Source organism: Streptomyces sp. NPDC048664 (assembly GCF_040650555.1).
Taxonomy (GTDB): Bacteria; Actinomycetota; Actinomycetes; order Streptomycetales; family Streptomycetaceae; genus Streptomyces.
In genome coordinates this window covers 335,426-386,384 of the sequence record NZ_JBEZHK010000002.1, presented here as the reverse complement: position 1 = coordinate 386,384, position 50,959 = coordinate 335,426, and the positions used below count along the sequence as shown (strand labels likewise).

Genomic DNA, 50,959 nt, shown 5'->3' with positions numbered 1-50,959 from the left:
CCCCGGCAGGCCATGGTCTCCGTCATCGCGTCCACGGTCGCGCTCTCGGACCGCAGATCACGGTCGAAGGACACCCACCCGGTGATCCCGCACATACGCAACCTCCCGCGTCCGGCCTCGGTCGGCCCGATCACCTGCGGCTTCCGTCGCGGTCCGGGCCGTTCCGGGCGAACCAGTTGTATTAAGCAGCTATGTCGAGCGTGTGTCACACGCGGAAGGCGGTCAACTCGGCCGCGCCCCGGCCCGGGCGCCCCACCCCTTGGTTTCGGACCGGTTTTGCGTTCCGTGTACGTCCCCCGCACATCCCGTGCGCACGGCGACCGGCACCGTTACGGGCGGTCGCCGCCCTGTCTCGGCCAGGCGCAAAGAATTCCCCAAGGTCACCCGTCGCCGCACCGGATTCCCCCGAATGCCGCACGGCGGAATCCGCCCTAAGGTGCTCATATGGAGCACGCCCTCAGTCCCTCGACCCTCGCGGAACTGCGCCGGCCACGGCCCTATCCCGCGGTGTCGGTGCTCACGCCGACGCACCGCCGCGAGCCCGAGAACACCCAGGACCGCGTCCGGCTGCGCAATGCGCTGGCCGACGCCAAGAAGCGGCTGGAGGCCGATCCGGCGATCACCCGTGAGCGCCGGATCGACGTCACGCACCAGCTCGACCGGGCACTCGCCGAGATCGACCTGGCGCATGCCGAGGACGGACTGGTCATCTTCGCCGCACCCGGCGAGCACCAGGTGTGGTCGCTGGCCCGATCGGTGCCCGAGCGTGTGGTGCTCTCGGACACCTTCCTCACCCGCAACCTGGTCTCCGCCCAGGTCGCCGAACAGCCCTTCTGGGTGCTGACCCTCTCCGCGGAGCGGGCGGCGCTGTGGAACGGTGGCGCCGACCGGGTCGTGGAGGAGAGGGCCGCGGGCTTTCCGATCGTGCGCCGCCACGAGAACTTCGACGCCGAACGCCAGGAGCGGATCGGCGATGTGCCGAGCACGTTCCGCGACGAGGCGACCCGCCGGTTCCTGCGGGACGTCGACATCGCGATGGGCGACGTGCTGCGCCACCATCCGCGCGCGCTCTACGTCACCGGCGAACAGGCGGCGCTCTCCGTGCTGCACGAGCGGGGCGGCGTCACCGCACACGCCGTCCACATCCCGCACGGCGGGCTCGCCGAGGCGGGCCCGGACGCGGTGTGGCGGGCGGTCGACCCGGTCCTGGCCGCGGAGAACCTCAAGGCCGTCGCGAGAGTCGGCCGTGAGCTGGAGTCGGCCCGCGGCCACAGGGCGTTCGCCGCCGGGGTGGACGAGGTCTGGCAGAGCGCCTCCGACGGCCGGATCCGTCTCCTCGCGGTCGAGGAGAACTACCGTGTGACGATCAGCGACGACACCGGCGACCACCTCGTACTCGCCGAGAGCGGTGAACTCGACGCCCGCGAGGACATCGTGGACGAGATCGTGGAGCGCTGCCTCGACACCGGCGCCGACGTGCGCTTCGTGCCGGACGGCGCGCTCGGTGACGCCCAGGGCATCGCCGGGGTGCTCCGCTACTGAGGCACTGACTACCCTGGCCCCCGCGACCGCAGGACGCGGTGCGGAGGGAGGGCGGCCGATGGGCGCGCTGCTGGGCGTGGCGGTACTGGGTGCGGGACACATGGGCGCCGACCATGTGCGGCGGCTGGACCGCCAGGTGAGCGGAGCGAGAGTCGTGGCCGTGGCGGACCCGGACACGGACCGGGCGAAGGAGGCCGCGGCGGGGATCGAGGGCGTCCTCGTGCATCCCGACCCCGTGGCCGCGCTGGACACCCCCGGTGTCGAGGCGGTGCTGGTCGCCTCTCCCGGCGAGGCGCACGAGGAGGCCCTGCTCGCCGCCTTCGCGCGGGGGCTGCCGGTGCTGTGCGAGAAGCCGCTCGCGCCCGATGCGGCCGGGGCCCTGCGTGTGGTGGAGGCGGAGGCGGGGCTCGGGCGGCGCCTGGCCCAGGTCGGGTTCATGCGGCGCTACGACGCCGAGTACGCGCGCCTGAAGTCCCTGCTGGACCAGGGGCGTCTGGGTCGGCCGCTGATGCTGCACTGCACGCACCGCAATGTGTCCTCCCCCCGCGACTTCACCACGGACATGCTGATCACCAGCTCCGTGTCGCACGAGATCGACGCGGCCCGCTGGCTGCTCGGCCAGGAGCTCACGGCGGTGTCGGTGCTGTGCCCGCGCTCGTCGCCGGGCGCCCCCGAGGGTCTCGACGATCCCCAGTTCGTCGTGTTCGAGACCTCGGGCGGGGCCCTGGTGGACGTGGAGGTCTTCGTCAACTCGGGCTTCGGCTACCAGGTGCGCTGCGAGGCGGTCTGCGCGCACGGCACCGCGCGGATCGGCGACGGGCGCACGATGGTCGTCACCGGCGAGGGCGGCGCGGTCGAGGAGGTCCCGCGGGACTACCTCGTCCGGTTCGCCGACGCCTACGACCGCGAGGTGCGGGCATGGGTGGACGCCACGCGCCGCGGGCAGGTCACCGGCGCGTCGGCGTGGGACGGATACGCGGCGGCGGCGGTCGCCGAGGCGGGGGTGCGGGCGCGGCGCGGCGGGGTCCGCCAGACCGTGGAACTCGCGGCACGCCCGGAGTTGTACACCACCCCGGGCCACTGACATATGCCGGCAGCACCGACCCGTCGGGTGTCGCCGAACGCCGTACAGGCCCTCCCCCGCTGTGGGAGAGTGGTCACGGCCGAGCGGACCGCCCGGCCGCCCCGCCGCAGGGCGGCCCGAGCCGGGCACCCTGCCCGCCGCGATGTCGCGACGAGGCAGGGCGCACGCCGACGGCGTCGGTGGGGTGGGGTTCACGTCCTGATGGTGCACGTGCGTGGGACGGCCGGCGCGGCCGTGTCATACCGGTGCGCTGCCGGTGCCCGTGTCGCTCCTGGGCTTCGACAGGCTCTTGGGAAGCGCGAACTTGATCTCCTCCCGCAGGTCCTGGATCTTGGGGTAGCTGGAGTACTGGCCGGTGAGCCGGTACATCTCGCGCAGCCGGTCCCAGGTGCGGTGGGAGGAGTTCGCTCCCATCGAGGACAGAGCCAGGCGCGCGTAGCGGTCGGCCTGTTCGGGGTCGTCGGCGATGAAGCAGGCCGAGGCCAGGGAGATGTGGTCGAAGATCTTCGACCGGTCGTGTCCGGACCTGCGCAGTTCCAGCGCCTCCTTGGCGTGGCGTTGCGCGATCAGGGCGGCGTCCGGCTCGTGTTCGGCGAGGGTGCGGTAGGCCAGGGCCTGCATTCCGTGCAGATCGGCCTCGTCGAACATCTGCATCCAGCTGGGCGGGGGCACGTCGCCCCGGTCGGAGACGAACAGGTCCTCCGCCTCGCCGAGCGTGCGCCGCATGGCCTGGCCCTTGCCCATGGAGGCCTGCGCCCAGGCCTCGATGGTGCAGAGCATGGCCTTCGTGCGCGGCAACACCTCCTCCCCGGAACCGGACTTGGCGAGCTTCATCAGGTCCAGGGCGTCGTCGGGCCGGCCGAGGTGCACCATCTGGCGCGCGGCGCGGGAGAGCGCCTCCCCGGCACGCGGCCGGTCGCCGCCCTCACGGGCCGCGTGGGCGGCGATGACGAAGTACTTCTGCGCCGTGGGCTCCAGACCGACGTCGTGCGACATCCATCCGGCGAGGACGGCGAGGTTGGCGGCGACGCCCCACAGCCGCCGCTGGAGATGGTCGGGGTGGTGGTAGGCGAGCATGCCGCCCACCTCGTTGAGCTGTCCCACGACAGCCTTGCGTTGCAGCCCTCCGCCACGAGCGGCGTCCCAGGCCCGGAACACCTCGACGGAACGCTCCAGTTCCTCGATCTCCTGCGATCCGATGGGGGCGGCCTCGTAGCGGTCGAACCCGGCGGAGTCGGCGTACAGGGGGTCGTGGGTACGGGGGACGTCGGCCGCGAGAGCCGGATCGGTGTGCAGCCAGTCGTGCATCGCGCTGCGAAGTGCGGATCCTGCGGCGAGCGCGGCGCCCGCGCCCACCAAGCCGCGTCGGTTGAGCATGAGGTCCATTCCCGTGAATTCGGTGAGGACCGCAGCCGTCCGCTCGGGCGCCCATGGAACTCCGTCGGGGTGCTTCGCATGCCCGTCGTCACGTCTGCTCCCCGCGCGCCCGTGCCGGACCAGACCGAGGTCCTGGGTGGTCACGACACGGCCGAGACGCTCGGTGAACAGAGCCGCCAGCACCCGTGGCACGGGATCGCGCGGGATCTCTCCCATGTCGATCCACCGCCGTACCCGCGAGGTGTCGGTCGCCAGCTGGGGATGCCCCATGGCCGCCGCCTGCCGGTTGACCATTCTCGCGAGTTCGCCCTTGGACCAGCCGGTCAGGCCGAACAGGTCCGCGAGACGGGTGTTGGGTTGTCCGCTCACATCAAGCCCCCAGGTTCTCGGCTGACTTGACAGTAGCCCGCTGTCAGGTGCTCCGGGACTATTCGCCAGGGTTCGCCAGGGTGCGCCAGATGGTGTGCCAGGGGCCGACGGGTGTCAGGTAGGAATGCGCCACCCCGACCCGGTCGCCGCAGGGACATTCCCCAGGGTGCGCCGACGGCGGCCGGGAGGGGCAGCGCGTCATCGAAGGCACACGAAGGGATCCGTGACCACCGTGTACGCAGCATCGTCCTCCGTGTCCGCCCCGCCCCGGCCGCTGCGAGCCCGCCCGGGTGCCGGCGGCCCCTACCTCGACCCCTCGCGGGGCGCCGCCCCCGCGCTCGCCGCCGGCCGGGCGCGGCGCGCTCCGGGCGCCGCCTCCGGGCCCCTCAGCGGCCGTATCGACCTCTCCGGCCCCCAGGGCGCGCAACTGCGCACGGCGATCGCCTCGGTGCACCGCATCTGCCCGGAGTTCGCCCCGGTGCAGGTACTGCGCCGCACCGGGCACTCGGTGCTCCTGGTCGGCACGACCGGACGCACCACGGCGGTCGCCAAGTGTTTACTGGATCAGTCGCCCATGTGGGCCGAGCGCTTCCGGCGCGAAATAGCTGCATACCGGTTGTTCGTCCGTCAGCGGCCGCCGGTGCGGGCACCCCGGCTGATCGCGGCGGATCCGGACAACTGCACCCTGGTCATCGAGCGCATGCCGGGCCGGGTGGCGGCGCTGCAGCGGCATCCGGTCGAGGCGCCGCCCCGCGCGGACATCAGGACGGCGCTGGCTGCCGTCTGCCGGCTGAACGCCTGGCGGCCCCCGGCGGGCACGTTCGACGCGCCGCTCGACTACGCGGAGCGGATCTCGCGGTTCCATGAACTGGGGCTGCTCACGGACCGCGACATGGGCGACCTGCAGAAGCTGCTGCACGGCATCGCCCACACGGCGGGGCGTCAGGGCATGGGCCAGTTCTGCCACGGCGACGCCCTGCTGTCGAACGTCCTGCTCTCGCCCGCGGGCCCGGTGCTCGTGGACTGGGAGCACGCGGGCTGGTACCTGCCGGGCTACGACCTGGCGACGCTGTGGGCCGTCCTCGGTGACGCCCCGATGGCCCGGCGCGACATCAGCAAGATCGCGCAGTCGGCGGGACCGGCGTCGCGCGACGGCTTCCTGGTGAACCTGATGCTCGTCCTCACCCGGGAGATCCGTACCTACGAGACGGCGGTGCAGCGCTCGATGCACGACGCGGCCCCGGCGGCACCGGGAGTGGCCCACTCGGGTGCTGCGCCGTCCGGCGAGGAACAGCGGCTGCTGCTGCGGCGGCTGCACGACGACTGCCACATGGCCCGCCGGGCCGTACGAGCGGCGGTCGGCACTCGCTGACGGGGATGGTGGTCCGCGGTGTGCACGCGAGAGCGGCACACCGCGGACCTTCGTGCGTTCCGGGCGGGGGTCGGGCGCCACGCCGACCTCGGCTGTTCGGTGATGTCACGGGAAACGGCGTCCCGGCGTGCATGATTGACGCGGCGTCGGGGCCCGGGTGCCGGCGGGTCCGTCCGTCCCAGGAGGCTGCCTTGCTCGGTTCCGCCACCCCACGCTCCTCCGCCCGCCGGGCCGCGGTCGCCGTCGTCTCCGCGGCGCTGCTGCCGCCCCTGCTGGGCGCCACCGCCCCCGCCGCCCCGCCGGGCGGTACGGCACGGCTGCAGGGTGCCTTCGCCGCCGCGGCGGCCGCGTACCACGTGCCGCGCAGCGTGCTGCTCGGTGTGTCCTACCTCCAGTCCCGCTGGGACACCCACGGTGGCGCGCCGAGCGTGGCCGGCGGCTACGGGCCCATGCATCTGACGGACGTACGGACCGCGATGGCCCGCGCCGGGGCCGCCCGGGGCCGCCCCCTGTCACCGCCCGTCGGGACGGCACCCGACGACTCCCGGCTTCCCGCCCGGCTCACCACCCTGACCAGGGCCGCCGCGCTGACCGGCATCCCGGCGCGACGGCTGCGCACCGACCCGGCGGCGAACATCGCCGGCGGCGCCGCGCTGCTCGCCGCCGCGCAGAGGCGCCTCGGCCGGCCGCTCAGCGCCGAGCCCGCCGCGTGGTACGGCGCGGTGGCCGCGTTCTCGGGCGCGGACGACCACGCGAGCGCGGTCTCCTACGCCGACGACGTGTTCGAGGTGATGCGCGAGGGTGAGCGGCGCGTCGACGACGCCGGCCAGACCGTGGCGCTCGGCGCCCAGCCGCGCCTGAGGCCCGACACCGCACGGCCGAGCAGGGCCGGGCTGCACGGCCCCGTGACGTCCGGCCCGAACGGCACCCAGTGCCCTCGCGTCCTGTCCTGCGCGTGGGTCCCGGCGCCGTACGAGCGGACCGGACCGGACGACTACGGCAACCACGACCTCGGCGAGCGCCCGCTCTCGGGAAGCATCCGGTACATCGTCGTCCACGACACGGAGGGCCGGTGGGACGACGTCCTCAGACTGGTCCAGGACCCCACGTACGTGTCCTGGAACTACACGGTGCGCTCCACGGACGGGCAGGTGGCCCAGCATGTGCGGACCGAGGACGTGGCCTGGCACGCGGGCAACTGGTACGTCAACGCCACCTCGGTCGGCATCGAGCACGAGGGCTTCCTCGCCGCGCCGGACGCCTGGTACACGGAGGCGATGTACCGTTCGTCGGCCCGGCTCGTGCGCTACCTCGCCGCGCGCTACCACGTGCCGCTGGACCGGCAGCACGTCCTCGGCCACGACGACGTGCCGGGCCCGACGGCCTCCTCGGTCCCCGGCATGCACACGGACCCGGGGCCGTACTGGGACTGGCGGCACTACTTCGAGCTGCTCGGCAGGCCGTTCCACCGCACGGCGAGCCGACGGGGCGGTGTGGTGACGATCCTGCCCGACTACACCGCGAACCGGCCCGCGTACACGGGGTGCGCGGCGGCGGGTGAGCCGTGCGCGGTGCACGGTTCGGGTGAGGTGCGGCTGTACAGCCGTCCCGACGCCGCCTCCCCGCTGATCGGGGACATCGGGCTGCACCCCGGCGGCGAGGACTCGACCACCGACGTGAACGACCTGGGCTCACGGGTGTCCACCGGCCAGCGGTACGCGGTGGCCGGCCGTCGCGGCGGCTGGACGGCCATCTGGTACCTGGGGCAGAAGGCGTGGTTCCGCGGCCCGCGCGGTCGGCGCGTCGCGGTGGACGGATCCGGCCTCGTGGTGACGCCGCGGCCCGGCCGCACGAACGTGCCGGTGTACGGGAGGGCGTACCCGGAGGAGAAGGCGTACCCGGCGGGCGTGCCCGTCCAACCGATCTCGCCCCTGCCGTACCGGATGCCGGCGGGCCAGCGGTACGTCGTCGGCGACGAGGTGCCGGGCGAGTACTTCTACGCGACCACCTACGCACGGGACACGCACCGGGTCGTGACCGGCGAGGACCGGTACTACGAGATCCAGTTCGGCCATCGGGTGGCGTTCGTGCGGGCCGCGGACGTCCGGGTGGTGCCGTCGACGGCGCCGGTCCCGTAGCGGGGTGCGGCGTCGGGTCCGCCCCGCCGGTCCCGGTCAGCCCTGCTGGAAGAGCTCCGCGGGCAGCGGCTTGAGCAGGGCGTACAGATCGTCGGTGATGGGGCGGTCCCAGGCGGCGATGGTGACCAGGACGTTGTCGCTGCGGTCGAACTGGACGCAGGAGATCCGGCTCTCGGAGAGCTTGAGGCGGCGCACGATGAGCAGGTTGTCGCCCTGCATCACCGGGATGTCCTCGCTGCCGACGACGGTGATCTCCTCGTCGTTGCCGAGCGCGACCAGCAGCTGCGCCACCTCGAAGGGGATCTCGCCCTCCGGGACGTCGCGGGCGGGCGAGCCCTCCGGCAGATTGCCGATGATCATCGCGGGGCCGCGCCCGCCGAAGAGGTCGTAGCGCAGGAAGACGCCCTGGCAGGTGCCGTCCGGGGCGGGCAGCAGACCGGCGCCGAGGTTGCCCGGCCAGTCCTCCGGATCCATGGCCAGTACGTCGAAGTCGGGCCCGGCAGGGGTGGCGCTGCGGCGGCGGAGGAAGGACATGCCGCAATGGTACGTGTCCGGCGGGGCGGCGGGGCTCCGGCCCGTCCGCGGCCGGACCCGCCCGCCGGGAGCGGGTGGCCGCCGCGGGCGGGGCCGGCCGCTCCCGGTGGGCGGGTGATGTCTCAGGTGAGGTCGAACTCTCCTTCTCGTGCCCCCGACATGAAGGCACCCCACTCCGCGGGGGTGAAGATGAGGGAAGGGCTCTCGGGGCTGCCACCGTTGCGCATGGCGATGAAGCCCTCGACGAAGGCGATCTCGACGTCGCCGAGGCCTCGGCTGCTGGAGTGCCAGTCGGCGTTGCTCAGGTCGAGGTCCGGCTTGTCCCAGCCCTTGAGCGGCGGCTGCTGGATGGTGCTCTCGGCCACGTCCGTGCTCCTCCCGGTTCGTCGTCCGCGGCCAGCGTAGCGAGGGTCCCCCACGGCCGACAGGCCGTCGGGCGTGATGCCTTCAGGAGTCCGGCGGTCGGTCGCCGACCAGCCACATGGAGAAGAACTGCGAGCCGCCGCCGTAGGCGTGTCCGAGCACCCTGCGCGCCCCGTCCACCTGGTGTTCTCCGGCCTGTCCGCGTACCTGGAGTGCCGCCTCGGCGAAGCGGATCATGCCGGAGGCCCCGATGGGATTGGTGGAGAGGACCCCGCCCGACATGTTGACGGGGAGGTCTCCGTCCAGGGCGGTCGCGCCGGACTCGGTGAGCTTCCAGCCCTCGCCCTCCTCGGCGAAGCCGAGGTTCTCCAGCCACATCGGCTCGTACCAGGAGAAGGGCACGTACAGCTCCGCGGCGTCGATGTCCCGGCGCGGGTCGGTGATGCCGGCCTGCCGGTAGACGTCGGCGGCGCAGTCCCTGCCGGCCCGCGGCGACACGAAGTCCTTGCCGGCGAACAGGGTCGGTTCGCTGCGCATGGCGCCGCCGAGCATCCAGGCGGGCGGCCGGGGTGAACGCGCGGCGCCGGCGCGGCCGGTGAGCACCATGGCGCAGGCCCCGTCGGAGGACGGGCAGGTCTCCGAGTAGCGGATCGGGTCCCACAGCATGGGAGAGGACTGCACCTTCTCCAGGGTGATGTCGTGCTCGTGCAGATGCGCGTAGGGGTTCTTCAGGGCGTTGCGGCGGTCCTTGTGGGCGACCAGGGATCCGACCGTGTCGGGGGCGCCGCTGCGCCGCATGTAGGCGCGGACGTGGGGGGCGAAGAAGCCGCCCGCCCCGGCCAGCAGCGGCTGCTGGAAGGGGATGGGCAGGGACAGGCCCCACATCGCGTTCGACTCGGACTGCTTCTCGAAGGCGAGGGTGAGCACGGTGCCGTGGACGCGGGCGGCGACGAGGTTCGCGGCGACGAGTGCGGTGGACCCGCCCACGGAGCCCGCCGTGTGGACCCGGAGCATGGGCTTGCCCACCGCGCCCAGCGCGTCGGCGAGGTAGAGCTCGGGCATCATGACGCCCTCGAAGAAGTCGGGCGCCTTGCCGATGACCACCGCGTCGATGTCGGCCCAGGTCGCCTCGGCGTCGTGCAGCGCGCGCAGGGCGGCCTCCCGGACGAGGCCGGCGATCGACACGTCCTGGCGCGCCGCGACGTGCTTGGTCTGGCCGATGCCGACGACGGCCACGGGTTCCTTGCTCATCGCGCATCTCCTTCGAGTACGGCGACCAGGTTCTGCTGCAGGCACGGTCCGGAGGTGGCGTGGGCGAGCGCGCGGTCGGACCGGCCGCGGTGGATGCGGGCGGCGGCCTCGCCGATCCGGATCAGCCCGGTGGCCATGACCGGGTTCGCTGCCAGGGCTCCCCCGGACGGGTTGACGGTGACGTCGTCGCCGAGCCGCAGCGCCCTGCGCAGGATCACCTCCTGGGAGGTGAACGGGGCGTGCAGTTCGGCGGTGTCCACGGGGCGTTCGAAGGCGCCGGCCTTCTCGGCGGCCAGGCGCGCCGAGGGGCAGTCGGTCAGGTCGCGCACCCCGAGCGCGTGGGCCTCGATGCGGTGGTCGATGCCCCGGATCCAGGCGGGTCGGGCGCACAGCCGGCGGGCGCGCTCCCCCGCGGCGAGGACCACGGCGGCGGCGCCGTCGCCGATGGGCGGGCAGTCCCCGGTGCGCAACGGCTCCACGAGGTGGTCCCCGTGGGGGACGGGACCGCGCAGTTGGGCGTGCGGGTTGGTCTCGGCGGCGCTGCGGGCGCCGGCGGCGACCCGGGCGAGGGCGGGCTCGTCCGTCAGGCCCGCGTCGATGAGTGCCCGCGCCTGGAGCGCGGCGAGCGCCACGGAGTCCGGCCACAGGGGCGCCAGGTAGTAGGGGTCGAGCTGCCGGGTCAGCACGTCCCGGACGGAGCCGGGCGAGGACTTGCCGTAGGAGTAGACGAGGGCGGTGTCGGCCTCGCCGGTGAGCAGCTTCGTCCATGCCTCGTACAGCGCCCAGGCGCCGTCCATCTCGACGTGCGACTCGCAGATCGGCGGCCATGCGCCGACCCCGTCGAGCGCGAGGGTGAAGGAGAAGGCGCGGCCCGCGAGGTAGTCGCTGGAGCCGGAGCAGGTGAATCCGATGTCGGAGGTCCGCAACCCGGTCTGCTCCAGGACCTCGTGCAGGACCGGCATGAGGGTCTCGACCTCGGAGGTGTCGTCGGTGGAGCGCCGGTGGTCGGACTGGGCGAAGGCGACGACGGCGATCTCCCGCATCACAGCAGCTCCTTGTAGGTGTCGTAGTCGGCGTCGGGTTCGCCGGTGGGCCGGTAGTGGTCGGGGTGGCGGCCGTGCTCGGTCCAGACCGGTTCGACGCGCAGACCCATGCGCACCTGGTCGTAGGGGATGCCTCCGATCCGGGCGTGCAGGGCGAGGTCGGCGCCGTCCAGGGCGATGTGCGCGTAGACGTAGGGCACGTCGATGTCGAGGTTCCTGGCCTTGATGTTGACGATGCAGTAGGTGGTGACCGTGCCCCCGGGGCCGACCTCGACCTGTTCCTCGGTGGCCACGCCGCAGGTGGGGCAGGCTCCTCGCGGCGGGACGTACACCTTGCGGCAGGAGGGGCAGCGTTCGCCGACGATCCGCCGCTGGGACAGGGCGGCGATGTAGGCGGACTGGGCGCGGCCGGGCGCGTAGGTGTAGTCGAGCCGGGCCTGGGCGACGATCTGGGTCACCGGGTCGTCGAACGCGCCGTCGTGGGCGCCCGGTTCGGCGCCCTCGCCGTCGTAGGGCTCGAAGCAGGCGATGTCGGTGATGGCGCCCGCGCGCTCGGCGGCCCAGCGGATCCGCACGCGCATGCCGGTGTGCACGGCGTCGGGTCCGGGGGCGTCCAGGGCGTGCAGCAGGGCGGTGTCGGCTCCGTCGAGGCGGACCAGCACCCAGGCGAAGGGGGTGTCCAGTGGCTGGCCGCGGCGGGGGGTGTGGTTCCAGGCCCAGGTGGTGACCGTGCCGGTGGGTGCGACCTCGGTGAGGTCGCGTATCTCCTCGGCGGTGACCGGGTCGTACTCGACGGGCGGGACCAGGGTGCGGCCGTCCCCGGTGCGGACGCCGAGGACGACGCGCTCGCGCAGGCCGGTGAGGAAGGCGCTCTGGACGGGTCCGAGCGAGCGGGTGAAGGGGAACTCCACGACCAGGGGGGCTTTGAGGATCTCGGGCATCGGTGGCTCGCTCCTTCGGCGCGGGTCAGGCGCGCTTGTAGACGGGCGGGCGCTTCTCCGCGAAGGCGCGGGCGCCCTCCTTGGCGTCGTCGGTGTCGAAGACGGGCCAGCCGCGCGCCAGTTCGGCGGCGAGTCCGTCGCTCTCCGTCAGCTCCGCGCACGCGTAGACGGATGCCTTGACGGCCTCGACGGCGAGGGGCCCGCAGGCGTTGACGCGCTCGGCGATCTCCAGGGCCTTGTCGAGTGCGGTGCCGTCGGGGACGACCTGGCCGACGAGCCCGATGGCGGCCGCCTCGCGCGCGTCGTAGGGGCGTCCGGTGAGCAGCATCTCCAGGGCGTGGGTGCGCGGGATCTGCCGCGGGAGGCGGACCGTGGAGCCGCCGATGGGGAACAGGCCGCGTCTGACCTCGAACAGCCCGAAGGTCGCGGACTCGCCGGCGACGCGGATGTCCGTTCCCTGGAGGATCTCGGTGCCGCCCGCCACGCAGTACCCCTCGACGGCGGCGATCACCGGTTTGCGGGGGCGGTGGTGGCGCAGCATGGCCTTCCAGTGCAGGTCCGGGTCGGCGGTGAGCCGGTCGCGGTACTGCTGTCCTTCCATGCCCTGGCCGGCGAGGGCCTTGAGGTCCATGCCGGCGCAGAAGGAGCCGCCGGCCCCGGTGAGCACGATCGAGCGGATCGCGTCGTCGCGGTCGGCCTCGATCCAGCCGTCGTGGAGTCCCACCAGCATGGGCAGGGACAGTGCGTTCCTGGCCGCCGGCCGGTTGAGCGTGAGTACCAGTGTGGCGCCTTCGCGCTGCACGGTGAGGTGTTCGGTCCCAGCCATCGTTTCCTCCCGTCCGCGGAACGAGAACAGGTTGCAGGAGGCGTGCGGTCAGGACAAGGGTTTTTCTGACAGGTAGTCAGATTTCTTCGCCGCGGACCCTTCCCACTTACGTCCCCCTTTGCTCTGATGACCGGCGGGCCGGTGGACGCGGCTCTCCTCGCACAGCGCTGCCGAGGTCAGGAGGAGCGGTGGAGTACAACCTTGCCGACCTGTTCGAGTCGGTCGTGGACGTGGTGGGCGGACGCGAGGCGCTGGTGTACGTAGACCATCCCGGCACGGGTGCGCGGCGCCGCCTGACCTACACGGAGCTGGACGCGGCGGCCAATCGCATCGGGCACCACCTGCTCGACGCCGGCGTACGACCCGGGGAGCACGTCGGGCTGCACCTGTACAACGGGGTGGAGTACCTCCAGACCGTGCTGGGCTGCCTCAAGGCGCGACTGGTCCCGGTGAACGTCAACTACCGCTATGTAGAGGACGAGTTGGCCTATCTCTACCAGGACGCCGACCTCGCGGCGCTGGTCTTCGACGCCGAGTTCACCGACCGGGTGGCCGCGGTGGCGCCCCGCTCGCCCGAGCTGCGGCACCTGGTGCGGGTGGGGGTGCCCGACTCCGGGGCCCCGTCGCTCGCGGTCGCGGAGTTCGCGGACGCAGAGGCCGCCGCCTTCGCCGGCCGGGACTTCGGGCCGCGTTCGGGAGATGACCAGTTCATCATCTACACCGGTGGCACGACCGGTATGCCGAAGGGTGTGATGTGGCGTCAGGAGGATCTGTTCTTCGCCGGTCTCGGTGGCGGCGCGCCGACCGGTGAACCGGTGGGCAAGCCGGAGGAGCTGGCCGAGCGGGTCGCGGCCGGCGGCGAGGGCATCACCTTCTTCCCGGCGCCCCCGCTGATGCACGGCACGTCGACCCTGACCGCGTTCATCGGGTTCAACTTCGGTCAGCGGGTCGTGCTCCACCGCAAGTTCGTGCCCGAACAGGTGCTGCGGACCATCGAGGAGGAACGGGTCACCAGCGTCTCCCTGGTGGGCGACGCGATGCTGCGTCCGCTGCTCGACGCGCTGGAGGGCCCGCTGCGGGGGACGGACTGCTCGTCCCTGTTCAGCGTGTCGTCCTCGGGGGCCGTCCTGTCCCCGACCGTGCGCGCGCAGTTCCAGGCCCTGGTGCCGAACGCCGTGCTGCTCAACAACTTCGGCTCCTCGGAGTCGGGCTTCAACGGCACCGCGACCGCCGACTCCGGGCCCGCCAGGGGTTTCCGCCTCCAGGTCAACTCCCGTACCCAGGTCGTGGATCCGGCGACACTCGCGCCGGTCGCGATCGGTGAGGTGGGCCGCATCGCGCAGCGGGGGCACGTCCCCCTCGGCTACTACAACGACGCACGCAAGACCGAGGAGACCTTCTTCCGGCGGGACGGGGAGCGCTGGGTGCTGCTCGGCGACATGGCGACGGTGGACGAGGACGGCGTGGTCACGGTGCTCGGCCGGGGCTCGCAGTGCATCAACACCGGTGGGGAGAAGGTCTATCCGGAGGAGGTCGAGCAGGCGCTCAAGTCCCACCCGGACGTGTACGACGCCCTGGTCGCCGGCGTTCCGGACGCGAAGTGGGGCAACCACGTGGCGGCCGTGGTGCAGGTGCGCGAGGGCGCCGACCGCCCTTCCCTGGAGGAGATCCAGAGCCACTGCCGGACGCAGCTGGCCGGGTACAAGGTCCCGCGGCAGCTGGTGATCGCGGACGCCATCCGGCGCTCCCCCAGCGGCAAGGCCGACTACCGCTGGGCCCGGCAGGTGGCGGTGGCGGCGGACCGCTGAGCCGTCCGCCGCCCGGGGCGCCGGCGGGCGGCATACGACGGCCGGCGCCCCGCGCGCGGACGCGGGCGCACACGGGCTCGGACGGTTCAGGCGCCCGAGCCCGCCGCGCGCGGTACGTCAGCGGTAGTAGCCGGCGCTCTCGACGGGGCGGCCGGGCATCCCCCCGTGCGCCGCACCGGGCATCCCGCCCGGCATCTCATGGGTGCCCAGCCGCTCGAACCGCTCCTGGACGTTGGCCGCGAAGGCCTGCTGCTCGGCTCCCGGGTAGGCCTGCCCGCCGGCGTTCATGGCCACGGTGAGCACCCCGCTGATCGGCGCCCCCGGCGACGTGCGCACCGGCGTGCACAGGAAGTCGTACTCCTGCGGCACGGGAGAGTCGTAGGTGGTGATGGACACCCCCGGCAGGGTGGCGGCCTGGCCGGTGCGGAAGGCGTCGTCCATCGCGTTGAAGACGCCGATGGACTCCAGGCCGGGCAGGACCATGCGGCCCGGGCTGAACTGCGGGACCATGCCGAAGGCGGCGCCCTGCTTGCCGTTGGCGTAGCGCAGCAGGTGGTGGGGCCCCTCGGTGAGCATGATGGGGAAGGGCGCTCCGTCGAAGACGGCGAACAGCTCCTGCTGCTGGGCCAGCAGGCTGTCGCGCAGCTTGAAGTCGGACAGCAGGGTCTGGCTCAGCTCCTGCATGCCCTCACGCAGACCGCGGTCCCAGGCGCGGGGCTTGAAGTCCGCGACGCACACGGTGCCAAGGATCATGCCGGTGTTGTCGCGCAGCGGGGTGCCCAGATAGGAGCGCACACCCAGGTCGTTGACGAGGGCGTTGCCCTTGAAGCGCGGGTAGTCGAAGACGTCGTCCAGGGCCAGCTGGGATCCCTGCGCGACCACGTGCGGGCAGAAGCCGAAGTCACTGGGCGCCTCACGGGAGAGCTTGCTCAGGTCGAAGGGGACCCCGCCCGCGTCGGGGCTGACCGTGTCGTCGGGCGAGGCGGTGGGCACGTACATGCCGCGGAACATCTGCCGCTCGTCGTTGATGAAGTTGACCATGGCCAGCGGCGACTGGGTGAAGCTGGCCGCGAGCCGGGCGACGCGGTCGAAGGCGGCCTCCGCGTCGGGGGCGTTGAGGCCGAGCACCTGCAGTCGCAGTCTGCGTTGTTCGCCCGCGATCCGGTTCTGATCAGATGTGAGGGGATCCATGGGATCAGATGAAATCAGAACACGGGCTCCCCCGGATCGCCCCTCACGGCAAATTCCGTATCACTTGTCTCACATTCAACGCCCTCCCATGCCACGGGACTTGGCGTTTGCGCCCACTCGGAGGCTTTCCGTCCCGGCACCGCGCACGAAGGCCGAACCCCGAAGGCTGTCCAAATATTTTCAGGTTTCAACATCTCGCGATCACTTCCCGCCAATCTTGAGGCAGCAATCGAGCGGAAACGATGCGGCGTACGACAATCGTGCGGCGGGCTGGTTTCCAGGGGCAACGCGTTCGAACCGACACGACCTACCGATGTTCGAATTTTCGTTCGAGCATAGAGGGGCGAAGAGGTGGAACGCTCGATGCCGATGAGGCTCGCGCGTCATGGGTTTGTACGAGGCACCCGCGAGAGAGGGCACAGCGCAGTGGGGCGAGCAGGGGGCGACCTTCGGGCCGCCTGCCGTGAACGACGGCTGCCGGGCCGCGTCGGCCGGGGAGCCGTGCGCGCGTTCACGCCAAGATCCACGCCGCAGGCAACCCGACGCCCCTGCACGGACGAAGGAGCACCGATCGGCCGAGGAGAATCTCCTGGCTGACGGATGGGATCGGCCGGCCCCCGGGCCGGACTCCCGAGGGAACCACCTTCTTCCGCCCGGTACGGGGGCCTGGCGGCAGAGTGGCGTCGCGGACGCAAAGACCTCGTCCCCGATGCCACCACCGCGGTAACTGCGTGCTGCCACGTCGGCACGCACAGCATCATGCTGCAAGGTCAACTGCGCCATCCCGTACGGACAGTGGCGAAGCATCGAAGGAGTACGTCATGAACAGGTCGGACGTGGACGCCCGGTCGGTGGCGGTGATCGGCATGGCCTGCCGGCTCCCCGGGGCGTCGAGCACCGATGAACTGTGGAGCCTGCTGGAGAAGGGCGTCGACGCGACGGGCGAGGCTCCTGCCGAGCGGACGGACGCCCTCCACCGCCTGGGGGCGACCGGCACGGCGGGACCCCGCGCCGGCTACGTGGACCGGATAGCCGACTTCGACGCCGAGTTCTTCGGGATGTCCGCCACGGAGGCGGCCGAACTCGACCCTCAGCAGCGACTGTTGATGATGGCGGCCTGGGAGGCGCTGGAGGACGCGGGGCTGCGGCCCGACCTGCTCGCGGGCAGCCGCACCGGCGTGTTCGTCGGCAACACCCGCGCGGACTACCTGGAACTGGCCCTGCGCAAAGGGTCCGACGGCGCCACCGCCGCGCAGTTGAACAACTTCCGCTCCCTGCTTCCGGCCCGCATCTCCCACACCTTCGACCTCCGCGGCCCCAGCGTTGTCGTGGACACGGCATGTTCGTCGTCCCTCGCCGCCGTGCACCAGGCCGTGCAGTCGCTGCGCGTCCAGGAGAGCCCCCTGGCCCTGGCCGCCGGCGTGAACCTCGTGCTCCGCCCCGACGAAGGCCTGATCATGACGCGGGCGGGCGCCATGGCGGCCGACGGGCGCAGCAAGTTCGGCGACGCCGGCGCCGACGGCCACGCGCCCGGCGACGCCGTGGCGGTCGTGGTGCTCAAGCGCCTTCGGGACGCGCTGGCGGACGGCGACCGCATCCGCGCGGTGATCCAGGGCAGCGCCGTGGGCAACGACGGACGCACCAGCGACTCGGTGCTCAACCCCTCCCTCCAGGGCCAGATCGAGGTACTCCGCTGGGCCTACGAGGACGCCGGCGTCGATCCCGCGGACGTCGACTACGTCGAGGCCCACGGCTCCGGATCGCCCACCCTCGACCCCCTGGAACTGGCCGCGCTGGGCCGGGTCCTCGGCGAAGGCCGGCCTGCGGACCGCCCGTTGCTCGTCGGCTCGGTGAAGACGAACATCGGCCACGCGGAGGGCGCCAGCGGACTGGCCGGACTGCTCAAGGCGGTGCTCTGCCTCGAACACGGCCGGATTCCCGCCAGCCTGCACCTGAACCGGCCCAACCCCCAGGTGCCCTGGGACGAGTTGCCGCTCACGGTGCCGGGCCGGCTCACCGCTCTCCCGGACCTGGACCGGCCGGCCGTGGCCGGGATCTCCGGGCAGGGCTCCTCCGCGATCAACGCGCACGTGGTGCTCCGCGCCGCCGGCCCCGCCGACGCGCCCGCCGCCCACACCCGCAGCCGTGCGCCGCACCTCCTGACCCTGTCCGCGCGCACCCCCGCCGCGCTCGACGCGCTGGCCCGCTCCTACACCGAGTACCTCTCCCCCGGCGGCGCCGGCACCGCGCACCCGGTGCGCGACATCTGCTTCAGCGCGGCCACCCGCCGGCAGCACCACGCCCACCGCCTCGCGGTGACCGGGGCGAGCCACAAGGAACTCGTGGCGGCGCTCACCGGGTCGCCCGAGCCGGCCCGCCGGAGCCTGGAGGCCGTGGCCGAGCGCTACCGCCGGGGCGAGGACGTCGACTGGACCACGGTGTTCCGGACACCCGGCCGGTTCGTGCCGCTGCCCTCCTACCCCTGGCAGACCCGGCGGTACTGGACCGGCGAGCGGGTGAGCACCGAACGCGACCTGGCGACCTGGGTGCTGCGCGAGCACGCCCGCACCTCCTTCATGGACACCTCCACCCTCACCGACATCGGCATCGACTCCCTGGCGAAGCTGCGGATCCTGGTCGAGCTGACCAAGCGCTCCGGTCACGAGATCGACCCGGAGGAGTTCGGCCGGCTGCGCACCGTGGCCGAACTACGCAGCTGGACGCGCGACCTCGAGGCGGCGGCCCGATGAGCGCACCGCAGACGGCGTACGCCTGGTTCGCCCGCTCCGCCGACCTGTACGGCGAGGACGCCGTGGCCCTGGAGGTGGGCGGCGAGCAGCTCACCTACGCCGGGCTGCGCGACCTGGCGGAGCGGATCGCCACCCGCCTGGTCGCGGCCTCGGGCGGCGAACCGCCGCGCCGGGTAGGCCTGCTGGCGGGCCGTTCGGTGACCGCGTACGCCGGCTACCTCGCGGCCCTGCGCACAGGGGCGGCCGTCGTGCCGCTCAACCCCGACCATCCGCCGGCGCGCACGGCGGACATCGTGCGCGGCGCCGAGGTGGAGGTCGTCCTGGCCGACGCCGCGGGGGCGGGCGCCGACCCCGGAGTGCCCCTGCTCGTGCTGGGCCCCGAGGAAGTGGCCGACCTGAGGAACGGGCCCTGCCCAGCACCGGCGCCGACGGCGACCGGCGGGGACGACATCGCGTACATCATCTTCACCTCCGGGTCCACGGGGGCCCCGAAGGGCGTACCGGTGCTCCACCGCAACCTGTGCGCCTATCTGGAGCAGGTAGCCGGGCGGTACGACATCGTGCCGGGCAGCCGGCTCTCCGGGGCCTTCGAGCTGACCTTCGACGGCTCGGTGCACGATCTGTTCGTCGCCTGGGCGGGCGGCGGCACCCTCGTGGTGCCGCAGCGGAGCCAGTTGCTCTCCCCGGTGAGGACGATCAACAGCCTGGGGCTCACCCACTGGTTCTCGGTGCCCTCGCTGATCTCCTTCGCCGCCCGCCTCGGCACCCTGCGGCCGGGCAGCATGCCCACCCTGCGGTACAGCGTCTTCGGTGGCGAGCCCCTCACCCTGGACGCCGCCCGCCAGTGGCGGGCGGCCGCCCCCGACAGCCGGCTGGAGGTTCTCTACGGCCCCACCGAACTCACCATCTCCTGCACGGCGTACCGGTTTCCCGACGACCCCGCCGACTGGCCCGACACCCCCAACGGAACCGCCCCCATCGGCACCGGGCACCCGGCCGCCGACCTCCTGGTGCTCGACGAGGACGGCCGCCCGGCCGACAGCGGCGAACTGTGCGCGCGCGGACCCCTGCGCTTCCCGGGCTACCTCGATCCCGCGAACGACACGGGGCGCTTCCTCGCCCCGGACGGGCAGCCGCGCGGCGAGGAGCCGCTGACCGACCGCCACTGGTACCGCACCGGGGACCGGGTCGCCCTGCGCGAGGGGCAGCTGGTCCACCTCGGGCGCACCGACCACCAGGTGAAGGTCCGCGGGCACCGGATCGAACTCGGCGAGATCGAGGCGCTGTTGCGTCGGCAGCCCGGCGTACGGGAGGCGATCGTCCTCGCGGTGCCCGGCGAGGACGGCGAACCGGAGCTGGCGGCCGCGGCCGCGGGCACCGGGAGCACCCGCGAGGAGCTGTACGCGGCACTGAGCCGGAGCCTGCCTCCGTACATGCTGCCCCGCCGCATCACCCTGCTCGGACAGCTGCCGCTGAACCCCAACGGCAAGATCGACCGGCATGCCCTGCTCGACGTGTTCACGCGCTCCGGCTGAACCGGAAGCGCCCCGGCACAGCACAGCACCACTCCCCTCCCCGACGTCAGTTGTGAGGCCATCCCCATGTTCGACGCCATCGTGGTCGGCGCGCGCTGCGCCGGTGCGCCCACCGCCCTGCTGCTGGCCCGGGCGGGGTACCGGGTGCTCCTGCTCGACAGGGCGCCCATCGGCACGGACACCCTCTCCACCCATCTCATCCACCAGCCCGGGGTGGCCGCGCTCGCGCGCTGGGGGCTGCTGGACGCGGTGCGCGCCTCGGGCTGCCCGCCGTTGGACCAGGTGACCTACGAGGTCGCCGACGTGCGCCTGCACGGGTGCGCGCGGGGTGTCGAGGGGCAGCGCGCCGCGTTCGCCCCCCGGCGGCACGTCCTCGACTCCCTGCTGATGTCCGCCGCGGCCGCCGCGGGTGCGGAGGTGCGCGACCGCTGCCGGGTGACCGGGCTGCTGCGCGACGCCCACGGCCGCGTCGTCGGCGTGGAGGGGACGCACGACGGACGCGCCTTCAGCGAGCGCGCACGGCTGGTGATCGGCGCCGACGGCATGCGCTCGACCGTCGCCCGGCTGGCGCAGGCGCCGTTCACCGTCCGCAACCCGCGTCTGACCTGCGCCTACTACACCTACTGGGAGGGGGTGGCGGCGTCCCTGGAGCTGTACGAGAGACCGGGCAGCTGGGTGGCGGCCGTGGCGACCCATGACGACGCGACCCTGGTCCTCGCCTACTTCCCGCAGTCCCTCTTCCCTCAGGTCCGCACCGACGCGCAGCATGCCTACCGGGAGCAGATCCGGATCACCGCGCCCACCCTGCACGAGCGCCTGGGCCGCGCGAGGCCGGTCGAGCGGCTGCGCGGCACCGGCGACCAGCAGAACTTCTTCCGCCGTGCGACCGGGCCGGGTTGGGTCCTGGTGGGCGACGCGGGACACCACAAGGACTCCATCACCGCGCGCGGTATCAGTGACGCGTTCCTCCAGGTGGAGAGCCTGGTGCGGCACATCGACGGCCCTCTCGGCGCCGGCCGGGCCGAACTGGACGCGGCCCTGGGGAAGTTCGCCGAGGAGCGGGACGCCACCCTGCACCCCGGATACGAGTCCACCCTCGGCGTGGCCCATCTGGCCGCCCACGAGCAACGGCTCTCGCTCCTGCGCGCCGTCGGATCGGACCCGGAACTGACGTCGATCTACTTCGACATGGTGGCCGGCATCGAGACGGCCAAGGCCCTCTACACGCCCAGGCTGCTCGCCCTGCTCTGAATTCCCTCTACACCCGAGGGCGACCCGACGTCAGTCGAATCGAACGACTTTAAACCAACTCCTTTATGAAGACCGGCAGTTGCTGTATGGAGATGCAGACGCTCGGCCATGATCCTGATACGGTGCAGCCTGATCGCCGACTTCGACGACGGTGAGTCAAGTCGCCACACCGGGCGCGATCGGCACTTTCACCATTCCCCACCGAGCCAGTGTTCCGCTGCCGTACGAGGATTCAGATGCCAGGCAACCGCGACCGGCGGACACGTCACCGGTCCGCTCCGCGCAGATCGCTCCGCACCTCGTTCGTCCTGCCCTTCGTCGTCCCCGCGGTCTGCCTCACCGGACTGTGGGGGTACACGGCGACCGGTCTGGTGGACGAGCACATCCACTCGCAGGCCGAGGCGGACCGCGACACCTCCCTCGCCGGACCGGCGCAGGCGCTCGTGACCGCGCTGCAGAGCGAGCGCCGGCTGACCGCCGTCTGGCAGACGGGCCACGGCGGCGCGGCCCGTGCGGACCTCGCCGCCGCCCGCACGAAGACCGACGCCGCGATGGCGGCCTACCGCGCCGCCCCGGGTGCGGACACCCCTGCCGTGCGGCGCGGGGCGAAGGCGCTCGACGGATCGCTCACCGCCCTCGGCGGCCGCCGCGACACCATCGACAAGCGCCGCCTGTCGGCGCCCGACACCTTCCGGTACTTCACGGACGCCGTCGCCCAGGGGATATCGCTGGTCGGCGTGGCCGTACGCGGCGACGACGGCTCCCTCTCCCAGGGCGGCTCGGCGACGGTCTCCCTGATGCGGATCACGGAGACGCTCTCCCGTCAGGACGCCCTGCTGTCCGGCGCCCTGCCCTCCCGCGGCATGTCCGCCACGAGCCGGGCCCAGTTCGCCCAGTACCTGGCACTGCAGCGCGAGTTCGGCGCGGCCCTGGCCGCGGGTGACCTGCCGCGCGGTACCGCCGCCCGCTACGCCCGGATCACCGACGGCGGCCCGTGGGCGACCCTGGGGTCCGTGGGCGACGCGGTGGCCGCGAACCGGAGCGAGGCGCTGCCCGCGCAGGCCTCGTCGTGGACGCAGGCGGCCGACGGCGTACTCGGCGACCTCCAGGCGCTGAACGCGGACGCCGTCCAGGGGCTCGCGGACGACGCCTCGGACCGGGCCGACGACCTGCTCCTCGGCATGCTCCTGGGCACTGCGGCCACGTTGGCCGCGCTGGTCGGCGGCGCGGTGCTGGCACTGCGGTCCCGGCGCGCCACCCGGGCCCGGGTCTCCGACCTGCACACCCACACCGAGGAACTGGCCCGCACCCTGCCGCAGTTGCTCGCCCGGATGAACCGCGGGGAGCGGATCGAGCCGACGGCGACCGCCGCGCGGGGCGGTCAGGGCGAGGACGACCTGGAGCGCCTGGCCGGTGCCATCGACCAGTTGGGCCGGGTCGCCGCGGCCAGCGCGGTGCACCAGTCCCAGGGCCGCGAGGGCACGGAGAAGATCTTCGCGCAGCTGATCCGGCGCACCCAGATCCTGATCCACCGCCTGATCTCGCTCCTGGACGACCTGGAGCGCAAGCACGAGGACTCCGACCTGCTGAAGGACATCTTCAAGGTCGACCACCTCGCCACCCGTGTGCGCCGCCACGCGGAGAACCTGGTGATCCTCAGCAGCTCCCCGCCCAGCCGGCGGATGACCGCGGCGGTGTCGATCACCGATGTGATGCGCAGCGCGGTGGCGGAGACCGAGCAGTACACCCGGGTGAAGGTGAAGAACCTGCCCGCGGACCGGCGGGTGGCCCTCGCGGGTCGGGCCGTCGCGGACGTCACGCATCTGCTCGCCGAGCTGATCGAGAACGGCACGAGCTTCTCACCGCCCGACACCCAGGTGTTCGTGAGCGCGACCAAGGTGGCCAAGGGCCTGGTCATCCATGTCGAGGACCACGGGCTGGGCATCCAGCCGGACACGATGGCCTACGCCAACGACCTGCTCGCCCATCCGCCCCGGCTGAACATGACGTCCCTGGGCGAGGACCCGCGGCTCGGCCACTTCGTGGTGGCCCGGCTCGCCGACCGGCACCAGATCAAGGTGGAACTGCGCGAGTCGGTCTACGGCGGCACGCTCGCCGTGGTGCTGCTTCCCTCGGCCCTGCTGGAGGAGCACCGGTCGCCGGTCCTGGACCACCTCAAGACGGCGGTCGCGGCGGCCGGTCTCGCCGTGGACGAGGGGGCGCGGCAGGCCGCCGCCCTGGGCACGCAGGACGGCGCTCTCGCGGGTGTGGCGGCCGCCTCGGCGGGCGACGCGTCCGGCACGCTCACCCACTCCCGCACCCCGGACCACAGCGGATTCCCCGAGTACGGAGGTGCCGGCCTGTTGCCGCCCGCGTCGGAACACCCCGTACCGCCCGAGCAGCCGGAGCAGCCGGACCGGTGGGAACCGGCCGCGCGGGCCCAGGAGGCGCCGGCTTCCCGACCGCGGAGCGCCGCGCGCCCGCAGGCTCCCGGCGCCGCGGGCGGACACCCGGGGTCCTGGGGCGGTCACGCCGGGCCGGGGCCCTCCCGCACCCGCGGCGCGGGCCTCGGCGCGCCCGGGTCCGGGTCCGCGTCCGGGTCCGCGGAGCGGGAGGTGTCCGAGCCCGGTGCGGACGGTCCGCTGACGACCCCCCAGGTCCTGCCGCAGCGGACCCGTGGAGCCAGCCTCGCGCAGCAGCTGCGCAGGGAGGCGGAGCAGGCACAAGGCCGGCCCGAGGGTGAGGCGGACAACGGCGTCATCTCCCCGGACGCGTCGGCACGCGCGATGATCGCCATTCAGCAGGGGCTGAAGCGGGCCCGGATGTCCGAGACGGACGAGCCGGCGGCGGGCACGGACGCCTGGCCGTCGGATTCCGGGGACTCCGGCGCCCACCGACTGTGAGGAAACGTTACGTGATGACTGAGCAGGTACATTCCGGTCCGCAGCTGGACTGGCTCCTCGACGGCATGGTGGACCGGATTCCCGAGATCCGCTGCGCCATCGTGCTGTCCGGGGACGGGCTCCTCATCGGCAAGTCGAAGGACCTGCGCCGGGACGACGCCGAGCACCTGTCCGCGGTGGGTTCGGGCATGCACAGCCTGGCCCGGGGCGCCGCCCGTCACTTCCACGGCGGCGAGGTCCAGCAGACGGTGATCCAGATGGACAGGGCGTTCCTGTTCGTGACGGCCGCGGGCCGGGGTGCGCGGCTGGCCGCGATCGCCTCGGAGGAGGTGGACGTCGGGATGATGGCCTTCGAGATGGGTACGCTCGTCAAGCAGGTCGGCCAGTACATGAGTGCCGCCCCGCGCGTGCCCAGCCACTCCGGCGGTCCTATCCAGGATGCGTGACCCGAGATGGCTCGACGGCGCGCAGGCCGGGCGGCACTTACGTCCGTATGCCATCACGGGCGGGCGTACCCGCCACAGTCAGCACACCTTCACGCTGATCACGCTGGTCGTCTCGCGGTCCTTACAGCAGTTCGACGACGAGCAGCTCGAGCCGGAGTCGACCCAGATCCTGGAACTCTGCCGGGATCGCGCGGTGGCGCTCGCGGAGATCGCCGCCCATCTGGACCTGCCGGTGAGCGTGGTGAAGATCCTGTGCGGGGATCTGCTCAACGCCTCGCTCATCCTCGTCCAGTCGCCGCCCGGGAAGGACGAGCGACCGACGGTGGAACTCATCGAAAGGGTGATGGATGGTATCCGTCGGCTCTGAGCCGATCATGCCGACCGCGCTGAAGATCCTCATCGCGGGCGGCTTCGGCGTCGGCAAGACCACGATGGTGGGGTCGGTGAGCGAGGTGGCCCCGTTGGAGACCGAGGAACGCATGACCGAGGCGAGTCTCGGCGTGGACGACCTGTCCGGTGTGGAGGGCAAGGGGTCCACGACGGTCGCGATGGACTTCGGCCGGATCACCATCGCCCCGGAACTGGTCCTGTACCTGTTCGGCACGCCGGGCCAGGAGCGGTTCTGGTTCATGTGGGACGACCTGGCGACGGGCGCCCTGGCGGCCGTGGTCCTCGCGGACACCCGCCGGCTGGACGCCTCGTTCGCCTCGATCGACTTCTTCGAGGCACGGGAGATCCCCTTCGCGGTGGGGGTCAACTGCTTCGACGGGCGCCGGGACTGCACGGCCGAGCAGGTGCGGGACGCCCTGGACCTCGACGGCTCGACGCCGGTCCTGCTGTGCGACGTGCGCGAGCGCGGCTCCAGCAAGGCGGTGCTGCTGGCGGTCCTCGAGGCGGCACGGGCCCAGGCGGCCGCCCGTCTGACGCCGCTGGCCGGTAACTGAGCCCCGGCACGGCCAGGCCCGGTCGGAAAAGTCGCGGACACCCCCTTGCCTGGGAGCCGGTGAGCTGGATTACTGATCCCATTGGTTCCGACCGAATGATCGGTCGGAACGGATCGGTGTGATCGGCGAGGGAGACGCCCGCATGGCGGACGCGCACGACCTGCTCGACGCGGGCGAACGGCTCGACACGGAAGCGCTGCGGGCCCTGCAGCTGGAGCGGCTGTGGGCCTCGCTCCGGCACGCCTACACGCGGGTGCCGTTCTACAGGGAGTCGTTCGACAAGGCCGGGGTCCGGCCGGAGGACTGCCGCACGCTCGCCGACCTCGCCCGCTTCCCCTTCACGGTGAAGGCGGACCTGCGGGACAACTACCCGTACGGGATGTTCGCCGTCCCCCGCGAGCGGATCCGGCGGATCCACGCCTCCAGTGGCACCACCGGGCAACCGACGGTCGTCGGGTACACGGAGGCGGACCTGTCCATGTGGTCGGACATGGTCGCGCGCTCGATCCGCGCGGCGGGCGGCCGCCCCGGCGACACGGTCCATGTGGCCTACGGCTACGGCCTGTTCACCGGCGGCCTCGGCGCGCACTACGGCGCAGAACGCCTCGGCTGCACGGTGGTCCCCGCCTCCGGTGGGATGACGGCGCGCCAGGTGCGGCTCATCCAGGACCTGAGGCCGGACGTCATCATGGTGACGCCCTCCTACATGCTGACGCTGCTCGACGAGTTCGAGCGCCAGGGCGTCGACCCGCGCGGCACGTCCCTGCGGACCGGGATCTTCGGCGCCGAGCCGTGGACGCAGGAGATGCGGCGGGAGATCGAGGAGCGGTTCGCGATCGACGCGGTGGACATCTACGGCCTCTCGGAGGTCATCGGCCCGGGGGTGGCGCAGGAGTGCGTGGAGACCAAGGACGGGCTGCACGTGTGGGAGGACCACTTCTATCCCGAGGTGGTCGACCCGATCACCGGCGAGGTGCTGCCGGACGGTGCGCGGGGTGAGCTGGTCTTCACCTCGCTCACCAAGGAGGCCATGCCGGTGATCCGCTACCGGACCCGGGACCTGTCCCGGCTGCTGCCGGGCACGGCACGCGCCTTCCGCCGGATGGAGAAGATCACGGGGCGCAGCGACGACATGGTGATCGTGCGCGGGGTGAACCTCTTCCCCACGCAGATCGAGGAGATCGTGCTGCGCACCCCGGGTGTGGCACCGCATTTCCAGCTCCGGCTCACCCGCGAGGGGCGTCTCGACGTCCTGACGGTGCGGGCCGAGGCGCGCTCCGGGGCCACGCCCGAGCAGCGGGAGGCGGCGAGGGCCGCGATCACGGCGGCCGTGAAGGACGGGATCGGTGTCCTCGCCGAGGTGGAGATCGTGGAACCGGAGTCCCTGGAACGCTCGGTGGGCAAGATCCGCAGAATCGCGGACCTGAGAGACCTGCCCCCGCACTAGCCCCGCAGCACACGCGGAATCCCACACCCCAACGTCCAGGGCCGCGAGCCTTCAGGGGCGCGGGGAACTGCGCCCACACACAACGGCACCCGACCACCCGACTCCGGCCCACGACACCCAGGGGCGCGGGGAACTGCGCACATCCCCCCACGCACCCGCACCCGACCGCCCGACCCCCGCCCGCACGCTTCAGGGGCGCGGGGAACCGCGCGAATCGTCCCCGGCCGCCGCGTACCGTTCGCGCAACTCCCGCTTGAGGATCTTCCCGCTCGCGTTGCGCGGCAACTCCCCCACGAACAGCACCCGCTTGGGCACCTTGAACCCGGCAAGCCTCTCCCGCACATGCGCCAGCAGCTCGCCCTCGCTCACCTCACCCCGCGCCACGACGACCGCGGTCACCGCCTCGATCCACCGTTCGTCCGGCAGCCCGACCACCGCCGCCTCGGCGACCCGGTCATGGGTGTAGAGCGCGTCCTCGACCTGCCGCGAGGCGATCAGGACCCCTCCGGAGTTGATGACGTCCTTCACCCGGTCCACGATCGTGAAGTAGCCCTCGGCGTCCCGCACGGCGAGGTCCCCGGAGCGGAACCAGCCGCCCCGGAAGGCCTCGGCCGTCTCCTCGGGCCTGTCCCAGTACCCCTCGCACAGCTGCGGCGAGCGGTAGACGATCTCGCCCCGCTCCCCGTCCGGCACGTCGTCGCCCGCCTCGTCGACCACCCTGGCCTCCACGAACAGCACCGGGCGCCCGCAGGAGTCCATGCGGCCCTTGTGCTCCTGGGGTCCGAGGACCATGGCGAGCGGGCCGATCTCGCTCTGCCCGAAGCAGTTGTAGAAGGCGAGCCCCGGCAGCCGCTCCCTGAGCCGCTCCAGCACGGGCACCGGCATGATCGAGGCACCGTAATACGCCTTGCGCAGCCCGCTGAGATCGCGCGTGGCGAAGTCGGGGCGGCCGGCGAGGGAGATCCACACGGTCGGCGGCGCGAACAGGCTGTCGGCGCGGCCCTGTTCGACCAGGTCGAGGATGCGGTCACCGTCCGGGGCGTCCAGGATCACGTTGCGCGCGCCCACGGCGAGATACGGCATCAGGAACACGTGCGTCTGCGCGGAGTGGTAGAGCGGCAGCGCGTGCACGGGCAGGTCGCCCGCGCTCAGATCGAGGGCGGTGATCGCGCTGAGGTACTCGTGCACCAGCGCGCGGTGCGTCATCATCGCGCCCTTGGGCAGGGCGGTCGTACCGGAGGTGTAGAGGAGCTGTACCAGGTCCTCGCCGCGTGGTTCCTCACCGTCGTACGGCTCGGTGGCGGCGAGCCGGGTCAGGAGGCAGTCGCCCGCGTCCCGCAGCGCGAGCAGCGGGGTACCCGCGGGAAGGTGTCCGGCCAGGTCCGGGTCGGCGAGGACCAGCGCGCAGCCGGACTGCCCGACGATGTACGCCAGATCGTCGCCGGTCAGGTTCTGGTTCACCGGGACGTGCACCAGCCCGGCGCGGGCGCACGCCAGGAAGGCGATCAGATACGCGTCCGAGTTGTGCCCCAGCGCCCCGACGCGGTCACCGCGTTCGAGTCCCGCCTCCCGCAGGGCGCGGGCGGCGCGGGAGACCGCGTCGTCCAGCTCGGCGTAGGTCCATGCCCGGTCGCCGTACTCGATCGCGACCCGCTCGGGGGTGCGCCGTGCGCTGCGCCGCAGCGTGCCGTCGACCGTGGCGCTCCGTCCCGCCGTCATGGACCCGCTCCTTCGTCCGCCGTGTCGATGCCCTGGCGGGATACTCGTCGGGTCCTGCGGCAAAGGTCAAGCCGGCGTCACACCTGCCGGGTCCGGCCCTCCCAGTACGGGTCCCGCAGACGGCGCTTGTACAGCTTGCCGTTCGGGTCGCGGGGCATCGAGGCGATGAAGTCGACGCTGCGGGGCCGCTTGTAGCCGGCGAGCCGCTGCGCGCAGTGGTCGAGGAGGGCGGCGGCGAGCGCCGCGTCCGGGTCGTGGCCGGGCGCGGGTTCGACCACCGCCTTCACCTCCTCGCCCCAGTCGTCGTGCGGGATCCCGAAGGCGGCGGCGTCGGCCACGGCCGGGTGGGAGAGCAGGGCGGCCTCGATCTCCGCCGGGTAGATGTTGACCCCACCGGAGATGATCATGTCGATCTTGCGGTCGCGCAGGAAGAGCCAGCCCTCCTCGTCGAGGTGGCCGAGGTCGCCGACGGTGAAGAAGTCTCCGACGCGGTTCTTCCGGGTCTTGTCGTCGTCCTTGTGGTACGAGAAGCCGCCGGTGCTCATCTTCATGTAGACGGTGCCCAGTTCGCCGGGTGGCAGCGGCTCGCCGTCGTCGTCGAGGACGGCGAGCTCGCTGATGGGCCAGGCCCTGCCCACGGTGCCGGGCTTCTTCAGCCAGTCCTCGGCGCTCGCGAACGCGCCTCCGCCCTCGCTCGCCGCGTAGTACTCCTCCACGCACATGCCCCACCATGCGATCATCGCCCGCTTCACGTGGTCCGGGCAGGGCGCGGCGCCGTGGATGGCGTGCCGCATGCAGGAGACGTCGTAGCGCGCCCGTACGTCCTCGGGCAGGGCGAGCAGGCGGTGGAACTGGGTCGGCACCATGTGCGTGTGCGTGCACCGGTGGGTGTCGATCAGTCGCAGCATCTCCTCGGGGGTCCACCGGTCCATCAGCACCAGCCGGTGCCCGATGTGCAGGGACGCGGCGGCGAACTGGAGCACGGCGGTGTGGTAGAGCGGCGAGCACACCAGGTGGACGTTGCCGTCGAAGGGCCGGATGCCGAAGATTCCGAGGAACCCGCCGAGATACGTCTCCTCCGGCAGTCTGCCCGGGAGGGGGCGCCGGATGCCGCGCGGCCGGCCCGTGGTGCCGGAGGTGTAGTTCATGACCCAGCCCAGCGTGCGCTCCTCGGGCGCCGACTCGGGCTGTCCGTCGAGGAGTTCGTCGTAGGGGCGGAAGCCCGCGCAGGCGCCGACCCCGTAGCGGTGGGTGTCCGGGAGCTTCGCCTCGTCGGCGGCCTCGCGCGCCGTCTCGGCGAACCGTTCGTGCGTGATGAGCACCTTGGCACCGGAGTCGGCGACGATCCAGGCGATCTCGGGGCCCACGAAGTGGTGGTTGACCGGCACGAGGTACAACCCGGCCTGGGTGGCGGCCAGATGCGCGGTGAGGAACTCGACGCCGTTGGGCAGGATGACAGCGAAGGCGTCGCCGCGGCGAAGGCCTGCGGCGCGCAGTCCGTGGACCAGGCGGTTGGCCGCGGACAGCAGCCTGCCGGCGCTCCACTCCCGCCCGTCGGGCGCGACGAGGACGGCGCGTTCGGGGTCGGCCGCGGCCTGCGCCCAGAATCCGACCGGGTTCTCGTTCACCTCTGGCTCCTTCCGGCGATCCGGTTGATGCGGGTGACGGCGCGTTCGAAGCCGCGGGTGAGGTCGTCCACGATCTCGCGCACACCGCGTTCGTCGTTCATCCGGCCGACGACCTGGCCCACGGGGGTGCCGAGCAGCGGCTCCACCTCGTACTTCTGGATACGGGTGAGAGCGTCGGCGACGAGCAGGCCCTGGAGGGGCATGGGCAGGGCGCCCGGCCCGCCGGGATGGTCCCAGGCGTCGGTCCAGGCGGTGCGCAGCTGCCGCGCCGGTTTGCCGGTCAGCGCGCGGGAGCGGACGGTGTCGCCGGACCCCGCACCGATCAGCTTGCGCACGACCGAGGAGGGCAGGCTCGCCTCCGCGGCGGTCAGCCACAGCGAGCCGAGCCAGACGCCCTGCGCGCCCAGCGCGAGCGCCGCGGCCACCTGCTCCCCGCTGCCGATGCCCCCGGCCGCGAGGACGGGCAACGGGGCGACGGCCTCGACGACTTCGGGAGTGAGCACCATGGAGGCGATCTCGCCGGTGTGGCCGCCGGCCTCGTACCCCTGCGCCACGACGACGTCGATGCCCGCGTCCCTGTGCTTGCGCGCGTGCCGCGCACTGCCCGCGAGGGCGGCGACCAGGACGCCGTGCTCGTGCGCGCGGTGGACGACGTCGGCGGGCGGGGAGCCGAGCGCGTTGGCGAGGAGCTTGACCGGATGGTCGAAGGCGACGTCGAGCTGGGAGCGGGCCACCTGCTCCATCCAGCCGGTGATGCGCCAGCCGGCCGCGTCCCCCTCGGCGAGCGGGGGCACCCCGTGCGCGGCGAGCGTCTCGCGCACGAACCGCCGGTGCCCCTGCGGGATCATCGCCTCGACGTCCGCCTCGGTGACCCCCTCGACCTTCTTCGCGGGCATCACCACGTCCAGCCCGTAGGGCCTGTCGCCGGTGTGCGCGTCGAGCCAGTCGAGGTCGCGTGCGAGGTCGTCGGGGTTGGTGTAGCGGACCGCGCCGAGCACGCCGAGACCGCCGGCCCTGCTGATCGCGGCGGCGACGGCGGGGAACGGTGTGAAGCCGAAGAGGGCGTGTTCGACGCCCAGTCGCTTGCTCAGCTCCGTCTGCATGCGCGCAGGATGCCGCAGCGGCCGGGAGGAGGGAAGTCTATTTCTGATACTCCGTCAGATTCGCTGTCGGGAAACGGTGTTCAGCAATCCCGTGGTCAGCGGTCCGGTGGTCAGCGGTCCGGTGGTCAGCGGTCCTCCTCGAGAACGGCCATGGCCGCGTTGTGTCCGGGGACCCCGCTCACCCCGCCGCCGCGCACCGCGCCCGCGCCGCACAGCAGGACGTTCGCGTCGCCGGTCTCCACGCCCCAGCGGCCGGTGCCCTCTTGGGCGTGGGGCCAGGCCAGTTCCCGGTGGAAGATGTTCCCGCCGGGCAGCCGCAGGTCGCGCTCCAGGTCGAGCGGGCTCTTGGCCTCGATGCAGGGGCGGCCGTCCGCGTCCGTGGCCAGGCAGCTCTCGATCGGCTCGGCGAGATGTGCGTCGAGTTGCGCGAGCGTCGCCTTCAGCAGCTCCTCCCGCACCGCGTCGTTGTCGCGCTCGAAGAGCCGGGCCGGCGTGTGCAGCCCGAAGAGGGTCAGGGTCTGGTGTCCGCGGGCGACGAGGTCCGGGCCGAGGATGGTCGGATCGGTCAGGGAGTGGCAGTAGATCTCCGAGGGCGGCGCGGCGGGCAGCGCCCCGGCGGCGGCCTGCGCGTGGGCGGCCGCGAGTTGCCCGTAGCCCTCCGCGACGTGGAAGGTGCCGGAGAACGCCTCGCGCGGGTCGACGGCGGTGTCCCGCAGCCGGGGCAGCCGGGTGAGGAGCATGTTCACCTTCAGCTGCGCGCCCTCGGCCGGGGCGGGCGGGGCCTGGCCGGTGAGCCGGGCCAGTTCCTGCGGCGAGGCGTTGACGAGGACGTGTCGGGCCGCGACGGTGCCCTCTCCGTCCGCGCCCCGGTAGGTGACCTCGGCGGCGCGCCCGTCGGTCTCGACACGGAGCGCCTCGCAGCCCGTGGCGATGACCGCGCCCGCCGACCGGGCCGCGGTGGCCAGCGCGTCGGTGAGCGCCCCCATGCCGCCCACCGGGACGTCCCACGCGCCCGTGCCCCCGCCGATGACGTGGTAGAGGAAGCAGCGGTTCTGCCGCAGCGAGGGGTCGTGGGCGTCCGCGAAGGTGCCGATCAGCGCGTCGGTCAGGACCACGCCGCGCACCAGGTCGTCGGTGAAGGCCTCCTCGACGGCCACGCCGATCGGCTCCTGGAAGAGGGCCCGCCAGGCCTGGTCGTCGTCGACGCGGCGGCGCAGTTCGTCCTGGGTCGGCAGCGGCTCGGTGAGCGTGGGGAACACCCGCTCGGCGACCCGGCCCGTCATGGCGTAGAAGCGCTGCCAGGCCTCGTACTCGGCCCCCGAGCCGGTGAGGCGCGCGAACGCCTCACGCGTCCTGCGCTCCCCGCCCCCGACGAGCAGGCCGGTGGGGCGTCCGCCCCGCTCGACGGGCGTGTACGAGGACACGGTGCGCGCCCGTACCCGGAAGTCGAGCCCGAGGTCGCGCACGATCTTCCGCGGCAGCAGGCTGACGAGATAGGAGTACCGGGACAGCCGGGCGTCCACCCCGGCGAACGGCCGGGTGGAGATCGCCGCTCCCCCGGTGTGCTCCAGCCGCTCGAGGACCAGTACGGACCGCCCGGCCCGGGCCAGATAGGCCGCGGCCACCAGACCGTTGTGGCCGCCACCGACGATCACCGCGTCGTATCCCTCGTGTACAGGCATGGTTCTTGGTAACACGGGACGATCTACGGCGACCAGAGGGCGTGCCGGGTCGGACGCGCGGCGGGCCCCAGCCTTGCCATGGCCCGCAGGATGTGCCGCGGCGGGAGCTGCCAGCGCACGCGTGCGGGGACGCGGCGCAGCAGGATGCCCGTGGCCCGCAGCCGCCGGGTGACGGTGGCGGCGTCGGGGGCCGGTCTGCCGTACAGCTCGTGGGCGGACGGCGGCAGGGACGCGTACGCCAGCAGTGCCACCCGTCGCCACAGCAGTTCGCGGACGGGGGCGAGCAAGGGGTGCGCGGGAGGCCGGAGCAGGAAGTCGTCCACGACGCGGGCCTCGGGGCCGGCGGCCAGCCGCGGCCGCACCCGCTCGAAGTAGGCCGCCAGCTGCGCCCGATCGCCCGGCACGGCGTCCGGGTCGAGGCCCACCAGCCGGGCGCTGACCCGCTGTTCGCCGATGTACCGGTCGGCCAGGGCGTCGCGGAGCGGGAACCCGGAGCGGCGGCCGACGTGCAGATAGGAGTCGATCTCGGCGCAGTGCACCCACAGCAGCAGGTCCGGTTCGTCCACGCGGTACCGCTCCCCCGTGTCCGGGTCCCCGGCCCACAGCATCCGGTGGATCCCGCGCACCCGGGCTCCGGCGCGCTCGGCGGCCGCCGTGGTGCCGTAGGTCGTCGTACCGACGAAGCTCGCGGTGCGCAGCAACCGGCCCCAGGCGTCCCGCCGGAAGTCGGAGTTCTGCAGGACACCGCGCACGGCACGCGGGTACAGGGCCTGGAGGTAGAGCGCCCTGATCCCGGCGACCCACATCATGGGATCGGCGTGCAGCTGCCAGGTCACCGAGGAGGGCCCGAAGAGCCCCGGATCCGCGTCCACCCCGCCAGTGTGGCCCGGGCCGACGGGGTCCTCAACCCGCCGGAGCGCGGGGCCGCGCGCGCCCTCTGGAACGTTGCCGGAGGCACATGCCGCGAACTCGGAACCCGGCGCACCTGATCACCGTCACCTCATGTACAGGTCACCGCGTACCCAACCGGGCGATTCCGGGGCGCTCCACGGACTCCGACCGCCATCGCGGCGCCTGTCACACCATTCCGAACAGGTGCAGGAAGTCAGGTACTCACACGTGCATGAGAGCAAGCCTCACAGACGGCTGCCACTCGCCCTGGCGGCAGCCGTACTGACGGCCGCGGGAGCCGCGGCCGTCCCATCGCCCGCCCACGCGGCGGGAGTCGGGACGTCGGCCGACAGCCGTCAGCACATCTTCGAGCGGGCCGCGGCGCGGTACGGCGTCCCGCTGCCCGTCCTGCTCGCCGTCTCGTACCACGAGTCCGCCTGGGACGCCCACGCCGGCGAGCCCAGCACCAGCGGCGGCTACGGGCCCATGCATCTGACGGACGTGACGGCGGGGATGCTCGCCGCGAACGGCGCGGGCGCGGCCGGCAAGGGCGACCTCGCCGCGCAGGCCTCCGCTCCGGCCCTGCACACCCTCGACTCCGCCGCCGCACTCACCGGACTGCCCGCGCAGCGACTGCGTACGGACGACGCCGCCAACATCGGCGCCGGTGCCGCTCTCCTCGCCTCCTACGCGAGGAGCACGGTCGGGGGTACCCCGCGGGACCCGGGCCGGTGGTACGCCGCCGTCGCCCGTTACAGCGGCTCCACCGAGCAGCGCGCGGCGGGCGCCTTCGCCGACCGGGTGTTCGCCACCATCGAGAACGGCGCGCGGGAGACCACCGGCGACGGACAGCGCGTCGACCTTCCGCCCAGCCCGGATGTCCGTCCTGACACCGCGCAACTGCCCGCGCTGCACCTGAGGACGGCCGGCGCGGCGGACGGCACCGAGTGTCCCGCCACCCTCGGCTGCACGTTCCTGCCGGCGGCCGGGGCGAACGGCCAGGTCTCCGACCGGCCCGCCAACGGGATCAGGATCGACTCCATCGTCATCCACGACACCGAGTCGTCCTACGACGCCACCCTCAACAGCTTCCAGAAGCCGGGCGGCGGATCGGCGCACTACGTCATCCGCTCCTCGGACGGCGCCGTCACGCAGATGGTGCCCACCAAGGACATCTCCTTCCAGGCGGGCAACTACTCGACCAACCTGCACTCGATCGGCGTCGAGCACGAGGGCTACGCCGCCGCGGGCGGCACCTGGTACACCCAGACCGAGTACGAGACCAGCGCGGAACTCGTCCGCTACCTGGCCGAGCGCTTCGACATCCCGCTGGACCGGCAGCACGTCCTGGGGCACGACAACGTGCCGGGGCCCAACTCGGCTCTGATCTCCGGCATGCACTGGGACCCGGGACCGTCCTGGGACTGGGAGCGCTACATGCGTCTGCTGCACGCCCCGCTGGGCGGCCGGCACGGCGTGGGCCCCGTCGGCTCGGCGGTCACCATCACCCCCGGGTACGCCCGCAACCAGCAGGCGGTACAGATCTGCCCGGCCGACGACCCCACCGGCGCCACACCCGAGTGCACCGAGCGGACCCAGCCCTCGAACTTCGTCCGCCTGCGCACCGCGCCCAGCGCCACCGCGCCGCTCTTCGGCGACCAGGCCGTCCATCCGGACGGGGTCGGCACCGACCGCGTCAACGACTGGGGCGGCACCGCGGCGGCCGGTCAGCAGTTCGTCGTCGCGGACCGCGACGGCGACTGGACGGCCATCTGGTTCAGCGGCGCGAAGGTCTGGTTCCTGAATCCGCACGGGTGCAACACCACCCCGGCCCGCGACGTGACGATCCTCGGCGCCGCCGGGACGTCACCGGTGGCCGTGTACGGATCGAGCTACCCGGACGCGAACGAGTACCCCGCCGGGCTCTCCCCGTCCACCCAGACCGCGCTCTCCTTCTACACGGTCCCGGGCGGCCAGGCGTACGTCGCCACCACCGCGCCCGCCCCCACCGTCGACTACTTCCCCTCCAGCGGCCGGGTCGTCACCGGCGGGAAGGCGATGTACACCATCCAGTACAACCACCGCACCGCCCTGGTGTACGCCCCTGACGTTGCCGTGCACTGACCGTCACCGGCTCGGCAGGCCGCCCGGCGACGGCATCCGGCGGGGTGCGTCCGCACCCCGCCGGGCGATCCAGGGGGACGTCGGCCGTACCCCTCCGCTGCCGTGCCGCCTGTCAGGCGGTGGTGCCGCCGTCGATCACCAGGTCGTGACCGACGACGTAGCTCGACTCGTCGGACGCCAGCCACAGCACGGCGTGCGCGATCTCCTCGGTGGTGGCCACCCGGCCGATGGGGACGGCGCCCCGCACCCGCGCGTCACGGGCCTCCTGGTCCTCGCCGGAGCGGTAGGACAGCGGGGTGTCCGTGGCGCCCGGGCTGATCGCGTTGATCCGGACGCCGTCGGCGATGTACTCGCGGGCGGCGTTGCGGGTGAGCACGCTGACGGCCGCCTTGGACGCCGCGTACGCGGACATGCCGGGCCGCCGTCCGTGGAAGCCGATGTTCGAGGCGCAGTTGACGATGGCCCCGCCGCCCTGGGCCCGCATGTGGGCGATCTCGTACTTCATGGCGAGCCAGATGCCGGTGGTGTTGACGGCGAAGACGTCGGCCCAGACCTCGTCCTCCAGTTCGGCGGTCGGGGCCGGGCGGCCGACGGTGCCGGCGTTGTTGAAGGCCACGTGCAGCCCGCCGTGGCGCTCGACCACGGTCTCCACCAGCCGGGAGAAATCCGCCGAGCGGGTGACGTCCGCCTGGACGAAGTCGCCGCGGCCGCCCGCGGCCTCGATCTCCTTGACGGTCTCGGTGAGCGGCTCGACGCGTCGGCCCGCGACGACCACGGTGGCGCCCTCGCGGGCGAAGCGCAGTGCGCTCTCCCGGCCGATGTTGGAGCCACCGCCGGTCACGAGGACGATCCGGTCGATGAAGCGGTCGGTCATGGGTGTGCCCTACTTTCTTGGTCGTGGGTTCGAACTGGTCATTCGTAAGATCAGCGGGACCCAGGGGCTCTGGGTATGGCTGCATGGGTGGTCGCCGCCTGATGGCTGGAAAGGCTTGGCCGCCCGGAGCCCCGCGACGACTCGACCGCCAATTGGGAGATGCGACTCGATCGCTGTGTAGGGCAACGTCGGCGAGGTCGTCTGCTGGGCTGTGAACACGCGACGAGCTGGCGGAGGTGACCGTGCCCCATATATGGGCCGGAGTGGACATCGGCAAGGAACATCATCACTGCGTGGTGATTAACCCGGACGGCGAACGCCTGCTGTCCCGCCGGGTCTTGAACGACGAGGCGACCCTGCTCAAACTGATCGGGGACGTCCTGGCCCTCGACATGGACGTGCTGTGGGCGGTCGACCTCAACCACGGCGGAGCCGCCCTGCTGATCGGGTTGCTGCTCAGCCACGACCAGTCGATGGTCTACATCACCGGGCTGACCGTGCACCGCGCTTCGGCCTCCTATCGCGGCGAAGGCAAGACGGACGCCAAGGACGCCTTCGTCATCGCCGACCAGGCCCGCATGCGCCGCGACCTGGGCCAGCTGCGGCCCGGCGACGAGATCGCAGTGGACTTGCGCACCCTGACCGCCCGCCGCACCGACCTGATGTGCGACCGCACGCGCCAGATCAACCGCTTGAGGGCTCAACTGCTGGAGATATTCCCAGCGTTGGAGCGCGAACTGGAGCTGACGAACAAGGGTCCCGTCGTCCTGCTGACGGGCTACCAGACTCCGGCGGCGATCCGCCGTAGTGGCCGGAAACGCATCGAGACGTGGCTGCGCAACCGCAAGGTCCGCAGCGCCGCGACCTCGCTAGGACAGCGACGGAGGCCGCTGAAGCCCAGCACACGGCCCTGCCCGGCGAGGAGCTGGCCGCCGCGATGGTGGTCCGGCTCGCGAAGGGGGTGATGGCCCTCGATGAGGAAATCGTTGAGATCGATGCTCTGATCGAGGCCCGGTTTCGCGAGCACCCGCACGCCGAGGTGATCCTCAGCCTGCCCGGCATGGGCAAGCAGATGGGCGCCGTCTTCATCGCTGCTACCGGCGGCGACATGGACGCCTTCGGCAGCGCCGACCGGCTCGCCGGATACGCCGGCCTCGCCCCGGCCCCACGCGACTCCGGACGCGTCAGCGGCAATCTGCGCCGGCCACACCGCTTCCACCGCGGTCTGCTCAACGCGATGTACCTCTCCGCACTCTCCAGCCTCAAGAGCTGCCCAGCCTCCAAGGCGTACTACCAACGCAAACGCACCGAGGGGAAGGGCCACAAGCAGGCGTTGCTGGCGCTCGCGCGCCGCCGCGTCAATGTCCTGTGGGCCATGATCCGCGACGGAGCGTGCTACCAAGCCATACCGCCTGTCATGGCAGCGGCTTGACATCAGCATTGGGAAGCCTTTCCCAGGGGGATGATGGCGGCCCGTCACGCGGGCTCGTCCAGTGAGGGGTTCCCGGCCCTGCCGGGCTTGCCGGCCGGTGCCGCCCAGGCACCGAGCAGCGCGCTCGCCAGGAACACGACCGCGGCCGTGGCCAAGGCGAACGAGGAGTTGGACGGTCTGCCCGTGGGTCGGCCCGCTTCCCGGATGTACGCTCCAGGCGGCCACCGACCCTCCCGCCCCCCGTCCGCCTCGGCCCACGCCCGCCTCGACGTCGGCCCGGAGCGAAGCGAAGCAGTGGTCGCCCATATACCGCTTTCCCCCCATGAGTTGCCGAGGGAACCCCCTACCGCCCCCGACCCGCCGCCGGCTGCGAAAATAACGTCGCCCAGGTTTCCTTCCAAACGGATATCCGAAAGCCCCAGCGGGAACGGGCGGTTCCGACGAAGGAGCGCATCCTCACAGCCGCCGCGGAGGCCTTCGCCGCCCATGGCTACCCGTCGGTGACGATGGCGGAGGTGGCCGAGATCACGGGACGACGGAGGGGTCCGTGTACTCCGCTTCGAGAACAAGGACGCCCTCCGGCTCACCGCGATCGACTTTTAGCGGCCCGGCTGCTGACACGGACCGCGGCCGCCCTGCGCGACGAGGCGGTCATGCGGGGCCGGAGGGGAAGCCGAGCTCAGCCGCCGCGCCGTACCCGGGCCGCCTCGCGGGCCTCCGCGAGCTTGCGGGCCTCGCTGCCCTTACGGGACGGCCTGCCACCAGAGGCGCTCCTCGCGTCCTTGGTGCTGCCCAGGCCGCGGAACGGGAGGTTGTGGTTCTTGGGGCGCGGTGCGGCCGCCCCGCGGTCGAGAGGCTGTCCGGAGGGGGCCTTGGCGCCGGTGATGCGGCTCAGCTCCGCCTCTCCGGACCGGACTTTGGCGACCTTGGGGATGACGTCGGCGTCGGCCATGACCTGGCTCGTCTCGCGGCGCTGTCCCGAGAGGACGAGGGTCACGACGGTGCCGGAGCGGCCGGCCCGGGCGGTGCGGCCCGCGCGGTGCAGATAGTCCTTGGGGTCGTTGGCCGGGTCGACGTTGACCACGAGGTCGAGGTCGTCGATGTGCAGGCCGCGTGCGGCGACGTTCGTCGCCACCAGGGCGGTGACCTGCCCGTTCTTGAACTGGGCCAGGGTCCGGGTGCGCTGCGGCTGGGCCTTGCCGCTGTGCAGGGCGGCGGCCGCCACACCGCTGGCCCGCAGATGCCGCGTCAGCTGGTCGACGCCGTGCTTGGTGTCCAGGAACAGCAGGACGCGGCCGTCCCGTGCGGCGATCTCCGTGGTCACGGCGTACCGGTCGGGACCGTGCACGACGAAGACGTGGTGCTCGATCGTGGAGACCGCGCTGGACGAGGGGTCCACGGAGTGGACAGCGGGGTCGCGCAAGCGGTCCCGCACCAGCTGGTCGACGTCGCGGTCGAGGGTGGCGGAGAACAGCATGCGCTGCCCGTCGGGCCGCACCTGGTCCAGGATCTCGGTGACCTGCGGCAGGAACCCCATGTCACACATCTGGTCGGCCTCGTCCAGGACCGTGATGCGCACCCGTCCCAGCCGGCAGCCCTTGCGGTCGACGAGGTCGTGCAGCCGGCCGGGCGTGGCGACGACGATCTCGGCGCCGTCCCGCAGCTCGGCGGCCTGCCGTCCGAGGGACACTCCGCCCACCACGGTCGTGAGCCGCAGCCGCAGCGCCTCGGCGTACGGGGTGAGTACCTCACCGACCTGCTGCGCCAGCTCCCTGGTGGGTACCAGAACGAGCGCCAGCGGCTCCTTGGGCTGTGCGCGCCGCCCGGCCGTCCGGGCGAGCATCCCCAGGCCGAAGGCGAGCGTCTTGCCGGAACCGGTGCGGCCCCGGCCCAGGACGTCCCGTCCCGCGAGCGCGTTGGGCAGGGCCGCCGCCTGGATGGGGAAGGGCACCGTCACACCGTGCTCGGCGAGCACCCGCAGGATCTCGGGCGGCAGCCCCAGCTCCGCAAAGGACGCCGCCGGGGGCAGAGCCGCGGTGGCGCCCGACTTCTCGTCCTGCTGCTGGGCGTCGACACGTGCTGATTCGCTCACAGAGAGCCTTCCTTCAAAGGGACCGTACCGAGGAAGGCGCGGCGGAGACGCGGCCGCCGGCCAGGGACCCCGCACCGGGCACCGACACAGCGACGCTGCAAACGCTCCACGCTAGCACGGAGCGCACCGCTCGCCCGAGCCTCCCATGGCCGCGCCGCTCAGCCGGAACGACGACTGGAGCCGCCTGTGCCGACCGTCTCGACGCGCTGAACCGCAAGGCCTCTGCCCGCGAAAGCGGCGCCCGCCCGCCAAGATCCGCACCAGACCCTCAGCCCCGCACGGCGCAGTTGCGCCGGCCCTGCGGAATGAGCAGGTCAGCGGGGCCAGGACGCCAACAGGCCAAGCCCATCCCCCCGCCATGCCGACGGAAAGGCCTCCTCACACGGCCGCTCACCTGCGGACGCGTGGCATTCCCAGGCCGATCCAGGTGATGATCTCGCGCTGGATCTCGTTGTTGCCGCCGCCGAAGGTGAAGATCACGGCGGAACGGTAGCCGCGTTCGAGTTCGCCGTGCAGCACGGCCCCCGCCGAGCCCTCCTTGAGCGCGCCGGCCGCCGCGACGACCTCCATGAGCCACGCGTACGCCTCGCGCCGGGCCTCGGAGCCGTAGACCTTCACGGCCGAGGCGTCCTGCGGGGTGAGCGTGCCGTCCTGGACGGCGTTCACCATCTGCCAGTTGAGGAGTCTCATCGCGTCGAGTCTGGTGTGCGCCTGGGCGAGCCGGCGCCGTACCCAGGGCAGATCGATCACCCGGCGGCCGTCGGCCAGCCGAGTCCGGCGCGCCCACTCCTGCACGTCGTGCAGAGCGCGTACGGCCATGGTGCCGTGGGCGGCGAGGGTGACGCGCTCGTGGTTGAGCTGGTTGGTGATCAGCCGCCAGCCCTGGTTCTCCTCGCCGACGCGGTGGGAGACGGGGACGCGGACGTTCTCGTAGTAGCTGGCCGTGGTGTCGTGCGAGGCGAGGGTGCGGATCAGGGTGCAGGAGTAGCCGGGGTCGGATGTCGGCACGAGCAGCATGCTGATGCCCTTGTGGGCGGGAGCGTCCGGGTCGGTGCGCACGGCGAGCCAGACCCAGTCGGCGGTGTCGCCGTTGGTGGTCCAGATCTTCTGGCCGTTGACGACGTACTCGTCGCCCTCGCGCACCGCCCGCGTCCTGAGGGAGGCGAGGTCGGTGCCCGCGTCCGGTTCGCTGTAGCCGATCGCGAAGTCGATCTCGCCCGAGAGGATCCTCGGCAGGAAGTACTCCTTCTGCGCATCGGTCCCGAACCGCATGATGGTCGGGCCGACGGTGTTGAGGGCCATCAGGGGCAGGGGCACACCCGCCTGGGCGGCCTCGTCGAAGAAGACGAACTGCTCCACGGGGCTCAGCCCGCGTCCCCCGTACTCCGTGGGCCATCCCACGCCCAGCCAGCCGTCGGCGCCCAAGGCGCGGATGGTCTCCCGGTAGAAGCGCTTCTGCTCCACGTGATCGGTGTGCCGCGCGTACGCGTGGTCCGGCACGAGCCGGGCGAAGTAGCCGCGCAGTTCGGTGCGCAGCCGCTGCTGCTCCGGCGTGTAGTCGAGATGCACGGCGCCTCCCAGGCTCCCGAAGAGCGGTCGCGGCGGCTCGGGTCGCCGCCGACGGCGCACACCGTAGAACGTGTTTCAGAAATTGGGAATGGCGGCATACGGATTCGCGGGACGGCGCCCGGCAGGGAGCGCGGGTCAGCTCAGGGTGCCGAGGAAGTCCGCGCAGGCCCGGGCGCAGACGCGGCAGGCGTGCGCGGCCTGGGCCCCGTCGGGGTCCGTGTCCAGGAGGTGCGCGCCTTCGAGGCAGACGGCGCGGCACCACTCCACCTGGCCGCGGATCGCGGCCTCGTCCCATCCGCCCTGCTCGCCGCCCTGCGCCAGCACACGGCGGGTGGCGTCGCAGACCTCCGCGCACATGATCGCGCTGCGTCGGGGGAGTTCCTCGGCCCCAGGGCCCTCGTCCGGTTCCGCGAGGCCCGCCCGCAGGGCGCAGGTCCGGGCGCACTCGGTGCAGCTCTGCGCGCAGGCGAAGCGGTCCTCCAGGAAGCGGTAGACGTCGTGCGGGGAGGTCGTCGTCACGCAGTGCGGGTAGCCGGTGCCCGGCGGGCCAAACACGGCCGGGGCGCCGCCCTCGGCGCTCAGCCCTTCGCGCGCGCTCCCCCGACCGCCGCCGGATGCTCCTCCACATGTGCGGCGATCGCGTCGGGGCTGAGGTAGACGTCGGTCTTCTCGAAGTCCTTGAGCGTGGCCGGGCGGCCCGACTGGAGGCCCGTCCTGATGAAGTCGTAGCCCGCCAGCGTGTTCAGGGCCCAGTTCGTCAGGGTGCGGACGCGGGCCGGGACCGTGCGCAGCGCCGCGAGGTGGTAGCCGCGGGCGACGATCTGGGCGGGCAGGCCGGTGAGGTCGACGCCGAGGGGGCGGGACACGGCCTGCGCGGAGCCGAGGTCGACGACCAGTCCGAGGTCGCGGTGGTGGTAGGCGCTGAGCGGCTCGCCGCGCAGGGCCGCCGTGATGTTCTTCGCGGCGGTCCAGCCCTGCCGCATGGCGTGCTGGGCGGTGGGCGGGCAGACCGCGTCGCCGCCCTTGGCCAGGTCGGGCACCGCGGCGGCGTCGCCGAGGCCGAGGACTCCGTCGAGTCCCGGCACCGTGAGGTCGGGGCGGACGACCAGCCGGCCGTGGTCGGTCCGCGCCTCCAGGGTGGCGACCAGCGGGCTCGCCGCGACCCCCGCGGTCCAGATCAGGGTGTGGCAGGGCAGTTCACGGCCGTCGGTGAGGGTGACGGTGTACCGCGTGGCCTCGGCCACCGAGACACCGAGGGAGATCTCCACCCCGCGGCCCCTGAGGAGCCTGAGGGCCTTGGCGCCGAGGCGGTCGCCGAGTTCGGGCATCAGCTTGGGGGCGATGTCGACGAGATGCCACTTGATGAGCGTCGGGTCCAGCCCCGGGTAGCGTCGCACCGCGGCGGCGGTCAGGTCGTGCAGGTAGGCGGCGGTCTCCGTGCCGGCGTAGCCGCCGCCCACCACCACGAACTGCAGGCGCATCTCGCGTTCGGCGCGGTCGTCGCACGCCGCGGCCAGGTCGAGCTGGGAGATGACGTGGTCGCGCACCCACGCCGCCTCCGCGAGCGTCTTCATGCCCACGGCGTGCCGGTCCACGCCCGGGATGTCGAACTGCCTGGTCACGCTGCCCGGGGTGAGCACGAGGTAGTCGTAGTGCTCGACGATCGTGTCACCGTTGATCTTGCGGATCACCACCGCCTTGGCCGCGGGGTCCACGCCGACGGCCGCGCCCGGCACGATGACCGTGCGCCGCAGCAGCCGGCGCAGCGGCACGGCGACCGACTGCGGGGTCAGGATCCCGGCGGCCACGTGCGGCAACAGCGGCAGGTAGAGCTGGTGGTCGTAGGGGGCGACGAGCCTGAGTGAGGCCTCACCCGGCCTGAGGGTCCGCTCCAGCTTGCGCGCGGTCTCCATCCCGGCGAAACCGCCGCCGACGACCAGGATCCGGGGCACGGCCATGGCTGGTCCCTCCAGACGCAGACTCCCACGCCTGCCACGCTAGGTAACACCGCCCGGGCCCGCATCCGCAGACCCGCGGCGCGGCGTCCGCCGGCGTCTCCCGGGCCCCGGGGGCGGCGGCTCCGGCCGCGGCGCCGACGTCCGCCGGGGACGCCGCCGGGGACACGGTCCGCGCCGTCCTGCTCCGCCCCGCGCCGAGCCGCGCACGTTCCCGCCCGCGGCGCACGTCCGCGCCCCGCTGCGCGCACATCCGCACCGCCACGTCCGTCCGTCGGTCCGGCGCACGTCCGCGCTCCGCCGCGCACGTCCACACCGCCGCGTCCGCCCGCCAGTCCGCCAGTCCGTCCGCCCGTCTGTCGGTCCGCCGGTCAGTCCGACCGTCCGACCGTCCGACCGCATACGTCTATCCCGTGTCCCGCTGTCCCGCGCGGCGTGCGTCGCCGTCGGCGTCGGCCGGTGTCCGGCGCTCGCGGATCAGGAGTCGGTTGACGTACCAGGCGGCCACCTGTGCGCGTGAGGTGAATCCGAGCTTGGCGAGGATGCGTTGCACATGCCCCTCGGCCGTGCGAGGGGCGATGACCAGGCGGGCCGCGATCTCGCGGTTGGTCAGGCCCTCGCAGACCAGCTCGGCGATCTCGCTCTCCCTGGGCGTCAGCGGCGACTCCTCGTCGCTCGACCGCGTCTGGCCGTCGGCCGGGCTCGCCGCGTCGAGCGCGTAGTCGATCGCCGCCTGTTCGGGCAGGGCGCGGCCGCGCCGGAACGCCGCGTCGTGGCGCTGATCGCCCAGTGCCGCGCGCACCGTGGCGCTGTGCCGCTGATGGGCGGCGCCCACCAGGCGGAAGAAGTCCGGTGAGGTGCCGACCGCCTGCCACATGGCGGTGGCGGCACCGAACAGCGTGGCCGCCCGGACATGGCGTTCCTGCCGGACGCTCGTCCAGGCGAGTATCTCGAACGCGAACGCCATCAGGAACTTCGCGCTCACCCGGCGGCGCAGGTTCAGGGACTCCCGGACCGCCGCCTCCGCGTGCGCCAGGTCGTGGTCGAACTCGAGGAAGGAGAGGGCCAGCAGCGCCCAGGAGCGCCAGATCGCCTCTCCCCGCCGCGCGGTGACGGCCAGTGACTCCTGCAGGAGGTCCAGGCCCCGCTCGCGCTCTCCGCCGTGTCCGAGGATGAGTCCGTGGACGGACGTCGCGAGAATCACGCCGCTCACGTCGTGCCCCGCCCGCAATCCCGCCATGGCCTCGCCGGTGAGCGCGGCGGCCTGCTCCATGTCGTCCAGGGACGCGGCCCGCATGCCTTCCACCAGGGTCACGTACGCGCTCTCGGTCGCGAGGCCGAGCCGGCCGGCCAGCTCCGCGGCCTCGTCGAGTCGCTCGCGCGCTCCGTCGAGATCGCCCTGCAGCAGTGCGACCCAACCGCATCGGCGCAGCGCGGACGCGCGTTCCGGTGAGGGACCGGGACTCGCCGCCAGCGCCTGGTCGAGCCACTGGCGGGTCACGCTGTTGAAGCCCTGGACTCCCAGGTAGGTTCCCAGCCGGTCCGCCAGGCGCAGGGCGGCGACGCCGTCGTCACGCTGGGCGAGGCTGAAGGCGAACGCCTCGCGCAGGTTCGCGTGCTCCCGTCGCAGCCGCAGGATCCAGTCCTCCTGGCCCGGCCCCATCCAGTCCGCCTGGAACCGCTCCACCATCCGCGCGTACCAGTCGTGATGGCGGCGGCGGGCGGTGGCGTCCTCCTCGGCCGCGACGAGCCGCGCGAGGCCGTACTCCCGAACGGTCTCCAACATCCGATGGCGCACATGGCCGTCGTGCTCGTCACGGATCAGGATGGACTTGTCGGCCAGGGACAGGACGAGGCCCGGTATCTCCTCGCGTGACATCCCGTCGAACGCGCCCACGTACTCGATGCCGGCCAGGTCGAAGCTGCCGGAGAACACCGACGCCCGCGCCCACAGCCGCCGTTCGGACGGCGAGCACAGGTCATGGCTCCAGTCGATCAGCGCCTGCAGGGTGCGCTGCCGTGGCGGAGCGCTCCGCGGGCTGACGTTGAGCAGGCTGAAGCGTTCGGCCAGGCGCTCCTCTATCTGGCCGAGCGAGAGTGCGCGCAGCCATACGGCGGCCAGTTCGATGGCCAGCGGAATCCCGTCGAGCGCACGGCACAGCCGGGCGACGGCCGGGCCGTTCTGCCCGCGCAGTTCGAAGCCGGGCAGGACGGCGCCGGCCCGGTCGACGAACAGCCGCACCGCGTCGTGCTGGGTGAGCGCGTCCGGCGACAGCGCGTCGTCGGGGGCGGGTACCGGCAGGGGAGGTACCACCAGGGTGGTCTCGCCGTAGACGCCGAGCGACTGCCGGCTCGTCGCGAGGATCCGCACCCGCGGACAGGCGCGCACGAGAGCGTCGACGAACACGGCACAGTCGCCGACGAGATGCTCGCAGTTGTCGAGCGTGAGGAGCAGCTCGCGGGATCCGAGATGCTCGATGATGACGTCGATCGTCGTGCGCGAGGGCTGGTCGTGCAGGCCGAGCTGCTGCGCCACCGTGTGCGTGAGAAGCGAGGCGTCATGCAGTTCGGCCAGCTCGACGAAGCGCACGCCGTCCCGGAAGTCGCGCCGCACGCCCGCGGCCACATGCGCGGCCAGACGCGTCTTTCCCACCCCGCCGGGCCCGGTGAGCGTCACGATCCTCGACGTCGCCAGCAGCCGCTTCGTGTCGGTCAGCTGCTGGCGCCGCCCGACGAAACTGGTGACGTCGACCGGAAGGGTCTCGGCGCTCTCCAGGACGCTGGGCCGAGCGGTGGTGGTCATACTTTCGAAGACTAATCCACCCTCGTACGCCCCAGAACCTACCGAAAAGTAGCTTGGGGCGCGTGCTCGTGGCGTCGCCGGCCCGCCGGTGGGGAACGCCTCGACGACGGGGTCCCCCACCGGCTCGGCGCTCAGGCGCTGTGCGCTCCGGTGAAGTCGGTGATGAGCTTCTGCCACTCCTCGGGGCGCTCGACCATGGGGAGGTGGCCGGTGGGGATCTCGACCAGCCGGGCGCCGGGGATGGAGTCGGCGAGTGCGTGGTGCAGGCGGGTGGAGGTGAACCAGTCCTGGGTGGTGGAGACGACCAGGGTGGGTGCCTGGATGTGGGCGAGGTCGTCGCGGACATCCATGCGGGAGGCGAGTTCGGCGTGCTCGGGGGTGCCCTCGGCGATGTTGGCGGCGGTGTAGGCCACGGCCTGCTCCAGCTGCTCGGACGGGGTGGCCTCCAGTGCGTCGGCGCCCATGGCCATCATGACCAGGAAGTGGGCCAGCAGCTCGGGGTCCGTCAGGGCCAGCCTGCGCCAGAGCGGGACGGACAGCGCGAGCCGGTTGTCGCCGTGGGCGAAGGTGGCGGTCAGCACCAGGGCGGTGACGCGCTCGGGGTGGCGGGCGGCGGCACGCACGGCGACCGGGCCGCCCAGGGAGTACCCGGACACCGCGAAGGTCTCCAGGCCCTCGGCGACGGCGGCGGCGACGAGCTGGTCGGCCAGGTCGTCCAGCGACAGCGGGGTGCTGGAGCGCGGGGTCTTCCCGCTGCCCGGGTAGTCGACGCCGACGACCTTGTGGCGGGCGGCGAGGCCGTCGAGGATCGGGCCGTAGGTGTTGGGGCACCCCGGCGGCAGGTAGGTGGCCGACAGGTAGTGGTCCGCGTGGTCCTCCCCTCCCGGCGACGCGGGGGCGCGCCGCAGAGTGGGGGGTGTTCTACCGCACAGCGCCGTTCACCTCCCGGTGAGGACGATGAAGACCACGCAAGAGCCCTCCCCCGCGATCCTGACGCCGACGCTCACCCTCGGCCGCCCCCGTCGCGGCACGCCCCCCGGCGCCGCCCGCCTCGCCGGTGCCGCCACCGCTCCGCCCGGCACCGACACACGGTCCAGCCGGCTCGCCCACCGGGCGGAGGCGGCCGCGCACGCTCGTCGCCTGGTGCGCTCCGCGCTCGGCGACTGGCACATAGCCGGGGACGACGCCGATTCCGTGCTTCTGGTGGCGTCGGAGCTGGTGACGAACGCCCTGGAGCACGCACGGCCGCCCCTCGTCCTGCGCCTGTCCCGCGAGTGCGCGGGTCTGCGGGTGCGCGTGGGAGTCACCGACGGCGGACCCGCGACCCGGCGGGAATCCTGGGCCTCCTCGCGCGCTCCCGGGGAGCACGGGCGCGGCCTGGCCATCGTCGAGGCCCTGGCCGCCGCTCGCGGCACCGCCGGTCACCCGCACGGAACGACACGCTGGGCCACCGTGCCCGTGGCTCGCGAGGACGTGCCGGCCGGGGTCGGCGGGTTCCACGGGTCGTGACCTTGGACCACGAGGACGGCGCCGTGCGCGCCCCGGCACCCCCGCCGGACGAGATGACCAGCTTCGTCGGGCGGCGCCGGGAGGTCGGCCAGGTCAGACAGGCACTCGCCGACAGCCGGCTGGTGACCCTGGCCGGGCCCGGCGGCATCGGCAAGACCTGGCTGGCGCTCCAGGTCGCCGGAAAGGTCCGGCGCTCCTTCCCGGACGGCGTGCTGGTCGCGGAACTCGCCTCCCTCAGCGACCCGGACGAGATCGTCCTGCTGCAGACGCTCCGCGAGTACGGGCGGCAGCGGCTGGCGGCCTCGGGCGAGGAGGCCGCCCTGCGCGAACGGCACCGCGACTGGTGCCAGCAACTGGCCCGGCGGCTCGCGGCCGAGTGGTTCGGTCCGGACCAGATGCGCTGGTTCGCCCGGCTGCGCCGGGAGCAGTCGAACCTGCGGGCGGCCCTGGAGTACTGCGCGACCGAGCCCGGCCAGGCGAGGGCGGGGCTGCGGCTGGCGGCGGCCCTGTGGTTCAACTGGTCCGGCCCCGGCTCCGTCGCGGAGGGGCGGCGCTGGCTCGACCGGCTGCTGGCGCTGGACTCCGGCCCGAGTCCCGAGCGGGCCCACGCCCTCTTCACCCATGCGTGGCTCGCCGTCGTGCAGGGCCGCTCCCGGGCGGCCGCCCGGTGCTGGGAGGAGTACCGCACCGTGGTCGCGGACCTGGAGAGCGACTCCCACCTGGAACGCAGAAGCGAGACACTCGCGGGACTCGTCGCCCTGATGGCGGGAGACTGCTCGGCCGCGGTCCCCCGACTGGAGACGGCCCTGTCCCGTCACGAGGCCGCGGGTGATCTCGGCCTGGCCGCGGTCACCTCCTTCATGCTCGCCCTGGCCTGCTTCAGCCTGGGCGACCCCGCGGGTCACGCCCATGCCGAACGGTGCCTGGACCTGGGCGAGTCCCATCAGGCCCCGTGGTCCAGGAGCCGTGGCCTGTGGATCACGGGGCTGGCCCACCACCTGGGGAACCGGCCGGACCGCGCCCGCACCCGGCTGCGCGCGTCGCTCGCGCTGATCCGCTCGGCGCTGAGGGACTGGCCGCTGTTCCACGACCCGTGGGTCTCCCACTGCCTCGAGGTCCTGGCGTGGTGCGCCGAGCGGGAGGGCCAGGCCGAGCGGGGCGCGACGCTGCTCGGCGCGGCCGAGGCGACATGGGAACTCGCGGGAGCCACCCGGTCGGGCTTCGACTTCCTGCAGGCCGGCCACGAGCGGTGCCAGGTGTCGCTGCGCGAGGAGTTGGGCGAGGACCGGTTCCTGACCGCCTTTCGCGCCGGTGAGCGGCTCACTCCCGACCAGGCGGTGGCCTACGCGCTGGAGGAGGGCACCTCGCCCCCGCTCCCGGAGCGGCAGGTGGCGCCGGCGACGCCGCTGAGCCGCCGCGAGACGCAGGTCGCGCGGTTGGTCGCGAAGGGACTGACCAACAGGGACATAGCCGCTGAACTGGTGATCTCCGCCAGGACGGCCGAAGGCCACGTCGAGCGGATCCTGTCCAAGCTCGGTTTCACCTCGCGCTCCCAGATCGCGGCCTGGAGCGTGCGGGGCGAGTAGCGGCGGATCCGCGCGGGCGTAGGTGACCTTCGACGCCGCAGGGCCGATACTGCCGGTGGACGTCCACGCTCGCGAGGAGACACCATGAAGATGTTGATCAACGTGCCGGAGTCGGTGGTCGCGGACGCGCTGCGGGGTCTGGCGGCGGCACATCCCGACCTCGCCGTCGACGTGGAGAACCGGGTGATCGTACGCCGGGACGCCCCCGTCGCCGGGAAGGTCGCGCTCGTCTCCGGCGGCGGCTCCGGGCATGAGCCGCTGCACGGCGGCTTCGTGGGACCCGGCATGCTGTCGGCGGCCTGCCCCGGTGAGGTGTTCACGTCCCCCGTGCCCGACCAGATGGTGCGCGCGGCGGCCGCCGTGGACAGCGGCGCCGGGGTGCTGTTCGTCGTCAAGAACTACACGGGCGACGTGCTGAACTTCGACATGGCGGCCGAACTGGCCGAGGACGAGGGCATCCAGGTCGCGAAGGTGCTGGTCGACGACGATGTCGCGGTGACCGACAGTCTGTACACGGCGGGACGGCGCGGCACCGGCGCCACGCTGTTCGTGGAGAAGATCGCGGGGGCCGCGGCGGACGCGGGCATGCCGTTGGAGCGGGTGGAGGCCGTCGCACGTCAGGTGAACGGGAACTCCCGCAGTTTCGGCGTCGCGCTGAGCGCCTGCGCCACGCCGGCCAAGGGCTCACCGACCTTCGATCTCCCGCCCGGTGAGCTGGAGTTGGGTGTCGGGATCCACGGCGAGCCGGGACGTGAGCGGCGGCCGATGATGACCGCGCGGGAGATCGCGGAGTTCTCCGTGGACGCGGTGCTGGACGACCTCCGGCCGCGCGACCCGGTGCTGGTCCTGGTCAACGGGATGGGCGCGACTCCCCTGC

The 50,959-nt window shown here is 72.7% G+C and carries 37 protein-coding genes and 1 pseudogene (1 of these 38 only partly in view); 18 read left to right on the top strand and 20 right to left on the bottom strand.

Features of this window, described 5'->3' with window-relative positions; translation table 11 throughout:
• Positions 1 to 444 precede the first annotated feature (444 nt).
• Positions 445 to 1,542 (top strand): chemotaxis protein, encoded by a 1,098-nt coding sequence (locus AB0C59_RS03645; protein WP_363000593.1) that lies wholly within the window; start codon positions 445 to 447, stop codon positions 1,540 to 1,542.
• Positions 1,543 to 1,600: 58 nt separating this feature from the next.
• Positions 1,601 to 2,626, top strand: coding sequence for a Gfo/Idh/MocA family oxidoreductase (locus AB0C59_RS03640; protein ID WP_363000591.1), 1,026 nt, complete (start codon positions 1,601 to 1,603; stop codon positions 2,624 to 2,626).
• 237 nt (positions 2,627 to 2,863) lie between these two features.
• Here the strand turns inward: AB0C59_RS03640 and AB0C59_RS03635 are convergent, their stop codons facing one another.
• A complete protein-coding gene (locus tag AB0C59_RS03635) occupies positions 2,864 to 4,372 on the bottom strand; it encodes a hypothetical protein (RefSeq protein WP_363000589.1) in 1,509 nt (502 codons plus the stop codon).
• A 232-nt stretch (positions 4,373 to 4,604) separates the two neighbouring features.
• Here AB0C59_RS03635 and AB0C59_RS03630 point away from each other — a divergent pair, with 232 nt between their 5' ends.
• Complete coding sequence (locus tag AB0C59_RS03630) at positions 4,605 to 5,744, top strand: aminoglycoside phosphotransferase family protein (protein WP_363000631.1); 1,140 nt, start codon at positions 4,605 to 4,607, stop codon at positions 5,742 to 5,744.
• Between the two features lie 131 nt (positions 5,745 to 5,875).
• Positions 5,876 to 7,882, top strand: a complete 2,007-nt coding sequence (locus AB0C59_RS03625) for a peptidoglycan recognition family protein (RefSeq protein ID WP_363000587.1) — start codon at positions 5,876 to 5,878, stop codon at positions 7,880 to 7,882.
• A 36-nt stretch (positions 7,883 to 7,918) separates the two neighbouring features.
• Here AB0C59_RS03625 and AB0C59_RS03620 read toward each other — a convergent pair whose 3' ends face one another.
• The 6 genes from AB0C59_RS03620 to AB0C59_RS03595 all read right to left on the bottom strand — a co-directional run bounded on the left by AB0C59_RS03620 (position 7,919) and on the right by AB0C59_RS03595 (position 12,840).
• Positions 7,919 to 8,416, bottom strand: a complete 498-nt coding sequence (locus AB0C59_RS03620; RefSeq protein ID WP_363000585.1) for a hypothetical protein — start codon at positions 8,414 to 8,416, stop codon at positions 7,919 to 7,921.
• 122 nt (positions 8,417 to 8,538) lie between these two features.
• On the bottom strand, positions 8,539 to 8,781 hold the full coding sequence (locus AB0C59_RS03615) for a DUF397 domain-containing protein (RefSeq protein WP_363000583.1): 243 nt from the start codon (positions 8,779 to 8,781) through the stop codon (positions 8,539 to 8,541).
• 82 nt (positions 8,782 to 8,863) lie between these two features.
• A complete protein-coding gene (locus AB0C59_RS03610; RefSeq protein ID WP_363000581.1) occupies positions 8,864 to 10,030 on the bottom strand; it encodes a thiolase domain-containing protein in 1,167 nt (388 codons plus the stop codon).
• Complete coding sequence (locus AB0C59_RS03605; protein WP_363000580.1) at positions 10,027 to 11,073, bottom strand: thiolase domain-containing protein; 1,047 nt, start codon at positions 11,071 to 11,073, stop codon at positions 10,027 to 10,029. The genes AB0C59_RS03610 and AB0C59_RS03605 overlap by 4 nt, the downstream gene beginning before the upstream one ends.
• Positions 11,073 to 12,014, bottom strand: coding sequence for an OB-fold domain-containing protein (locus AB0C59_RS03600; protein WP_363000578.1), 942 nt, complete (start codon positions 12,012 to 12,014; stop codon positions 11,073 to 11,075). Before AB0C59_RS03600 ends, AB0C59_RS03605 begins: the two co-directional genes overlap by 1 nt.
• A 25-nt stretch (positions 12,015 to 12,039) precedes the next feature.
• The gene (locus tag AB0C59_RS03595; RefSeq protein ID WP_363000576.1) at positions 12,040 to 12,840 is read right to left on the bottom strand and encodes a crotonase/enoyl-CoA hydratase family protein; all 801 of its coding nucleotides are present in this window, start codon (positions 12,838 to 12,840) and stop codon (positions 12,040 to 12,042) included.
• Between the two features lie 188 nt (positions 12,841 to 13,028).
• Here AB0C59_RS03595 and AB0C59_RS03590 point away from each other — a divergent pair, with 188 nt between their 5' ends.
• A complete protein-coding gene (locus AB0C59_RS03590) occupies positions 13,029 to 14,648 on the top strand; it encodes an acyl-CoA synthetase (RefSeq protein ID WP_363000575.1) in 1,620 nt (539 codons plus the stop codon).
• A gap of 117 nt (positions 14,649 to 14,765) precedes the next feature.
• Here AB0C59_RS03590 and AB0C59_RS03585 read toward each other — a convergent pair whose 3' ends face one another.
• Positions 14,766 to 15,839, bottom strand: coding sequence for a GAF domain-containing protein (locus AB0C59_RS03585; RefSeq protein WP_363000573.1), 1,074 nt, complete (start codon positions 15,837 to 15,839; stop codon positions 14,766 to 14,768).
• A gap of 821 nt (positions 15,840 to 16,660) precedes the next feature.
• On the opposite strand from AB0C59_RS03585, the gene AB0C59_RS03580 reads away from it, so the two are divergent.
• The 8 genes from AB0C59_RS03580 (at position 16,661) to paaK (ending at position 27,115) form a co-directional block, all read left to right on the top strand.
• Positions 16,661 to 18,589, top strand: a complete 1,929-nt coding sequence (locus AB0C59_RS03580) for a beta-ketoacyl synthase N-terminal-like domain-containing protein (RefSeq protein ID WP_363000571.1) — start codon at positions 16,661 to 16,663, stop codon at positions 18,587 to 18,589.
• Complete coding sequence (locus AB0C59_RS03575) at positions 18,586 to 20,124, top strand: amino acid adenylation domain-containing protein (RefSeq protein WP_363000569.1); 1,539 nt, start codon at positions 18,586 to 18,588, stop codon at positions 20,122 to 20,124. The genes AB0C59_RS03580 and AB0C59_RS03575 overlap by 4 nt, the downstream gene beginning before the upstream one ends.
• A gap of 66 nt (positions 20,125 to 20,190) precedes the next feature.
• Positions 20,191 to 21,375: an FAD-dependent monooxygenase gene (locus tag AB0C59_RS03570; protein ID WP_363000567.1), complete on the top strand. Its 1,185-nt coding sequence runs from the start codon at positions 20,191 to 20,193 to the stop codon at positions 21,373 to 21,375.
• Between the two features lie 236 nt (positions 21,376 to 21,611).
• Complete coding sequence (locus tag AB0C59_RS03565; protein ID WP_363000565.1) at positions 21,612 to 24,278, top strand: nitrate- and nitrite sensing domain-containing protein; 2,667 nt, start codon at positions 21,612 to 21,614, stop codon at positions 24,276 to 24,278.
• Positions 24,279 to 24,292: 14 nt separating this feature from the next.
• A complete protein-coding gene (locus AB0C59_RS03560) occupies positions 24,293 to 24,724 on the top strand; it encodes a roadblock/LC7 domain-containing protein (RefSeq protein WP_363000563.1) in 432 nt (143 codons plus the stop codon).
• Positions 24,717 to 25,091 carry a DUF742 domain-containing protein gene (locus tag AB0C59_RS03555; protein ID WP_363000561.1) on the top strand — a complete coding sequence of 125 codons (375 nt, stop codon included), beginning with the start codon at positions 24,717 to 24,719 and terminating at the stop codon, positions 25,089 to 25,091. The genes AB0C59_RS03560 and AB0C59_RS03555 overlap by 8 nt, the downstream gene beginning before the upstream one ends.
• Positions 25,072 to 25,668, top strand: coding sequence for an ATP/GTP-binding protein (locus AB0C59_RS03550; RefSeq protein ID WP_363000559.1), 597 nt, complete (start codon positions 25,072 to 25,074; stop codon positions 25,666 to 25,668). Before AB0C59_RS03555 ends, AB0C59_RS03550 begins: the two co-directional genes overlap by 20 nt.
• Before the next feature lie 142 nt (positions 25,669 to 25,810).
• On the top strand, positions 25,811 to 27,115 hold the full coding sequence (paaK, locus tag AB0C59_RS03545; protein ID WP_363000557.1) for a phenylacetate--CoA ligase PaaK: 1,305 nt from the start codon (positions 25,811 to 25,813) through the stop codon (positions 27,113 to 27,115).
• Between the two features lie 189 nt (positions 27,116 to 27,304).
• On the opposite strand, the gene AB0C59_RS03540 is transcribed toward paaK, so the two are convergent.
• From AB0C59_RS03540 to AB0C59_RS03520, 5 genes are all read right to left on the bottom strand, one after another.
• Positions 27,305 to 28,834 carry an acyl-CoA synthetase gene (locus tag AB0C59_RS03540; protein ID WP_363000555.1) on the bottom strand — a complete coding sequence of 510 codons (1,530 nt, stop codon included), beginning with the start codon at positions 28,832 to 28,834 and terminating at the stop codon, positions 27,305 to 27,307.
• 77 nt (positions 28,835 to 28,911) lie between these two features.
• A complete protein-coding gene (locus AB0C59_RS03535) occupies positions 28,912 to 30,462 on the bottom strand; it encodes an acyl-CoA synthetase (RefSeq protein ID WP_363000554.1) in 1,551 nt (516 codons plus the stop codon).
• A complete protein-coding gene (locus AB0C59_RS03530; RefSeq protein WP_363000552.1) occupies positions 30,459 to 31,565 on the bottom strand; it encodes a nitronate monooxygenase family protein in 1,107 nt (368 codons plus the stop codon). The genes AB0C59_RS03535 and AB0C59_RS03530 overlap by 4 nt, the downstream gene beginning before the upstream one ends.
• Before the next feature lie 125 nt (positions 31,566 to 31,690).
• A complete protein-coding gene (locus AB0C59_RS03525; protein ID WP_363000550.1) occupies positions 31,691 to 33,247 on the bottom strand; it encodes an NAD(P)/FAD-dependent oxidoreductase in 1,557 nt (518 codons plus the stop codon).
• Between the two features lie 23 nt (positions 33,248 to 33,270).
• A complete protein-coding gene (locus AB0C59_RS03520; RefSeq protein ID WP_363000548.1) occupies positions 33,271 to 34,119 on the bottom strand; it encodes an oxygenase MpaB family protein in 849 nt (282 codons plus the stop codon).
• A gap of 247 nt (positions 34,120 to 34,366) precedes the next feature.
• On the opposite strand from AB0C59_RS03520, the gene AB0C59_RS03515 reads away from it, so the two are divergent.
• The gene (locus tag AB0C59_RS03515) at positions 34,367 to 36,262 is read left to right on the top strand and encodes an N-acetylmuramoyl-L-alanine amidase (RefSeq protein WP_363000546.1); all 1,896 of its coding nucleotides are present in this window, start codon (positions 34,367 to 34,369) and stop codon (positions 36,260 to 36,262) included.
• A 112-nt stretch (positions 36,263 to 36,374) separates the two neighbouring features.
• Here AB0C59_RS03515 and AB0C59_RS03510 read toward each other — a convergent pair whose 3' ends face one another.
• A complete protein-coding gene (locus tag AB0C59_RS03510; RefSeq protein WP_363000544.1) occupies positions 36,375 to 37,136 on the bottom strand; it encodes a glucose 1-dehydrogenase in 762 nt (253 codons plus the stop codon).
• 236 nt (positions 37,137 to 37,372) lie between these two features.
• On the opposite strand from AB0C59_RS03510, the pseudogene AB0C59_RS03505 reads away from it, so the two are divergent.
• Positions 37,373 to 38,568, top strand: a pseudogene (locus AB0C59_RS03505) (IS110 family transposase).
• 679 nt (positions 38,569 to 39,247) lie between these two features.
• Here AB0C59_RS03505 and AB0C59_RS03500 read toward each other — a convergent pair.
• The 6 genes from AB0C59_RS03500 to AB0C59_RS03475 all read right to left on the bottom strand — a co-directional run bounded on the left by AB0C59_RS03500 (position 39,248) and on the right by AB0C59_RS03475 (position 47,796).
• Positions 39,248 to 40,660: a DEAD/DEAH box helicase gene (locus AB0C59_RS03500; protein ID WP_363000542.1), complete on the bottom strand. Its 1,413-nt coding sequence runs from the start codon at positions 40,658 to 40,660 to the stop codon at positions 39,248 to 39,250.
• A 390-nt stretch (positions 40,661 to 41,050) separates the two neighbouring features.
• Positions 41,051 to 42,229, bottom strand: a complete 1,179-nt coding sequence (locus AB0C59_RS03495; protein WP_363000540.1) for an acyl-CoA dehydrogenase family protein — start codon at positions 42,227 to 42,229, stop codon at positions 41,051 to 41,053.
• Between the two features lie 135 nt (positions 42,230 to 42,364).
• A complete protein-coding gene (locus AB0C59_RS03490) occupies positions 42,365 to 42,748 on the bottom strand; it encodes a ferredoxin (protein WP_363000538.1) in 384 nt (127 codons plus the stop codon).
• 59 nt (positions 42,749 to 42,807) lie between these two features.
• Entirely contained in the window at positions 42,808 to 44,187 is a 1,380-nt protein-coding gene (locus tag AB0C59_RS03485) for an NAD(P)/FAD-dependent oxidoreductase (protein WP_363000536.1), read from the bottom strand.
• Between the two features lie 403 nt (positions 44,188 to 44,590).
• On the bottom strand, positions 44,591 to 46,987 hold the full coding sequence (locus tag AB0C59_RS03480; protein ID WP_363000534.1) for a LuxR C-terminal-related transcriptional regulator: 2,397 nt from the start codon (positions 46,985 to 46,987) through the stop codon (positions 44,591 to 44,593).
• Positions 46,988 to 47,118: 131 nt separating this feature from the next.
• Positions 47,119 to 47,796 (bottom strand): alpha/beta fold hydrolase, encoded by a 678-nt coding sequence (locus AB0C59_RS03475; protein ID WP_363000629.1) that lies wholly within the window; start codon positions 47,794 to 47,796, stop codon positions 47,119 to 47,121.
• Between the two features lie 148 nt (positions 47,797 to 47,944).
• On the opposite strand from AB0C59_RS03475, the gene AB0C59_RS03470 reads away from it, so the two are divergent.
• The 3 genes from AB0C59_RS03470 to dhaK all read left to right on the top strand — a co-directional run.
• On the top strand, positions 47,945 to 48,496 hold the full coding sequence (locus AB0C59_RS03470) for an ATP-binding protein (RefSeq protein ID WP_363000532.1): 552 nt from the start codon (positions 47,945 to 47,947) through the stop codon (positions 48,494 to 48,496).
• Positions 48,493 to 50,082 carry a LuxR C-terminal-related transcriptional regulator gene (locus tag AB0C59_RS03465; RefSeq protein WP_363000530.1) on the top strand — a complete coding sequence of 530 codons (1,590 nt, stop codon included), beginning with the start codon at positions 48,493 to 48,495 and terminating at the stop codon, positions 50,080 to 50,082. The genes AB0C59_RS03470 and AB0C59_RS03465 overlap by 4 nt, the downstream gene beginning before the upstream one ends.
• Before the next feature lie 84 nt (positions 50,083 to 50,166).
• Positions 50,167 to 50,959 carry the 5' portion of a dihydroxyacetone kinase subunit DhaK gene (gene dhaK / locus AB0C59_RS03460; protein ID WP_363000528.1) on the top strand. The gene runs 200 nt beyond the window's last position, so 793 of the gene's 993 nt are visible here — the first part of the coding sequence; it begins with the start codon at positions 50,167 to 50,169; its stop codon lies off the right edge, out of view.

Excerpts from the sequence above, each read along its gene's own strand:
- AB0C59_RS03645 (WP_363000593.1), top strand. The coding sequence starts at position 445 with ATGGAGCACGCCCTCAGTCCCTCGACCCTCGCGGAACTGCGCCGGCCA.
- AB0C59_RS03640 (WP_363000591.1), top strand. The coding sequence starts at position 1,601 with ATGGGCGCGCTGCTGGGCGTGGCGGTACTGGGTGCGGGACACATGGGC.
- AB0C59_RS03625 (WP_363000587.1), top strand. The coding sequence starts at position 5,876 with ATGATTGACGCGGCGTCGGGGCCCGGGTGCCGGCGGGTCCGTCCGTCC.
- AB0C59_RS03620 (WP_363000585.1), bottom strand. The coding sequence starts at position 8,416 with ATGTCCTTCCTCCGCCGCCGCAGCGCCACCCCTGCCGGGCCCGACTTC.
- AB0C59_RS03610 (WP_363000581.1), bottom strand. The coding sequence starts at position 10,030 with ATGAGCAAGGAACCCGTGGCCGTCGTCGGCATCGGCCAGACCAAGCAC.
- AB0C59_RS03605 (WP_363000580.1), bottom strand. The coding sequence starts at position 11,073 with ATGCGGGAGATCGCCGTCGTCGCCTTCGCCCAGTCCGACCACCGGCGC.
- AB0C59_RS03600 (WP_363000578.1), bottom strand. The coding sequence starts at position 12,014 with ATGCCCGAGATCCTCAAAGCCCCCCTGGTCGTGGAGTTCCCCTTCACC.
- AB0C59_RS03595 (WP_363000576.1), bottom strand. The coding sequence starts at position 12,840 with ATGGCTGGGACCGAACACCTCACCGTGCAGCGCGAAGGCGCCACACTG.
- AB0C59_RS03585 (WP_363000573.1), bottom strand. The coding sequence starts at position 15,839 with ATGGATCCCCTCACATCTGATCAGAACCGGATCGCGGGCGAACAACGC.
- AB0C59_RS03580 (WP_363000571.1), top strand. The coding sequence starts at position 16,661 with ATGAACAGGTCGGACGTGGACGCCCGGTCGGTGGCGGTGATCGGCATG.
- AB0C59_RS03575 (WP_363000569.1), top strand. The coding sequence starts at position 18,586 with ATGAGCGCACCGCAGACGGCGTACGCCTGGTTCGCCCGCTCCGCCGAC.
- AB0C59_RS03570 (WP_363000567.1), top strand. The coding sequence starts at position 20,191 with ATGTTCGACGCCATCGTGGTCGGCGCGCGCTGCGCCGGTGCGCCCACC.
- AB0C59_RS03565 (WP_363000565.1), top strand. The coding sequence starts at position 21,612 with ATGCCAGGCAACCGCGACCGGCGGACACGTCACCGGTCCGCTCCGCGC.
- AB0C59_RS03560 (WP_363000563.1), top strand. The coding sequence starts at position 24,293 with ATGACTGAGCAGGTACATTCCGGTCCGCAGCTGGACTGGCTCCTCGAC.
- AB0C59_RS03555 (WP_363000561.1), top strand. The coding sequence starts at position 24,717 with ATGCGTGACCCGAGATGGCTCGACGGCGCGCAGGCCGGGCGGCACTTA.
- AB0C59_RS03550 (WP_363000559.1), top strand. The coding sequence starts at position 25,072 with ATGGTATCCGTCGGCTCTGAGCCGATCATGCCGACCGCGCTGAAGATC.
- paaK (WP_363000557.1), top strand. The coding sequence starts at position 25,811 with ATGGCGGACGCGCACGACCTGCTCGACGCGGGCGAACGGCTCGACACG.
- AB0C59_RS03540 (WP_363000555.1), bottom strand. The coding sequence starts at position 28,834 with ATGACGGCGGGACGGAGCGCCACGGTCGACGGCACGCTGCGGCGCAGC.
- AB0C59_RS03530 (WP_363000552.1), bottom strand. The coding sequence starts at position 31,565 with ATGCAGACGGAGCTGAGCAAGCGACTGGGCGTCGAACACGCCCTCTTC.
- AB0C59_RS03525 (WP_363000550.1), bottom strand. The coding sequence starts at position 33,247 with ATGCCTGTACACGAGGGATACGACGCGGTGATCGTCGGTGGCGGCCAC.
- AB0C59_RS03510 (WP_363000544.1), bottom strand. The coding sequence starts at position 37,136 with ATGACCGACCGCTTCATCGACCGGATCGTCCTCGTGACCGGCGGTGGC.
- AB0C59_RS03485 (WP_363000536.1), bottom strand. The coding sequence starts at position 44,187 with ATGGCCGTGCCCCGGATCCTGGTCGTCGGCGGCGGTTTCGCCGGGATG.
- AB0C59_RS03480 (WP_363000534.1), bottom strand. The coding sequence starts at position 46,987 with ATGACCACCACCGCTCGGCCCAGCGTCCTGGAGAGCGCCGAGACCCTT.
- AB0C59_RS03470 (WP_363000532.1), top strand. The coding sequence starts at position 47,945 with ATGAAGACCACGCAAGAGCCCTCCCCCGCGATCCTGACGCCGACGCTC.